The organism is Antarctobacter sp. (assembly GCF_034670325.1).
Taxonomy (GTDB): Bacteria; Pseudomonadota; Alphaproteobacteria; order Rhodobacterales; family Rhodobacteraceae; genus Antarctobacter.
The window spans coordinates 331649-388306 of sequence record NZ_JAXMNR010000001.1 but is presented as its reverse complement, the minus strand read 5'-3'; the positions used below and the strand labels follow the sequence as shown (position 1 = coordinate 388306).

At 63.4% G+C, this 56658-nt stretch carries 53 protein-coding genes and 1 tRNA gene (2 of these 54 only partly in view); 19 read left to right on the top strand and 35 right to left on the bottom strand.

Translation table 11 applies throughout. From position 1 onward, the window contains the following. The 3 genes from VOI21_RS01940 to VOI21_RS01930 form a co-directional block, all read left to right on the top strand. Window positions 1-46, top strand: partial view of an HAD-IA family hydrolase gene (locus VOI21_RS01940; RefSeq protein WP_323767146.1) — the 3' portion only. The gene continues 629 nt to the left of window position 1, outside the view; the window shows 46 of its 675 coding nt (coding positions 630-675); the start codon falls outside the window, past its left edge; its stop codon occupies window positions 44-46. Continuing rightward, a complete protein-coding gene (locus VOI21_RS01935; RefSeq protein WP_323767144.1) occupies window positions 43-753 on the top strand; it encodes an ATP12 family chaperone protein in 711 nt (236 codons plus the stop codon). Before VOI21_RS01940 ends, VOI21_RS01935 begins: the two co-directional genes overlap by 4 nt. Before the next feature lie 178 nt (window positions 754-931). After that, entirely contained in the window at window positions 932-1945 is a 1014-nt protein-coding gene (locus VOI21_RS01930) for an amino acid ABC transporter substrate-binding protein (RefSeq protein ID WP_323767142.1), read from the top strand. Between the two features lie 98 nt (window positions 1946-2043). Here VOI21_RS01930 and VOI21_RS01925 read toward each other — a convergent pair whose 3' ends face one another. The 12 genes from VOI21_RS01925 to rpmH all read right to left on the bottom strand — a co-directional run bounded on the left by VOI21_RS01925 (window position 2044) and on the right by rpmH (window position 11403). Beyond that, window positions 2044-2532 (bottom strand): SixA phosphatase family protein, encoded by a 489-nt coding sequence (locus VOI21_RS01925; RefSeq protein WP_323767140.1) that lies wholly within the window; start codon window positions 2530-2532, stop codon window positions 2044-2046. Further along, window positions 2529-3203, bottom strand: a complete 675-nt coding sequence (locus tag VOI21_RS01920) for a ferredoxin (protein WP_323767138.1) — start codon at window positions 3201-3203, stop codon at window positions 2529-2531. The genes VOI21_RS01925 and VOI21_RS01920 overlap by 4 nt, the downstream gene beginning before the upstream one ends. After that, window positions 3200-4087, bottom strand: coding sequence for an acetylglutamate kinase (gene argB, locus VOI21_RS01915; protein ID WP_323767136.1), 888 nt, complete (start codon window positions 4085-4087; stop codon window positions 3200-3202). The genes VOI21_RS01920 and argB overlap by 4 nt, the downstream gene beginning before the upstream one ends. A gap of 71 nt (window positions 4088-4158) precedes the next feature. Then, entirely contained in the window at window positions 4159-4809 is a 651-nt protein-coding gene (gene yihA, locus VOI21_RS01910; protein ID WP_323767134.1) for a ribosome biogenesis GTP-binding protein YihA/YsxC, read from the bottom strand. After that, window positions 4809-5552 (bottom strand): MOSC domain-containing protein, encoded by a 744-nt coding sequence (locus VOI21_RS01905; protein ID WP_323767132.1) that lies wholly within the window; start codon window positions 5550-5552, stop codon window positions 4809-4811. The genes yihA and VOI21_RS01905 overlap by 1 nt, the downstream gene beginning before the upstream one ends. Beyond that, window positions 5549-7384: a membrane protein insertase YidC gene (gene yidC / locus VOI21_RS01900; protein ID WP_323767130.1), complete on the bottom strand. Its 1836-nt coding sequence runs from the start codon at window positions 7382-7384 to the stop codon at window positions 5549-5551. Before yidC ends, VOI21_RS01905 begins: the two co-directional genes overlap by 4 nt. Window positions 7385-7565: 181 nt before the next feature. Continuing rightward, on the bottom strand, window positions 7566-9110 hold the full coding sequence (locus VOI21_RS01895; protein WP_323767128.1) for a GGDEF domain-containing phosphodiesterase: 1545 nt from the start codon (window positions 9108-9110) through the stop codon (window positions 7566-7568). Between the two features lie 76 nt (window positions 9111-9186). Further along, window positions 9187-10029: a tRNA 2-thiocytidine(32) synthetase TtcA gene (gene ttcA, locus VOI21_RS01890; protein WP_323767125.1), complete on the bottom strand. Its 843-nt coding sequence runs from the start codon at window positions 10027-10029 to the stop codon at window positions 9187-9189. 74 nt (window positions 10030-10103) lie between these two features. Then, a complete protein-coding gene (locus tag VOI21_RS01885; protein ID WP_323767123.1) occupies window positions 10104-10319 on the bottom strand; it encodes a hypothetical protein in 216 nt (71 codons plus the stop codon). Window positions 10320-10628: 309 nt separating this feature from the next. Beyond that, a complete protein-coding gene (gene yidD / locus VOI21_RS01880) occupies window positions 10629-10850 on the bottom strand; it encodes a membrane protein insertion efficiency factor YidD (RefSeq protein ID WP_323767121.1) in 222 nt (73 codons plus the stop codon). Further along, window positions 10847-11239 carry a ribonuclease P protein component gene (rnpA, locus tag VOI21_RS01875; protein ID WP_323767119.1) on the bottom strand — a complete coding sequence of 131 codons (393 nt, stop codon included), beginning with the start codon at window positions 11237-11239 and terminating at the stop codon, window positions 10847-10849. The genes yidD and rnpA overlap by 4 nt, the downstream gene beginning before the upstream one ends. Before the next feature lie 29 nt (window positions 11240-11268). Continuing rightward, entirely contained in the window at window positions 11269-11403 is a 135-nt protein-coding gene (gene rpmH / locus VOI21_RS01870; RefSeq protein ID WP_094034336.1) for a 50S ribosomal protein L34, read from the bottom strand. 443 nt (window positions 11404-11846) lie between these two features. Here rpmH and VOI21_RS01865 point away from each other — a divergent pair, with 443 nt between their 5' ends. From VOI21_RS01865 to VOI21_RS01855, 3 genes are read left to right on the top strand one after another with little or no spacing between them, the layout of a single operon-like run. Beyond that, a complete protein-coding gene (locus tag VOI21_RS01865) occupies window positions 11847-12584 on the top strand; it encodes a TVP38/TMEM64 family protein (RefSeq protein WP_416358946.1) in 738 nt (245 codons plus the stop codon). Between the two features lie 2 nt (window positions 12585-12586). Continuing rightward, the gene (locus tag VOI21_RS01860; protein WP_323767117.1) at window positions 12587-14005 is read left to right on the top strand and encodes a dihydrolipoyl dehydrogenase family protein; all 1419 of its coding nucleotides are present in this window, start codon (window positions 12587-12589) and stop codon (window positions 14003-14005) included. Window positions 14006-14020: 15 nt separating this feature from the next. Continuing rightward, window positions 14021-15403, top strand: a complete 1383-nt coding sequence (locus tag VOI21_RS01855; RefSeq protein ID WP_323767116.1) for a HAMP domain-containing sensor histidine kinase — start codon at window positions 14021-14023, stop codon at window positions 15401-15403. A gap of 9 nt (window positions 15404-15412) precedes the next feature. On the opposite strand, the gene VOI21_RS01850 is transcribed toward VOI21_RS01855, so the two are convergent. Beyond that, a complete protein-coding gene (locus VOI21_RS01850) occupies window positions 15413-15559 on the bottom strand; it encodes a hypothetical protein (protein WP_323767115.1) in 147 nt (48 codons plus the stop codon). 162 nt (window positions 15560-15721) lie between these two features. Here VOI21_RS01850 and VOI21_RS01845 point away from each other — a divergent pair. Next, window positions 15722-15798, top strand: a tRNA-Arg gene (locus VOI21_RS01845). Between the two features lie 139 nt (window positions 15799-15937). On the opposite strand, the gene VOI21_RS01840 is transcribed toward VOI21_RS01845, so the two are convergent. After that, the gene (locus tag VOI21_RS01840; protein ID WP_323767114.1) at window positions 15938-17170 is read right to left on the bottom strand and encodes a urate hydroxylase PuuD; all 1233 of its coding nucleotides are present in this window, start codon (window positions 17168-17170) and stop codon (window positions 15938-15940) included. A gap of 100 nt (window positions 17171-17270) precedes the next feature. On the opposite strand from VOI21_RS01840, the gene VOI21_RS01835 reads away from it, so the two are divergent. Continuing rightward, window positions 17271-18191, top strand: a complete 921-nt coding sequence (locus VOI21_RS01835; RefSeq protein ID WP_323767113.1) for a LysR family transcriptional regulator — start codon at window positions 17271-17273, stop codon at window positions 18189-18191. A gap of 6 nt (window positions 18192-18197) precedes the next feature. Here the strand turns inward: VOI21_RS01835 and uraH are convergent, their stop codons facing one another. Then, on the bottom strand, window positions 18198-18554 hold the full coding sequence (gene uraH / locus VOI21_RS01830) for a hydroxyisourate hydrolase (RefSeq protein WP_323767112.1): 357 nt from the start codon (window positions 18552-18554) through the stop codon (window positions 18198-18200). A gap of 149 nt (window positions 18555-18703) precedes the next feature. Between uraH and puuE the strand changes: the two genes are divergently transcribed. The 3 genes from puuE to VOI21_RS01815 are packed head-to-tail and all read left to right on the top strand — an operon-like array spanning window position 18704 to window position 22069. Next, window positions 18704-20116, top strand: coding sequence for an allantoinase PuuE (gene puuE / locus VOI21_RS01825; protein WP_323767111.1), 1413 nt, complete (start codon window positions 18704-18706; stop codon window positions 20114-20116). Continuing rightward, window positions 20113-20598 carry an ureidoglycolate lyase gene (locus VOI21_RS01820; protein ID WP_323767110.1) on the top strand — a complete coding sequence of 162 codons (486 nt, stop codon included), beginning with the start codon at window positions 20113-20115 and terminating at the stop codon, window positions 20596-20598. Before puuE ends, VOI21_RS01820 begins: the two co-directional genes overlap by 4 nt. Window positions 20599-20653: 55 nt before the next feature. Then, on the top strand, window positions 20654-22069 hold the full coding sequence (locus VOI21_RS01815) for a nucleobase:cation symporter-2 family protein (RefSeq protein WP_323767109.1): 1416 nt from the start codon (window positions 20654-20656) through the stop codon (window positions 22067-22069). 65 nt (window positions 22070-22134) lie between these two features. Here the strand turns inward: VOI21_RS01815 and guaD are convergent, their stop codons facing one another. The 5 genes from guaD to xdhA all read right to left on the bottom strand — a co-directional run bounded on the left by guaD (window position 22135) and on the right by xdhA (window position 29819). After that, window positions 22135-23472, bottom strand: a complete 1338-nt coding sequence (gene guaD / locus VOI21_RS01810) for a guanine deaminase (protein ID WP_323767108.1) — start codon at window positions 23470-23472, stop codon at window positions 22135-22137. Window positions 23473-23544: 72 nt separating this feature from the next. Further along, window positions 23545-25116 carry a xanthine/uracil/vitamin C permease gene (locus tag VOI21_RS01805; protein ID WP_323767107.1) on the bottom strand — a complete coding sequence of 524 codons (1572 nt, stop codon included), beginning with the start codon at window positions 25114-25116 and terminating at the stop codon, window positions 23545-23547. Between the two features lie 67 nt (window positions 25117-25183). Next, window positions 25184-26032: a xanthine dehydrogenase accessory protein XdhC gene (gene xdhC / locus VOI21_RS01800; RefSeq protein WP_323767106.1), complete on the bottom strand. Its 849-nt coding sequence runs from the start codon at window positions 26030-26032 to the stop codon at window positions 25184-25186. Between the two features lie 4 nt (window positions 26033-26036). Further along, window positions 26037-28349 carry a xanthine dehydrogenase molybdopterin binding subunit gene (xdhB, locus tag VOI21_RS01795; RefSeq protein ID WP_323767105.1) on the bottom strand — a complete coding sequence of 771 codons (2313 nt, stop codon included), beginning with the start codon at window positions 28347-28349 and terminating at the stop codon, window positions 26037-26039. Window positions 28350-28361: 12 nt separating this feature from the next. Further along, window positions 28362-29819, bottom strand: coding sequence for a xanthine dehydrogenase small subunit (gene xdhA, locus VOI21_RS01790; RefSeq protein ID WP_323767104.1), 1458 nt, complete (start codon window positions 29817-29819; stop codon window positions 28362-28364). 152 nt (window positions 29820-29971) lie between these two features. Between xdhA and VOI21_RS01785 the strand changes: the two genes are divergently transcribed. Beyond that, window positions 29972-30877, top strand: a complete 906-nt coding sequence (locus tag VOI21_RS01785; protein WP_323767103.1) for a LysR family transcriptional regulator — start codon at window positions 29972-29974, stop codon at window positions 30875-30877. Between the two features lie 27 nt (window positions 30878-30904). Here VOI21_RS01785 and VOI21_RS01780 read toward each other — a convergent pair whose 3' ends face one another. Further along, window positions 30905-31735: a bifunctional allantoicase/(S)-ureidoglycine aminohydrolase gene (locus VOI21_RS01780; RefSeq protein ID WP_323767102.1), complete on the bottom strand. Its 831-nt coding sequence runs from the start codon at window positions 31733-31735 to the stop codon at window positions 30905-30907. A 486-nt stretch (window positions 31736-32221) separates the two neighbouring features. Between VOI21_RS01780 and VOI21_RS01775 the strand changes: the two genes are divergently transcribed. Beyond that, on the top strand, window positions 32222-32683 hold the full coding sequence (locus tag VOI21_RS01775; protein WP_323767101.1) for an NUDIX hydrolase: 462 nt from the start codon (window positions 32222-32224) through the stop codon (window positions 32681-32683). A gap of 47 nt (window positions 32684-32730) precedes the next feature. On the opposite strand, the gene VOI21_RS01770 is transcribed toward VOI21_RS01775, so the two are convergent. Beyond that, window positions 32731-34053 (bottom strand): cytochrome-c peroxidase, encoded by a 1323-nt coding sequence (locus tag VOI21_RS01770; protein WP_323767100.1) that lies wholly within the window; start codon window positions 34051-34053, stop codon window positions 32731-32733. A 205-nt stretch (window positions 34054-34258) separates the two neighbouring features. After that, on the bottom strand, window positions 34259-34753 hold the full coding sequence (locus VOI21_RS01765) for a flavin reductase family protein (protein WP_323767099.1): 495 nt from the start codon (window positions 34751-34753) through the stop codon (window positions 34259-34261). A gap of 348 nt (window positions 34754-35101) precedes the next feature. Here VOI21_RS01765 and VOI21_RS01760 point away from each other — a divergent pair, with 348 nt between their 5' ends. From VOI21_RS01760 to VOI21_RS01745, 4 genes are all read left to right on the top strand, one after another. Then, window positions 35102-40066, top strand: coding sequence for an Ig-like domain-containing protein (locus VOI21_RS01760; protein ID WP_323767098.1), 4965 nt, complete (start codon window positions 35102-35104; stop codon window positions 40064-40066). Between the two features lie 91 nt (window positions 40067-40157). Then, window positions 40158-41474: a TolC family protein gene (locus VOI21_RS01755; RefSeq protein ID WP_323767097.1), complete on the top strand. Its 1317-nt coding sequence runs from the start codon at window positions 40158-40160 to the stop codon at window positions 41472-41474. A gap of 44 nt (window positions 41475-41518) precedes the next feature. Next, window positions 41519-43690, top strand: a complete 2172-nt coding sequence (locus tag VOI21_RS01750; RefSeq protein WP_416358951.1) for an ATP-binding cassette domain-containing protein — start codon at window positions 41519-41521, stop codon at window positions 43688-43690. Beyond that, on the top strand, window positions 43690-44871 hold the full coding sequence (locus tag VOI21_RS01745; RefSeq protein WP_323767096.1) for an HlyD family type I secretion periplasmic adaptor subunit: 1182 nt from the start codon (window positions 43690-43692) through the stop codon (window positions 44869-44871). Before VOI21_RS01750 ends, VOI21_RS01745 begins: the two co-directional genes overlap by 1 nt. Before the next feature lie 110 nt (window positions 44872-44981). Here VOI21_RS01745 and dtd read toward each other — a convergent pair whose 3' ends face one another. From dtd to VOI21_RS01730, 3 genes are all read right to left on the bottom strand, one after another. Beyond that, the gene (gene dtd / locus VOI21_RS01740; protein ID WP_323767095.1) at window positions 44982-45425 is read right to left on the bottom strand and encodes a D-aminoacyl-tRNA deacylase; all 444 of its coding nucleotides are present in this window, start codon (window positions 45423-45425) and stop codon (window positions 44982-44984) included. After that, window positions 45422-46321: a carbohydrate kinase gene (locus VOI21_RS01735; RefSeq protein WP_323767094.1), complete on the bottom strand. Its 900-nt coding sequence runs from the start codon at window positions 46319-46321 to the stop codon at window positions 45422-45424. The genes dtd and VOI21_RS01735 overlap by 4 nt, the downstream gene beginning before the upstream one ends. 215 nt (window positions 46322-46536) lie before the next feature. Beyond that, the gene (locus tag VOI21_RS01730; RefSeq protein ID WP_323767093.1) at window positions 46537-47691 is read right to left on the bottom strand and encodes a TFIIB-type zinc finger domain-containing protein; all 1155 of its coding nucleotides are present in this window, start codon (window positions 47689-47691) and stop codon (window positions 46537-46539) included. 170 nt (window positions 47692-47861) lie between these two features. Between VOI21_RS01730 and VOI21_RS01725 the strand changes: the two genes are divergently transcribed. Further along, window positions 47862-48404, top strand: a complete 543-nt coding sequence (locus VOI21_RS01725; RefSeq protein ID WP_323767092.1) for a hypothetical protein — start codon at window positions 47862-47864, stop codon at window positions 48402-48404. Window positions 48405-48521: 117 nt separating this feature from the next. Here the strand turns inward: VOI21_RS01725 and VOI21_RS01720 are convergent, their stop codons facing one another. From VOI21_RS01720 to VOI21_RS01680, 9 genes are all read right to left on the bottom strand, one after another. Next, complete coding sequence (locus VOI21_RS01720; protein ID WP_323767091.1) at window positions 48522-49067, bottom strand: YaeQ family protein; 546 nt, start codon at window positions 49065-49067, stop codon at window positions 48522-48524. Window positions 49068-49181: 114 nt separating this feature from the next. Continuing rightward, window positions 49182-49775 (bottom strand): DUF3228 family protein, encoded by a 594-nt coding sequence (locus VOI21_RS01715; RefSeq protein ID WP_323767090.1) that lies wholly within the window; start codon window positions 49773-49775, stop codon window positions 49182-49184. 124 nt (window positions 49776-49899) lie between these two features. Then, on the bottom strand, window positions 49900-51036 hold the full coding sequence (locus VOI21_RS01710; protein WP_323767089.1) for an SPFH domain-containing protein: 1137 nt from the start codon (window positions 51034-51036) through the stop codon (window positions 49900-49902). Between the two features lie 163 nt (window positions 51037-51199). Then, on the bottom strand, window positions 51200-52171 hold the full coding sequence (locus VOI21_RS01705; protein WP_323767088.1) for a DUF2927 domain-containing protein: 972 nt from the start codon (window positions 52169-52171) through the stop codon (window positions 51200-51202). Between the two features lie 7 nt (window positions 52172-52178). Next, window positions 52179-53360 (bottom strand): toxic anion resistance protein, encoded by a 1182-nt coding sequence (locus VOI21_RS01700; protein WP_323767087.1) that lies wholly within the window; start codon window positions 53358-53360, stop codon window positions 52179-52181. Between the two features lie 21 nt (window positions 53361-53381). Then, entirely contained in the window at window positions 53382-54299 is a 918-nt protein-coding gene (locus tag VOI21_RS01695; RefSeq protein WP_323767086.1) for a 5-bromo-4-chloroindolyl phosphate hydrolysis family protein, read from the bottom strand. A gap of 191 nt (window positions 54300-54490) precedes the next feature. Continuing rightward, on the bottom strand, window positions 54491-55339 hold the full coding sequence (locus VOI21_RS01690) for a hypothetical protein (RefSeq protein ID WP_323767085.1): 849 nt from the start codon (window positions 55337-55339) through the stop codon (window positions 54491-54493). A 12-nt stretch (window positions 55340-55351) separates the two neighbouring features. Then, on the bottom strand, window positions 55352-55549 hold the full coding sequence (locus VOI21_RS01685) for a hypothetical protein (RefSeq protein ID WP_323767084.1): 198 nt from the start codon (window positions 55547-55549) through the stop codon (window positions 55352-55354). A gap of 102 nt (window positions 55550-55651) precedes the next feature. Then, window positions 55652-56482, bottom strand: coding sequence for a pseudouridine synthase (locus tag VOI21_RS01680; protein WP_323767083.1), 831 nt, complete (start codon window positions 56480-56482; stop codon window positions 55652-55654). 87 nt (window positions 56483-56569) lie between these two features. On the opposite strand from VOI21_RS01680, the gene VOI21_RS01675 reads away from it, so the two are divergent. Beyond that, window positions 56570-56658: the 5' end (the start) of a nucleoside deaminase gene (locus tag VOI21_RS01675; protein WP_323767082.1), read on the top strand. The gene runs 361 nt beyond the window's last position; 89 of the gene's 450 nt are visible here — the first part of the coding sequence; its start codon is at window positions 56570-56572; the stop codon falls past the right edge of the window.

Here is a 56658-nt window from a genome sequence, read left to right as displayed (position 1 = left end):
GGCGCTGGGTCGGGCCATCGAGACGATGCTGGGAGAGATGCCATGAGCGAATGGGCCCCGAAACGGTTTTGGCAAAATGCCGAGGTCGCGGACGCCGAGGCGGGCTATGCGGTCACGCTGGACGGGCGCGGGGTCAAGACCCCGGCCAAGACGCCGCTGGTGGTGCCGACAGAGGCGCTGGCGCGCGAGATCGCCGCCGAATGGGCCGCGCAGGAAGAGCGCGTGAACCCGAACACCATGCCCTTTACCCGCATGGCCAATTCCGCGCTGGACAAGGTCGCGCCGCAGCACGCTGCCGTGGCGGATATGCTGGCCGCCTATGGCGACAGCGATCTGCTGTGTTACCGCGCCGACACCCCCGAGGGGCTGGTGAACCGCCAGCAACAGGGCTGGGACCCGCTGCTGGACTGGGCAGAGGCGTCCTTTGACGCGCGGCTGATGCCGGTGGTGGGCGTCATGTATCACCCGCAGGACCCTGCCGCGCTGGCGCGGTTGACGGCTCAGGTGCATGGCCAGTCATCCTTTGCGCTGGCCGCCTTTCATGACCTTGTGTCCATGTCGGGATCACTGGTGCTGGCGCTGGCGGTGATAAAGGGCGCATGTGACCCGGCAGAGGCCTGGGCGCTGTCGCGGATCGACGAGACATGGCAAGAAGAGCAGTGGGGCGTCGATGAAGACGCGGCAAAACTTGCCCAAAGAAAACGCGGTGAGTTTCTGCACGCTGCGGTTTTCCATTCCTTGTCGGACGGTTAGACTGTGTTTGTGCGGCAGGCTGCCTGCACGTCTGTTTGGCATCCTTGCTTGACCTTTGGGCGGGAATTCGCCCAAATTGTGCCAGCATGAGGGGTGGCGGAGCAAGGACCCCTCTGGTTTGGTGTGCCCGGTCTGGTGTGCCGGTTGGTAGGAAGCGAATCCAAGGATATAGAACGGCATGCTGAGGGTACTACTTTGCGCGGCGACCTTGCTGGCCTGTGCCGCTGGCGCGGCCTCGGCTGGCACGTTGGAGGATGTCCGCCAGCGTGAAAAACTGCATTGCGGCGTCAATGCGGGTCTGATCGGGTTCGCCTCTCTGGATTCACGCAACGAATGGACCGGCTTTGACGTCGATCTTTGTCGCGCGCTGGCAGCGGCGGTGCTGGGCGATCCGACGGCGGTGAGTTTCGTCGAAACCACAAACGCCACGCGCTTTCCCCTGCTGTTGTCGGGCGAACTGGATGTTCTGGTGCGCAACACGACGTGGAGCTTTGCAACCGATGTCGGGCTGAAGCTCGATTTTGCGGGCATCAACTATTACGACGGGCAGCGGTTCATGGTGCCCAAGGCGATGGGCGTGTCCTCGGGGACCGAGTTGAACGGCAGGCGCATCTGCCTGCAACCCGACGCCAAGACCAAGATGAATCTCGACGAGTATTTCGCCCGCAACAACAGCACCTATGAGCGCGTCGAGGTCGACAGTCTGGCGCAGGCGCAAACGCTCTACCTTGAAGGCGAATGTGAGGTCTTTACCGCTGACGCCTCTTCGCTGGCGGCGATCCGGGCGACCTTTAAGGCACCGGGGGACCATCTGCTGCTGGGTGACGTGATCTCGAAAGAGCCATTGGGTCCGGTCGTGCGCCAAGGCGACGACGACTGGGCCGATTTGGTGCGCTGGGTCCTGAACGCGCTGATCTCGGCGGAGGAACTGGGGGTGACCTCGGTCAATATCGACGAGATGCGGGAAAGCACCGGCAACCCCGAAGTCGCGCGCCTGCTGGGCACTGAGGGACGGATGGGCGAGATGCTGGGTCTGGATCCACAATGGGCCGTTCGGGCGATCCGGGCGGGGGGCAACTATGGCGAGATCTTTGCCCGTAACATCGGTGAGACGACGCCGATCGGCCTGTCACGCGGGCTGAACCTGCAGTGGACCAATGGCGGGTTGCTGTATAGCCCGCCGTTTCGCTGAGACCGGCGCGCGCGCGTCAGGCCGGGGAGGGGGCGCTGCCCCCGTCGCCCTTTGGGCGACCCCCCCGGAGGTATTTTACCCAAGAAGAAGCCCAGGGGTCAGTCCGTCAGGTCGCGCGGCACGATAAAGGCGCGGGCGTCGCCTGTGCCGGGCATCAGGGCTTTCCAATCGTCGATGTCGAAACGGGCCACCAGTGTGGCGCAGGTGGGATAGGCGTCAAAGCGCGGATGGTCCGGAGCGGTGCGGACAAGCGCCTCTGCCAAGCCCGCGATGCCGGGGTTGTGGGCCAGCATCATTACCGAATTGCCCTGAGCGGATTGCAGCACGTCCAGCATCGTTTCGGGCGCGGCGTGATACAGCGCGCGTTCATACCGCGTGGGCGCGGGGGTGCCCAGCAGGGCGAGCGTTTCGCGGGTGCGGGTCGCGGTTGAGCACAGCACCTCGTCCGGCAGGTAGCCGTGGTCCCGCAGCCAGTTGCCGATGGCTGGCGCGGCACGTCGGCCCCGTGCGTTCAGCGGGCGGTCGTGGTCGGGACGATCGAAACCCCAGTCGGACTTTGCGTGGCGGATCAGGATGAGCTGTTTCACGGGGCGGCATCTCCGAGGAAGGCGCGCATGTGGAAGGCAGATTGTTCCGGGCGGCGCGAAAAGCCCCGCGCCACCGGGCAGGCGCGGCGCACGAGGCAGCCTGCCGTGCGGCAGGGTGCGCCTGCCTCACTTGCGATATGCGCCTTGCAGCGGGCCACATCATAGGTTTGATCGGCGGCCAGCGCGCCCACGGGACAGGCGGTCTCACAGGGGCGCGGACAGGGCGCACAGGGTTTGGAGTCCGGCGTTGTCGGCAGCGGCAGGCGAGCGGGCAGGGCGACCGCCGCGCGGTAGCTGATGAACAGGCCCGCCGCGTCATGGACCAGCATGCCGACAGGCGAGGACCAGGCTCGGCCAGAGGTCAGCGCCCATGCGAGAAAGGGCGCGTAGGGAGGGCCGTCGGAGGGGAAGATCGCCGTACCGCCCCAATCGGTGGCCAAGGCGGAGACAACCCGCTTTGACCAGCGGTCAAGCGGGTCGCGCCCACCGTCGAGGTATTCCGGGCTAAAGGCGAACAGCGGCCAGAAGCCGGGTTCGTCCGGGCCGAGCAGCAGCAGCGTGCCGGTGCCCTCGGGCGCGCCGTCGTCCACACCGGGATGAAGCGCGCCGCGCACCCGCAGGCCTGCGCAAGCTGCGGACTGATCGGCCTCGCGCAGCCCGGTTGGGATCATTCCGTCAACGGCGGGCGGTTGTCAGAGCGGATCATCGAGCCAGAGCCATGTTCGGTGAAGAGTTCCAGCAGGCAGGCATTTTGCACGCGCCCGTCGATGATGACCACGGCCCGCACGCCTTCGTCGATGGCCTTGAGCGCGGTTTCTGTCTTGGGGATCATGCCGCCCGCAATGACGCCTTCGTCCGTCAGGCGGCGCACGTCCTCGGGCGTGAGCGCGGTCAGCACGGTGCCGTCTGGTCCCTTGACGCCCTGCACATCGGTGAGCAGCAGCAGGCGGTCGGCCTTGAGCGCGCCTGCGATGGCCCCTGCGGCGGTGTCGCCGTTCACGTTGTAGGTCTCTGTGACTTCGGTGCCGGTGCCGACGGGGGCCACAACCGGGATGATGCCCGCCTTAAACAGATCGCGCAGGACCTGTACGTTCATCTCGATGGGGCGACCGACAAAGCCCAGTTCGGGATCGTCCGGTTCACAAACCATCAGGTCGTCGTCCTTGCCGGACAGGCCGACAGCGCGGCCGCCTTCGTCCATGATCGCCTGAACGATGCGCTTGTTGACGAGGCCGGTCAGGACCATTTCGACCACCTCGACGGTGGCCTTGTCGGTCACGCGTTTGCCGCGGACAAACCGGCTTTCGATGCCCAGACGTTTCAACAGATCGTTGATCATCGGACCGCCGCCGTGGACCACAATCGGGTTCACGCCGACCTGACGCATCAGCACGATGTCGCGGGCGAAGGCGGCCATGGCCTCATCGTCGCCCATGGCGTTGCCGCCGAATTTCACCACCACGATCGCGCCGGTGTAGCGCTGTAGGTAGGGCAGGGCCTCGGAGAGGGTCCGGGCGGTGGCGATCCAGTCTCTGTTCATGTTCTGTTGTCTCATCTCGGGTCTTTCACGGAGCGGGCAAGGGCAGAATGCCCGCTTGTCGCGTGGAAGACCAGAGGCCGTGGCGCTCAGGCGAGAGAGGCGATGATCGCGCGCAGGCTGGCGATGCCCTCACCCTTGTCGCTGCTGGTCACCACGATCTCGGGGTAGGCGGCGGGATGTTTGGACAGGCGGTCGCGCACCTGTGCGAGGTTCTTTTGCTGTTCCTCTGCCTTGACCTTGTCCGCCTTGGTCAGAACCACCTGAAAGGTGACGGCAGAGCGGTCCAGCAAGGTCATGATCTCATCGTCCACGTCTTTGATCCCGTGACGGAAATCGACCAGCACAAAGGCGCGGCGCAGGCTGACGCGGCCCGCAAGGTAGGATTTCAGCAGCGCCTGCCACTTGGCCACCACGGCAACCGGCGCATTGGCAAAACCATAGCCCGGAAGGTCGACCAGGTAGCGTTCACTGCCCAGCGTGAAATAGTTGATTTCCTGCGTGCGGCCCGGGGTGTTGGACGCGCGGGCCAGCCCCTTGCGCCCGGTGAGTGCGTTGATCAGGCTGGATTTACCAACATTCGACCGCCCGGCAAAGCAGACCTCTGCGCGGTCATCGGGGGGCAGGCCATCCATGGCGACGACACCTTTGAGGAAATCGACGTCGCCGACGAACAATTTGCGCGCGGCCTCGCGGGTTTCGTCATCGGGCTCTTCGGCCAGGGGAAAGGACAGTTGCATCAGAGTACCTCGATACTGTCGCCGGTGGCGATCCGGCCGCCGCGCAGAACCTCTGCCCGGACCGAAAAGTCGCGGTGGTCCCAGCTGTCGAGCGCGCCAAGCACATTTGTATCACGCGCGCCGGTGTCCGGGTTGTTATGGGTCGCAAGGCATCTGTCGGTGCGCTCACGCGGGATCAGGACGGCCTCGCCAATGCGGATTTCTCGGTCGATCCAGTCGAATTCTTCCCAAGGCGCGCCGCCGTCGAACCAGAGGTTGCCGCGCCAGCGGTGGATCGACAGCGGATGACCGACCCGCTGTTCCACCGCGCGGTGCGAGGACAGGTTGCACAGGGTGATCGACGGAAAGTCGCTGTCGGTAAAGCCGCGCTGTTGACCCCGGACCACACGGACCGATTGCGCCCGGTTCTCGGGGACAAAACCCTTTCCCCAGTCGATCAGCCTGTCGCCTTCGGTGTCGGGATGAAATGTCAGATCGTCGCGATCCGGGTGGCTCAGCGTGACCTGTGCCGTGGCTTCATCAAGGCGCGCCGTGATCGCGGCCAGCGCGGGTGCCTTGGAGCCGCGCGAGAAGTGCTGGCAAGGCACCCATTCCCGGCCGTCCGCCTGAGATTGCTCATGCGCGACGGCCCAGTGGCGATCCCAAGGCAGCGTCTGCCCCTCGGTCAAGGTGACCGCTTCCAGTTCTTCCCGACCGTGGCTTTTGACCGGAAAGCGCCAGATCGCGGTCAGTTGCCGGGTCATTTCTTGACCTGCTCCTTGTCCTTCTTCTTCACGCTGGCCTTGATGTTGCCCATGATGTCCGGCGAATAGCCGTGGCTGCGCATGATCAGGTACTGCTGCGTAAAGGTGATCACGTTGTTGGTGATCCAGTAGACAACCAGACCGCTGGCAAAACCGCCCAGCATGAACATGAACACCCATGGCATCCATGCAAAGATCATCTGTTGCGTCGGATCGGTGGGGGCCGGGTTCAGCTTTTGCTGCAACCACATCGAGATGCCCAGCAGCAGCGGCAGGATACCGATAAAGACCAGCGCAAGGATCGACTGCGGATCGGGTGCGCCCCAGGGCAGCAGGCCGAAGAGGTTGTAGATCGAGGTCGGATCAGGCGCGGACAGGTCGTTGAACGGGCCAAAGAAGTTCGCGTGCCGCAGTTCCAGCGTGACGAAGATCACCTTGTAGAGGCTGAAAAAAATCGGGATCTGCAGGAGGATTGGCAAGCAGCCCGCGGCCGGGTTCACCTTTTCCTTCTTGTAGAGACCCATCATCTCTTTCTGGAGCTTTTCGCGGTCGTCGCCCGCGCGCTCCTTGATCTTTTCCATCTCCGGCTGGAGTTCTTTCATCTTGGCCATCGAGGCGTAGGATTTATACGCCAGCGGGAAAAGGACCGCCTTCAGCAGCAGGGTCAGGGCGATGATGGCCAGACCCATGTTGCCGATGTGCAGGTTCAGCCAGTGCAGCACCGCAAAGATCGGCTTGGTCAGGAAAAAGAACCAGCCCCAGTCGATGGAGTCGAGAAAACGGTCGATGCCGGCCTTCTGATAGGCGCGGATGGTTTCCCATTCCTTGGCACCTGCAAACAGCTTGGAACTGACTTCACGGGTCTCACCCGGGGCCAGCTGAACGGTCGGCAGCACGGCCTCTGTCTGATAGATGTCGCGGCGGGCGTCGTATTTCACCACCGATTTGAACGGCGTGCCCGCGTCGGGGATCAGCGCCGCCATCCAGTAGTGATCCGTGAACCCGATCCAGCCGGTATCCTGCACACGCTGAACCGTGGCCTGCGTGCCCTCGGCGGGGACAACTTCGAGATCGGGGATCTTTTTGTACTTGGTCTGTTCAAGGATGCCATCCGACATCTGCAACGCGCCTTCGAACAGCACGAAGAAGTTCTTGAGGTCACCGGGTTCGCCGTGGCGGGCCAGCACGCCATAGGGCGCCAGCGACACCGTCGCGTCACCGGCGTTTTCCACCGTTTGAGTGATCGAGAACATAAAGTCCTCATCGATCGTGATCGTCCGGCGGAACACAAGGCCCGCGGGGCTGTCCCAACGCAGGGTCACAGGAGAGCCGGTGCCAAGGGTCGTGCCGGACTCGACCGTCCATGCGGTGTTTGCGCTGGGGACATCCTCGAACGCCAGCCCGTTGCCGGGTGCCCAGCCGAAGAGGGCATAATAAGGATTGGTGCTGCCAACCGGGTCAAGCAACTGGACGATGGGCGACTCGGGGCTCAATTCCTGGCGGTAGTCCTTGAGCCGCAGGTCGTCGATGCGCCCGCCGGTCAGAGAGATCGACCCTTCAAGCCGGGCAGCGTCCAGCGGCAGGCGCGGCGCCTCTGTCGTGTCGGCACTGGCGGCGGCAGGATCTTTTGCGACCGGGGTCGATCCTGCGACGGGCGCGGCGCGCGGGGCCGTGGCAACGCCATCGGGGGACAGCGGCGTGTCGGTTTCTGTCGCGACCGGCGCGTTGGGATCCTCCACCGGCTCCGGCGGCGGAAACAAGAGGAACCATACAAGGATCACAACCATGCTGAGCGCTGTCGCGAGAAGCAGGTTCTTGTTCTGATCGTCCATGAGGGCGGCCACCTATCCGTTGAAAGTCACCGCTGGGTTCAAACGGTCCGCGCTGCAAAGGTCAAGCGGAATCCCCCTGTCAGGGGCGGTGTGGCGCAGGTGCGCCGACGGAAAAGTTGGCCAACATGCGGGACGGGCGTGGTCCGACACATAAAACAGTGACTTTGTGGCCGCTACAGAGTCAGGCGGTGCCGCGACCGAGCCTTTGTGCTTCGGCGATGCGGGTCTCGTGATCATGCGCCCAGTCGACCAGATTGTCGGCGGGCATCGGTCGGGCAATGCCAAAGCCCTGAACGTGATCGCAGCCGAGTTGCGACAACAGCGCGTGTTCACCGACGCTCTCTACGCCCTCGGCGATGGTTTCCAGCCCCAGCCGGTCGGCCATGCCGAGGACCGCCGCCAACATGCGATGCTGTTCCTCGTCGCGGTCGACGCGGGTGACAAAGCTGCGGTCGATTTTCAGCCGGTGCACCTTGAACCGGCGCAGTGAGGTGATCGAAGCATGCCCGGTGCCAAAGTCATCAAGATCGATGTGGCACCCGATCCGGCCCAGTTCGACGATGTTGCGGGCCACTATCCCCTCTGGTGCGCCGGCGATCACGGTTTCCAGAACCTCGATCCCCAGCCGTTCAGCAGTCAGGCCAAAGCGGTCCAGCTCCCACTGGATACGCTCGACCAGTCGGGGGTCGCGCAGTTCCGGATCGGAAAAGTTCACACTGACGCGCGGGATGTCGAGACCGGACTGGTCCCAACTCCGCAGGGCGGTCAGCGAGTGCTGCAGGATGACCTCGCTGAGGTGGGTCATTCGTCCAGCATCCTCCAGCACCCGCAGGAACTGCGCGGGGGGAACGATGCCGCGTTCGGGATGTATCCACCGCGCCAACGCCTCAACCCCGCTGATCGCCCCGGTCGAGGTGCAGATCTGTGGCTGGAACCACGGCTGGATCTGGCCATTGGACAGGGCGCGGTCGACCTCATTGCGCAAGGTCTTTTGTTCGATATGCGTCTGGCGCATGTTCTCGGACCAGGCGCGGATGGTTGAGGGGCCCTTGGCGGTGGCATCGTCCAGCGCAATCTGGGCTGCCTCAAGCAGCTGCTTTCCCGTCGCCTCTTTCCTGAGCCGCAGACTGCCGCAAAACCCGAAAGAGGCAGAGAGGTAGCGCATGGTCTCATCGACAGACGTGGGTTCCTCTACGGCGTTCTGAAGGCGTCCGGCGAGTTGCAGCAACGCCTCCAGATCCAGACGCAGCGACGGCGCAAACAGAACCAGAAAGCGGTTCTCGCCAAATCGGACTGCCTCGTCGTCGCGGCGCAGCGTCTTGCGCAAACGGCCCAGCGTCAGTTCCCGCAGGTTGTCGACTGTCGAATCGTCCGCATGCCGGGCAATCTCTTCGAGACCGTCGATTTCTATCAACATACAGGCGGTGGCAAGATTGGCGGTCTGGGCCCGATCCAGTGCCTGCTGCACCAGCCGGGCGGCTGCGATGGAATCAACGATATCCGCATGATCGCCGTGGGGCCGGTCAGATGCCGCGCTGCCGGGCAATCCGGCCAACAGAAAGAGCACCGGCGTCCCAAGCGCCACGAACAGTAACAGCGTTTCCCCCCCTAGCCAAAAAGCCGCAAGTGCAGAGGCCGGAAGAAATGCCAGCGCCTGTGGCCCCTGGAAACCGCGCCGCACCGAGGTGCGCAATCTGGTTGGAAGCGCGCGAAGTGACGCAAACATGCCCGTATCCTTGCTCTTCATAAGAGGGACACTAGGCCACGTCGGTAACTCGAAACTTAACGCCGACGGCAGTTTTTCACGTTTTGGGCGAAACCTTGTCACGCATAAGGCCCGCAAAATCGAAAAGCGCGGGGTCCAGCATGTGCGAGGGGCGGACATTCATCAGTGATCGGAACATGACCTGCCGCCGCCCGGGAGAGTTTTTCTCCCATCCGTCAAGGATTTGCTTGACCTGTTGCCGTTGCAGGCCGTCCTGCGACCCGCACAGGTCGCACGGAATGATCGGATAGTTCATCGCCCGCGCGAATCGGTCACAATCGACCTCGGCCACATGGGCCAGTGGGCGGTAGACAAAGAGATCGCCCTCTTCGTTGACCAGTTTCGGCGGCATCGTCGCCAGCCGACCGCCGTGGAAAAGGTTCATGAAAAAGGTTTCCAGAATGTCGTCACGGTGATGGCCAAGCACCACTGCCGAACAACCCTCTTCGCGGGCGACCCGGTACAAGTTGCCCCGGCGCAGACGCGAGCAAAGCGCACAGAACGTCCGACCCTGCGGGACCTTGTCGACGACGATGGAATAGGTGTCCTGATACTCAATCCGGTGCGGGACACCCATCTTTTCCAGAAATTCCGGCAAGACGGTTGCGGGAAAACCCGGTTGCCCCTGATCAAGGTTGCAGGCCAGCAGATCGACCGGCAGCAGGCCGCGCCACTTCAGCTCATGCAGGATGGCAAGCAGGGTGTAACTGTCCTTGCCGCCGGACAGGCAGACCAGCCATCTGGCCCCCTCTTCGACCATGCCATACTGCTCCACCGCCTCGCGCACGTTCTGCACGATCCGCTTGCGGAGCTTTTTGAACTCGGTGGATTTGGGCGCTCCGTAAAAGAGCGGGTGAATGTCGTCGGCATCGTCCAGCATGGGCTGCACATAGCGGCAAGGCGGTGCCGTGGCAACGGCGGCGACGGGGCAGGCTGTACGCCCGCCCCGTGCCATCAGCGCAGGCTGTTCAACATCGCGGCACCGGTCGACGGCATCGCCGGGCTGGCGGGAATGGCGCCGATGTCGCGGCGCAGATGATCGCTCAGCGGGAGATCGGTCGGCGGGCCGTGGTTTGCCGGGCCCGCACGAAACAGGCCAGACAGTGCAGAAAGGAACGCGGGGCGCGGGGCGGCCGCCGCAGGGAGGAAGAGGGTATCGAAACGTGTCATATCTTTCGCCCGGACAGAGTCCGGCCTTTCAATTCGGGCGAGACAGCGCGGCATGGCCCACGACAAAGCAGGCAGGGACGCGCCGTCCCGAAATCAGGATAAAACTGGAGAAAACTGGGGTGTCAGGCCAAAGAGCGCTTTACCCGCGCAGGTCACCACAGAGGCAAACGACCCGGACATGGGTGAGCGATCGAATCATCATCATGTTTGCCTCCTTTGCTGCGGGTTGAACCTGCGGCAGGTCATACATGATTCTCTGCCACAAACCTAGCATTCGAAGGGTAGGGAAAACCGCCAGTTGGTGCTGGCTCAGTCGGGCACGTTGTCGATGCCCGATCCGCCCCATGGGTGGCATCGACCGATGCGCCGGGCCGCCAGCCAGCTGCCTTTGAGTGCGCCATGTTTTTCCAGCGCTTCTAGAGCATAGACCGAACAGGTGGGGTGATAGCGGCAGCCATGGCCGACCCAGGGGCTGAACAGCAGCCGGTAGCCGCGGACGGGCAGGGCGACGATATGGGCCAGCGGGGTCATGACTGGGGGCCGTGGATCTTGCGCAGGGCGCGGCGCAGATCGGTCTGGAGCGCGGCAAAATCGCGCCACGCGGTCTTTTCGGCGCGCCCGATCAGGACGTAATCCCAGCCCTCGACGCCCATGTCGGGCAGGATCAGGCGTGCGATTTCGCGCAGCCGGCGCTTGGCGCGGTTGCGGGCGACGGCGTTGCCGACCTTTTTCGAGCAGGTAAAGCCGACGCGGATGCCCGTCGCCTCGCCCGGCGCGCGTTCGCGGCCTTGCAGCAGAAAACCCTCACAGGGCACGCGGCGGGCGCGGGCGGCGCGCAGGAAATCGGCGCGCTTGCTGAGAACGGTCAACGTCAAAAAGGCCGCCTCGGATTGCTCCGGGGCGGCTTTTGCGGTGGTCACGTCCCGCTCCGCTGCGTCAGGCGTGAGGCTCAGGCGCTCAGGCTCTTACGGCCGCGCAGGCGGCGTGCGTTCAGGATCTTGCGACCTGCTTTGGTGGCCATACGGGCACGAAACCCGTGGCGACGCTTGCGGACGAGGTTGGACGGCTGAAAAGTGCGTTTCATCGCGGCTACTCCGGTTCATTGCCCCAGAGCGACTCGGGGACAGGAAATTCGAAGCCCTGCCTATAGGGGGGCAAAAGGCATCTGTCAAACGGGTGTCATGCTTTTTCGCCCGCATCGCGCAGAGGGGCCCAAAAAACATGCCCACGCGTGGACAGTGCGGCGGCCACGCAGATTCAACGGCTTACAGAGGCGTTTTTACCCTTTCTTCACCTTTGCGCGGCCCGGTCAAGTCGCCGACCCGCGTCAAATCACCCGGATCATCCGCCCGCTTTGCAACAAACCACCCGCGTCACGGGGTGGGAAATGTTTCACTCTGGCCTTTGCGGGCCGGATTTCTCACGTTTGGCATGACCCGGGATCAAGCGCCCGTGAACCCCCTGTTGCCGGGACCATCCGCGCCGCATGTTTTATGCCAGCAGACCCCGACAAAGGCCCACGACAACATGAGTGACATGACCCAGACCCCGCATCGCCCGACCGGCCTGAAACGCCACCTGCCCCTGATCGCCATCGGCGTCGCCGCCTTGGCCGGGTATTTCGCGCTGGGCGATGTGCTGAGCTTTCAGACGCTGGCCGATAACCGCGAGGCGCTGCTGGCGTTCCGCGACACACACTATATCGCGACGCTGACGGTGTTCCTGTTGGTCTATGTGGCCATCGTGGCCTTTTCGCTGCCGGGCGCGACCATCGCCACACTGACCGGCGGCTTTCTCTTTGCCACCTTTCCGGGCAGCCTGTTCAACATCATTGCCGCGACAGCCGGGGCGACCGCCATCTTTCTGGCGGCGCGCTGGGGGCTGGGCGCAAAGCTGGGTGAGCGGCTGGAAACTTCACAAGGCATGGTGAAGAAGATCAAGGAGGGCATCGACGAGAATCAATGGTCAATGCTGTTCCTGATCCGTCTGGTTCCGGCGGTGCCGTTCTTTATCGCCAATCTGGTCCCGGCCTTTCTGGAGGTGCCGCTGCACCGCTTTGTCATCTCGACCTTTCTGGGCATCATTCCGGGCACGGTGGTCTATACCTCTGTCGGGGCCGGTCTGGGCGAGGTGTTCGAACGGGGTGAGACCCCGGACCTGAGCATCATCTTTGAGCCGCATATCATCGGCCCGATCCTTGGCCTTGCGGCGCTGTCGGCCCTGCCGATCCTGATCAAGGCCATTCGCGGCAAGAAGGGGCTTTGATCATGGAAAACCTGACCTGTGATCTGCTGATCCTTGGCGCTGGCTCGGGCGGCCTGTCTGTCGCGGCGGGGGCCAGCCAGATGGGGGCCGATGTGATCCTGCTGGAGGGTCACAAGATGGGCGGCGATTGCCTGAACTATGGCTGTGTGCCGTCCAAGGCGCTGATTGCCAGCGCCAAGACCGCCTATGCGATGGGCCATGCAGAGGTCTACGGCGTCGCGGATGCCGTCCCGCAGGTGGATTACGCCGCAGCACAGGCCCATGTGGCCGACGTGATCGCACAGATCGAACCGGTCGACAGTCAGGAACGGTTTGAGGGGTTCGGCGTGCGGGTGATCCGCGAATACGGTCGCTTTACCTCGGATCGTGTGGTCGAGGCGGGCGGCTATCGCATCACCGCGCGGCGGATCGTGATTGCCACGGGCTCGTCGCCGCTGGTGCCGCCGATCCCCGGTCTGGACGCCGTGCCCTATCTGACCAATGAAACGCTGTGGGAGCTGCGTGAGCGGCCCGACCATCTGCTGATCATCGGCGGCGGTCCTATCGGCATGGAGATGGCGCAGGCGCACCGGCGGCTGGGGTCACAGGTGACGGTGATCGAAGGGGCCAAGGCGCTGGGCAAGGACGACCCGGAACTGGCGGAAATCGTGCTGGATCAATTGCGCGCCGAGGGCATCGAGATCGCCGAAGAGGCGCTGGCGCAGGAGGTGCGCGGCCAAGCGGGCGCAATCGAGGTCGAAACCAAGGACGGGCGCGTTTTCAAAGGCTCTCACCTGCTGGTGGCCGTGGGGCGCAAGGCCAATCTGGATAAGTTGAATCTGGAGGTGGCGAGGGTTGAGCCGACCAAGTCGGGCGTCAAGGTGGACGACAGCCTGAAGACCACCAACCGGCGCGTCTATGCCATTGGCGACGCGGCGGGCGGCCTGCAATTCACCCATGTGGCGGGCTATCATGCCGGGATTGTCATCCGCTCTGCGCTATTCGGCCTGCCCGCCAAGACCAAGACCGCGCATATCCCCTGGGCCACCTATACCCAGCCGGAACTGGCGCAGGTCGGACTGACAGAGGCGCAGGCGCGCGAGGAACATGGTGATCGGCTAGAGGTGGCGCGCTTTCACTACCACCACAACGACCGCGCCATCGCAGAGCGCAAGACCAAGGGTCTGATCAAGCTGATGGTGGTCAAGGGCAGGCCGGTGGGCGTGTCCATTGCCGGTCATCAGGCGGGGGAATTGATCAACCTGTGGTCGCTTGTCATCGCCAACGGGTTGAAGATCAGCGCGGTTTCCAACATGGTTTCGCCTTATCCGACGATTGGAGAGATTAACAAACGCGTCGCGGGTGCCTATTTCTCTCCGAAGTTGTTTGAGAACGACACCGTCAAGAAAGTGGTCCGGCTGGTCCAGCGCTGGCTGCCCTGAATGCGATAACGCCTCATGCTCAATACCCTTTCCGGCCGATTCCTGATCCTGACCGTCATCTTCGTGATGATGGCCGAAGTGCTGATTTTCATGCCGTCGGTGGCGCGCTTCCGCGAGGATTACCTGCTGGCGCGGCTGGAACGGGCGCAGATCGCCTCTCTGGCGCTGCTGGCGGACGACATGATCGAGCCGGAACTGGAGGCGGAACTGCTGGCCAATGCGGGCGTCTACAACGTGGTGCTCAGGCGCGATGAGATCCGCCAGTTGGTGCTGTCCTCCCCGATCCCCGGCGAGGTGTCGCGGTCGTTCGATCTGCGCGATGCCCCGGCGTGGGAGTTGATGCGCGACGCGCTGGCCTGTCTGGTGGATACGCGGCCGCAGGTGATCCGTGTGATGGGCGCGCCGTTGCAGGATGGCGGTGAGCTGATCGAGGTCACGATGGACAGCGGCCCGTTGCGGATGGCCATGATTGATTACGGCGTGCGCATCCTGCTGCTGTCGGCGGTGATCTCTATCATCACGGCGATGCTGTTGTTCCTTGCGGTGCGCCGCCTGCTGGTGAAGCCGATCAAGAGGGTGGTTGGGCACATCCAGAAGTACGCCGACGCGCCAGAGGACGCGCGGCGGATCATTCGCCCCTCTGCCACGGTGCGTGAATTGCGCGAGGCCGAGGAGTCGCTGCAATTGCTACAGACGCAGTTGACGCAGGCATTGCGGCAAAAGGACCGGCTGGCGCAGCTGGGCGGTGCGATGGCGCGGGTCAGCCACGATCTGCGCAACATCCTGACCTCGGCGCAGTTGTTCACCGACCGGATCGAGATGTCAGAGGACCCGGCGGTGCAGCGGATGGCGCCCAAGCTGGTGAACTCGATCACGCGGGCGATTTCGCTGTGCGAGAACACTTTGGCCTTTGGCCGGGCAGAAGAGCCCGCGCCCAGCCTGATGCTGTTCAACCTGTCCGAGTTGACCAACGAGGTGCTGGAGGCAGAGCGGCTGGCGCTGGACGATCACGACGTCAGCCTGTCCGAGGACATCCCCGCCAGCATGACGGTGCGCGCCGATTCCGAGCAGATCTACCGCGCGCTGTCGAACCTGATCCGCAATGCGCGGCAGGCCATCGTCGCCACCGGGCAACCCGGTGAGATCAACGTCGCTGCCCATGCCGAGGATGAGGATTGGGTGATCACCGTGTCAGACACCGGGCCGGGGCTGCCGCCCAAGGCGCGCGAACATCTGTTTCAGGCGTTTCAGGGCGGTGTGCGCAAGGGCGGGTCGGGGCTGGGTCTGGCGATTGTCGCCGAACTGGTGCGCGGCCACGGCGGCAGCCTGCGGCTGGCCAGCAGCGACGACACCGGCACCTGCTTTGAGATCCGCCTGCCGATGGGTGACGCGAGTTGAACGCCTGTGTCAGGTGAATAGCAGATCATTGCCTTCAAGCAAGTTGTTGCCGCCCAGACCGCGCAGCGTGTTGTCACCCTCAAGGCCAAAGATCGTATCCGAGAGCAGTGTTCCGGGGAAATCTTCGCCGATTGGCGTCACGTAAATCACTGCCATGTGTCCGACACCGATACAGGTTTCTTGGGACCTGCCTGACAGGCGGGCAACAAGCACCATTGATCTGCTGCATGGGGGCCTGCATCTTTTGCGGGATCATCCACAAAAACCTTGCCAAGCCCCTTGCCAAGGCCGGACACGGGGGGTAAATCCCCCCCTCACGGACCGATAGCTCAGCTGGATAGAGTACTTGACTACGAATCAAGGGGTCGGGGGTTCGAATCCTCCTCGGTCCGCCACTACCACCCGGTAGGGCGAAAGAAAGTGGCGAAATTCTACGGATATCGCTAAAAACCCCGACGCTGCGGCGTGCGGGGTTTTTCTTTGTCCGGATGGCAGGCCGCGGATGGTTGCGTGATCCGCGGCGCATGGCGGCGGTCAGCCGCCGGTGGCATCCTTGTACCATGCGATGATGCTGGCGCGGTCCTCGGTCCGCATCTGGATCGCGTTGGGCGGCGGCATCGCGTGGCTGCGGCCCGCTTGCAGGTAGACCTGTTTGGCATGGCGGGCGACATCGGCCTCTGTTTCAAGGACGACGCCTTTGGGGGGCCAGTGCAGGCCCTCCCATCCCGGCTCTCTGGCGTGGCACATCGAGCAGTTGCCAACGACGGCGTAATAGGCCTCTTCAAAGCTGTCGACAGAGGCAAACTTCTGTTCGACAGGGGTCAGCGCGCGGGCCTCGGACTCTTCGTAGGTGTCCATACCGGGCACCGTGGACAGCCATGCGATCAAGATCATGATCAGCACCGTCGCGGGCCATGTCCATGTCGGCCCCTTGCCGGTTGCATGCAGGGTGTTGAAGTAATGCCGGATGGTGACGCCGGTCAGAAAGATCAGGCTGGCGATGATCCAGCTGTACTGCGTGCCAAAGGCCAGCGGATAGTGGTTCGACAGCATCAGGAACACCACCGGCAGCGTCAGGTAGTTGTTGTGGGTCGAGCGCAGCTTGGCGATCTTGCCGTATTTCGGATCGGGAGAGCGGCCTGCCTTGAGGTCCTCAACCACGATCTTCTGGTTCGGGATGATGATCAGAAAGACGTTGGCCGTCATGATGGTGGCGGTGAACGCGCCGAGGTGCAACAGCGCCGCGCGTCCGGTAAAGACCTGATTGTAGCCCCAGGACATCGCCACAAGGATCACAAATAGCAGCAGCATCAGGGCTGTGGGCGTCTCACCCAGCTTGGACTTGCACAGGAAGTCGTAGCAGATCCAGCCGATGGTCAGCGACCCGGCCGAGATCACGATGGCCTGCAACAGCGACAGATCGGCCTTGGTCGGGTCGATCAGGAACAGCTCTCCGCCGACCCAGTAGACGATCATCAAGAGCGCCGCGCCCGACAGCCAGGTCGCATAACTTTCCCATTTGAACCAGACCAGATGCTCGGGCATGTTTTCCGGTGCGACCAGGTATTTCTGGATGTGGTAGAAGCCGCCGCCGTGAACCTGCCATTCCTCACCATGCGCGCCGACCGGCAGATGCGGCACCTTTTTCAGGCCCAGATCGAGGGCGACAAAGTAGAACGATGACCCGATCCAGGCGATCGCTGTGATGACGTGAAGCCAGCGGACCGAAAAGGCCAGCCAATCCCATATGATTGCCAGATCGTACATGGCAGTCCTCCGAAAATCCAAACCTTGGAGCAGACTAGTCGAGGTCCATTTATTCTGGTATCGCCGGGGAACGCCAAGCAGTATCAAATAAATTCGAAGAATGTCCTATCTCGACAACATCCGCACCTTTGTCCGAGTCTATGAATTGGGCAGTATGTCCGCGGCCGGGCGTGATCTGCGGGTGTCTCCGGCGGTCACCTCGTCGCGGATTTCACAACTTGAGGAGCATCTGGGCGTGCGGCTGTTCCAGCGCACCACGCGCAGTCTGACGCCGACCGAACAGGGGCAGTCGTTTTATCGCGGCGCGACAGAGATCCTTGAGGCGGTGGAAAACGCCGAGGCGCAAATCGTCAACATCACCGAGAACCCGCGCGGGTCGCTGTATGTTGCCGCGCCGCTGGGGGTTGGGCGGCGTCTGATCGCGCCGCAGGTGCCAGCGTTCCTGAAAGCCTATCCAGAGGTCAGCGTGCGCCTGCGTCTGACCGACCGCACCGTGGACCTGACGACAGAGGGGCTGGACCTTGCGTTTTTTCTGGGCCAGCCAGAGGACAGCAACCTGCGTATCCGCAAGATCGCCGACGTGACGCGCATCCTGTGCGCCGCTCCGGGCTATGTCGCGGCGCGAGGGATGCCCGCGCATGGCGATGACCTGATCGCGCAGGGGCATGAATGCCTCAGCCTGCGGTTTCCCGGTGCGACGGAATTCCAGTGGCGGCTGATCACACCAGAAGGGCCACGCCGGTTCCGGGTGTCGGGGCGCTACGAATCCGACGATGGCGATGTGCTGACGGATTGGGCGCTGGACGGGCAGGGGGTCGTGATGAAGCCGGTCTTTGAGGTCATCGACCATCTGACGTCCGGGGCGCTGGTGCCCGTGGCGGTCGCAACACCGCCGGAACCGATCCAGATGGCCTGCCTGTTCACGCACCGGCGGCGGCAGGACCCCAAGACACGGTTGTTCATGGAGTTCATGGTCGACCGGATCGGTGCCACGATTCGCGACACCGATTTGCCCGGCTGACAGGGGTCAACTGCCCCGATAAGTCGCGTACCCAAACGGGGACAGCAGCAGCGGCACGTGATAGTGCGCGGCTGCGTCGGACATGCCGAAACGCAGCGGGATCACGTCCAGAAAGCGCGGCTCTTCGGGCGGGGTGCCGGTGGCATCCAGATAAGCGCCCGCGTAAAACACCAATTCGTAGACCCCGACCCGGAACTGATCGGCGGGCAGGATCTGTTCATCCGTGCGGCCATCGGCATTGGTGGTCAGGGTCTTGAGAGGTGTGCGGCTGTCGCCCTCGATCCGGAAAAGCTCAATTTTCAGGCCCTCCGCCGGGCAACCGCGCGCAGTGTCTAGAACATGGGTGGTCAAATAGCCTGTCACGGCGTGTCTCCTCGTTGCTTGTCTGACTTGTAGTCATCATGACTGCAAAGAGACAAAGGTGGCGCAGCCAAAGGCTCCTTCAAAATCTTTTTGAAAAACCCCGAAGATTTTCTGGTTTATTGAAGTCCAAACAGAAAGGACCGCAAGACGTGAGACGTTATCCGCGAGATATGACCGGCCATGGCGCGCAGGTGCCAGTGGCAAACTGGCCCGGGAACGCCCGGATCGCTGTGCAGATCGTGCTGAACTACGAAGAAGGCAGTGAAAACAATATCCTGCATGGGGACGCGGCGTCAGAGGCCTTTTTGTCCGAGATCACCGGCGCGCAGCCGTGGGTCGGCCAGCGGCACTGGAACATGGAAACGCTGTATGAATACGGCGCGCGGGCCGGGTTCTGGCGGATTCACCGGATGCTGAAGGACCTTCCAATCACGATCTACGGTGTGGCGACGGCGCTGGCGCGCGCGCCTGAACAGGTCGCCGCGATGAAAGCGGCAGGGTGGGAAATCGCCAGTCACGGGCTGAAATGGGTCGAGCACAAGGACATGGACGCCGAAGAAGAGCGAGCCCAGATCCGCGAGGCGATCCGCCTGCACACCGAGGTTGTCGGCACGCCGCCGCGCGGCTGGTACACCGGGCGCTGCTCTATGAATACGGTTGATCTGGCGGCGGAAGAGGGGGATTTCGCCTATATTTCAGACAGTTATTCTGACGACTTGCCCTATTGGACCCGTGCGGGCGGCAAGGATCAGCTGATCGTGCCCTATACGATGGACTGCAATGACATGCGGTTCGGGATTCAGGCGGGTTTCACCAATGGCGACCAGTTCGAAAGCTATCTGCGCGACAGCTTTGACATGCTGTACGCCGAGGGTGAGGCAGGCGCGCCCAAGATGCTATCGATCGGGCTGCACTGCCGTATTGCGGGCCGTCCGGGGCGGGCCTTGGCGTTGAAACGCGCTCTGGACTATATGATGCGCCATGAGGGTGTCTGGTTTGCCACCCGCGAAGAGATTGCCGACCATTGGGCGCAAGAACATCCGCCGGTGACGTGGGAGCGGCCATCGGAGATGGACAAGGCCCGCTTTGTCGAGGAGTTCGGCGGCATATTCGAGCACAGCCCGTGGATTGCCGAAGGGGCCTGCGACCTTGAGCTGGGGCCGACGCATGACACTGCCGCCGGGGTTCATTCCGCCCTTGCGCGGGTGTTCCGCACCGCCTCTGAGGCGCAGCGGCTGGGCGTCTTGACCGCGCACCCTGATCTGGCGGGCAAGCTGGCAGAGGCCAAGCGCCTGACCGCCGAGTCGACGGAGGAGCAAGCCTCTGTCGGGCTGGACGCGCTGACCGATGCAGAGCGGGAAACATTCACCGCGTTGAACGAGGCATATACCGAAAAGTTCGGCTTTCCCTTCATCATCGCGGTGCGCGACAACACCAAATCCTCGATCATGGCGGCCTTTCAGCGCCGGGTCAGCAACGACCGCGAGACGGAATTCGCCGAGGCCTGCCGACAGGTGGAGCGGATCGCCGAATTGCGTCTGCAACAGAAGTTCGGCGCATGAGCGTGCGGATCGCGATCGAACCGCTGGAGGCCGCTGAATTTGCGCCGTTCGGGGATGTGCTGGAAACCACCGGCGCGCCGGACAAGATCATCAATCAGGGCCTGTGCGGGCGGTTTCACGACCGCGCCACGGTGGATTTTGCCGATGGCCGCGCGGGTATCAGCCTGTTCAAGGCAGAGCCGCGCGCGCTGCCGCTGGTGCTGGACATGGTCGAGCGTCACCCGGAGGGCAGTCAGGCCTTTCTGCCCATGAGTTTTGATCCGTTTCTGGTCATCGTCGCGCCGGACGAGGGCGGCAAACCCGGTCGCCCACGGGCGTTTCTGACACAGGCCGGACAGGGCGTGAACTATCACCGGGGCGTGTGGCACGGGGTTCTGACCCCGCTTCATGCGCCGGGGCTGTTCGCGGTTGTCGACCGGATCGGCGGGGGGCCCAACCTCGAAGAGCATTTCTTCGACGCGCCCTATCACATCGAAGGATAAGACCGCCCACCGCGAAACAAGCGGGCGCGGAAGGAAACAGCAGAGGGGACTGGAAATGGCTGATACAAGCATCGGAACTGCGGAGCAGCTCCGCGATCCAAATTATACGCCGCCGATTGCTCAGGCGATACCACTGGGGATTCAACACGTTCTGGCGATGTTCGTGTCGAACGTCACGCCCGCGATTATCGTCTGCGGCGCGGCGGGGTTTGGCTTTGGCTCCAACAGCGCCGATTTCCCGCAGATGATCTACATGATCCAGATGTCGATGTTCTTTGCCGGCATCGCGACGCTGTTTCAGACCATCGGCATCGGTCCGGTGGGCGCGCGCCTGCCCATCGTGCAGGGCACGTCCTTTGCCTTTATCCCGATCATGATCCCGCTGGTTGCGGGCAAAGGCGTGGACGCCATCGCCGTGCTGATGGGCGGCATCCTTGTGGGCGGCATGTTCCACGCCTTCCTCGGGCTATTCATCGGCAAGCTGCGCTTTGCGCTGCCGCCGCTGGTGACGGGTCTGGTGGTGACGATGATCGGCCTCGCGCTGGTCAAGGTCGGTGTCCAATACGCGGCGGGTGGCGTGCCTGCCATCGGCACGCCGGAATATGGCTCGGCGTTGAACTGGACCATGGCCGGGGTGGTGATCCTTGTGACGCTGGGGCTGAAGTTCTTCACCCGCGGGATGCTGTCGATTTCCGCGGTGCTGGTCGGATTGCTGGTGGGATATGCCGTGGCCTTTGCGCTGGGTCAGGTGAATCTGGGCAATGTCGGCCGGGCCGCGTCCTTTGCCCTGCCGCACCCGCTGCATTTTGGCATGGAGTTCTCTGTCGCGGCGATTGTCGGCTTTTGCCTGATGTCCTTTGTCTCGGCGGTGGAAACCGTGGGTGACGTGTCCGGCATCACCAAAGGCGGCGCGGGCCGTGAGGCGACCGACAAAGAGATCCAGGGCGCGACCTTTGCCGACGGGATCGGCACGGCGATTTCCGGCCTGTTCGGCGCGCTGCCCAACACCTCGTTCAGCCAGAACGTCGGCCTGATCGCCATGACCGGCGTCATGAGCCGCCATGTGGTGACCATCGGCGCGATCTTCCTGATCGTCTGCGGTCTGGTGCCGAAGATCGGTGCCATCATCTCTTCGATCCCGATCGAGGTGCTGGGCGGCGGTGTGATCGTGATGTTCGGGATGGTTGTGGCCGCCGGTATCTCGATGCTGTCGGACGTGACGTGGAATCGCCGCAACATGGTGATCTTTGCCATCGCGCTGTCGCTGGGTCTTGGCCTGCAACTGGAGCCGGACGCCCTGCAATACCTGCCCGGCACGCTGAAAGTTCTGGCGACCTCGGGTATCCTGCCAGCGGCGCTGATCGCCATCGTGCTGAACCTTGTTCTGCCGGAGGAACTGAGCGACGAGGCAACAGAGGAAGTGTCTGGCGGCCTGTCCGGGCACGGTAAGGGCCGCAGCGATAGCGCCTGAAGCCAACCTTTGACGACATCGAGAAGCGGCGTGCCGGGCACGCCGCTTTTCCTTTTGGGGCGGTCTCAAGCCCCGACCAGCGCCCGCGCCGCAACCGTGCCGTTCTTGGCCGCCTGACCGGCCAGATAGACCTCGGCCACCGCGCGATCATCCCCCAGCATTTGCAGCACGAACAGCTCTTCGGACAGGGTGTCGGCCCGCGCCATCCGCAGCGCCGCAGCCGGTGTCGCGCGGGCGTCCAGCACGACGATATCCGCCTCTGTCCCCGGTGCCAGCGTTCCGATGCGGTCCTCCAGCCCCAGTGCCACGGCATTGCCGCGCGTGATCCAGTGGAAGGCGCGCAGGGGGTGCAGTTTTTGTCCCTGAAGTTGCAGCACCTTGTAGCCCTCGTTGAGGGTCTGAAGCATGGAATAGCTGGTGCCCGCGCCGACATCCGTCGCGATGGCGTTGCAGATGCTGCGCCCGCGCAGGCCCGCATCGTCGAACAGCCCGCTGCCCAGAAACAGGTTGGAGGTCGGGCAGAACACGGGCTTTGCGCCGGTGTCGGACAGCACGTCAATCTCACGCGGGGTCAGGTGGATGGAATGGCCCAGCAGGGTGCGGGGGGTCAGCAGGCCGTGGGCCTCATAGACCCCCAGATAATCCGGCGCATCGGGGTAAAGCTGGGCGGTATAGGCGATCTCATCGTGATTTTCGCTCAGGTGGGTCTGGACGTAGCAATCCGGATGTTCAGCCACCAAGGCGCCCGCCATGTCCAGTTGGTCCGGGGTCGAGGTGATGGCAAAACGGGGGGTGATGGCGTAGTGCGCGCGGTCCTTGCCGTGCCATTTGGCGATCAGCGCCTTGCTGTCGTCGTAGGAGGATTGCGGCGTGTCCCGCAAACCGTCGGGCGCGTTGCGGTCCATCATGACCTTGCCGCCGATCATGCGCATGTTGCGCCGCGCGGCCTCTGTGAAAAACGCATCGACCGAGGCGGCGTGGACCGAGCAGAACGCCACCGCCGAGGTGGTGCCGTGCCCGATCAGCAGATCGTAAAAGCCCGACGCCATCGCCGCCGCGTGGGCTGGATCGGCAAAGCGGGTCTCTTCGGGGAAGGTATAGGTGTTGAGCCAGTCCAGCAGTTGCGCCCCCCATGAGGCGATCACCTGTGCTTGCGGGAAATGGATATGGGTGTCGATGAAACCCGGCATCAAAAGGTGTGGCCTGTGGTCGATTTCCGGCACGTCATGCGCCTGCGCCAGCACGCTGGCATAGGGGCCTGCGGCCTCGATTAGGCCGTCCTTGATCAGGATCGCGCCGTCCTCATGATAGCTAAAGGCATCGGTGTCGCGGTCGTCCTGCGGCTCTGCCTTGAAGTCAAGGATGCGCCCGCGCAGCAGCACCCGGCTGGGGGTCTGGGTCATTTGGCATGTCCATTGTGGGAAAGGTTCATGGGGGGCGGGCCGTGTCTGGCCCGCCCGGTTGTTTGTGGCGCGTTATTCCGCCGGGGTTGTGACCTCATCCAGCGCGGGCTGGGGCGTGTCGTCGCGGTGGAACAGCGGATAGACATAGAGGAAGGTCGCCGCGATCAGATAGCCGGCAGAGACGCCGCCCAATTCCGGCCAGTGCAGGCTGGCACCGTGGATGATGCCGACAGAGGACATCGCCGCCGCCGCAAGGGCAAAGCCGCCCGCGTTGCGGAACCGTCCGTCGATCACCGAGGCCACAATCGCGCCCCAGATCAACCCGGTCAGGATCGCCCCCTGACTGAGCGCAAGATGGCCCTCAAAATGCGCGCCCTGTTGCAGCAGCGCGGCGGTGAGCGCGGGATCGCCCAGTTGCGGCAGGCCCTCGACCCCGCTTGCCCCCAGCGCGCCCATGAGCGAGCCCCATTTGACCATCAGAAAGGCCGAGACATGCGGCATCATCGCGATGGTCACGGCGGCCATGTGATCGGGTTTTACCGAATGGGCGGTGTTGGTCACAAGGCTGAGTGCCACAAAGACCAGCACGGGCGCTGCGGCGGCGACCGGGATCAGGTTGTTGAGGAACGCCAGCAGGCCAAAGACGGCGGCCAGCGGAATGACCGCGCCCACGCCGATGATATAGCCCGCGTGCGCGCCCATCCGTTTGTAGGCCGGGTGGCCGATATAGGCGGTGGTCGGAAACGGCGAGCCAAAGACAGCGCCGATCATGGTGCCGACGCCGTCGGTGATCTGGCAGGTGGCGACCGGATAGTGATCGCCCGCAGCCTCGGCGCTTTCGACGTTGTTCATGGTTTCGATGAAGTTGTAGATCTGCACCGGCACCAGCACGAGGAACAGCTCGGGGTTGGCAAACAGATGCTGGATACCCGCGATCAGGTCGCCGACGTAGGGCAGCGGCGGGTAAAATCCGACGCCCTCGGCGCTGATCTTTGCCTCGCCCATGGCAAAGGCCACAACCGTGCCGACGATCAGGGCCAGCAGACCGGCAGGCACGTTCCATGGCAGGCGAAAGCGCCCGACAAGACCCCAGAGAATGATAATCATCGAGGCAAAGCCGACAAACGGGTTCTCAAAGACGATGGCCAGCGGCACGGTGCCGATGAACACCAGAGCGATGCCGCAGAGTGTGCCCAACATGCCCGCGCGCGGTGTCACCCGTTTCAGCCAGGGGCCGACGATCGCACCCATCGCCGCCACGATGCCGCCCATAAAGCCCGCCCCGATGCCCACCTGCCAGGCAAGAACGGGGTCGTTCGTCGACCAGTAGATGGGGCCGATCACGCCGAAGAGATAGACAAACATCACCGGGGTCGAGATGCCGTAGGGCAGGGCGGTGACATCCCGGCCATGCTGCGTGGCGGCGCGTTTGGCAAGCCAGACATAGACCGCGATCCCGGCAAGGATCGCAAAAGCCGCGCCCGGCACGATGCGGCCAAAGACAATTTCTGCCGGCATCTGAAAGACAAACTGGCAGATGCCCGCCAGAACCATCAGGTTGATCAGGTTGTCGGTGAACAGCGCCCAGAACGCGCTGAAGTCGCTGCGGTGAAACAGCCTGTAGGTGTAACTCCCATCCCTCATGGGGACCTCCTCTTTGTGATCCGGCACCGGGCGCGTCTCTCCTCAGGGCGTCCGGTGTCGGCGCTGTTCACTGCGCCGCGATATGCGGCGCGGTGCCCCGTTCGGGGTGGTCTTCGGCAGGTTCACAGGTCAGCGCCGCGATCACGTCCGCCACGACAAAGGCGGCGATCACGGCTGGCCGCTTGTCGCGGCTACCGGCTGCCCCGATGGGGCAGATCAGGGGTGCGATGGACAGGCCATCGCAATGTGAGTGGCACCAGTTGCGGAACTTCACCCGCTTGGTGGCCGATCCGATCAGCCCCACATAGGCCGCGTCGCGCCGTTCCAGCGCGGCGGAGGCCAGCAGAAAGTCCAGCCCGTGATCATGGGTCAGCACGACGAACGCGCTGCCTGCGGGGGCGGTCAGGATGTCAAACTCGGGGATCGCGCTTTGCCGTGTTTCAACGGCGGCGTCGGACAGGCTGAGTTCCTCGGCGCGCTGGTCGATCAGGATGGTGCGCACCGGCAGGTGCTGGAACTGTTGTGCCAGCGCCCGCCCGACATGGCCCGCGCCAAGGATATAGACGGCGGGTTGTGCCTCTTGCGCCACCATGTCGGCCTCGATGGCCTTTTGCCGGTCTGTGCGACTCATCCGGGTCAGTGAGACCTCGACCCGCCCGCCGCAGCACTGGCCGATTTCGGGGCCCAGTGGCAGGTCGAGGTGCCGCGCCATGTCCCCGGCGCGCAGCATCTGCCGCGCGGCGTCGATGGCGCGGTGTTCCAGTTGGCCGCCGCCGATGGTGCCGAACAGCGCCTCGGCGGTGACGAACATCTGTGCCCCCGCCTCACGCGGGGAAGAGCCACGCACGCGGGACAGATGCAGGCGCACGACCGGGCCGGGGCGGTTGAGAAAGCACGAAAGCGTTGCGCGCGTCATCGGATCACCCCGCCTTTAGCCGCTCGACGGCCATCAGCACCCGTTCGGGGGTGGCGGGCGCATCCAGACGTGGGCAAATGCGATAGTCGGCGACGCTTGCGACGGCCATCGACAGCGCCTCGAACACGGAGATGCCCAACATGAAGGGCGGCTCTCCCACGGCCTTGGACCGTTTGATGGTGCGCTCACGGTTTTCCGACCATTCCGCCAAGGCGACGTTAAAGATGCGGGGCCGGTCGCTGGCCAGCGGGATCTTGTAGGTCGAGGGCGCGTGCGTGCGCAGGCGTCCCTGATCGTCCCACCAGAGTTCTTCTGTGGTCAGCCAGCCCATACCCTGCAAAAACGCGCCCTCGACCTGACCGCGATCCAGCACCGGGTTCAACGAGCGGCCCACGTCATGCAGGATGTCGGTCCGGTCGACCCGGTATTCGCCGGTCAGCGTGTCGATCGTGACCTCGGAACAGGCGGCACCGTAGGCGTAGTAAAAGAACGGCCGCCCCTTGCCCGCCGCGCGGTCCCAGTGAATGTCGGGCGTCTTGTAAAAGCCCGCCGCCGACAGGTGGACGCGCGCCATATAGGCCCGGCGGATGAGGGTATCAAAGGGCACCACCTCTGCGCCGATCTGCACGGCGTTGGGCAGAAACCGCACTTCTTCCGCCGCCACGCCCCATGTCTCGGCGGCAAACGTCACCAGCCGCGCCTTGATCTGGTCGGCGGCATCCAGCGCCGCCATGCCGTTCAGATCCGATCCGCTGGAGGCGGCGGTGGCAGAGGTGTTGGGGACCTTTTCCGTTGTGGTCTTGGTGATCTTGATACGGTCGAAATCCACCTGAAAGGCGTCTGCCAGAACCTGCGCGATCTTGGTGTTCAGACCCTGACCCATCTCGGTGCCGCCGTGGTTCAGGTGGATAGAGCCGTCGTTGTAGACATGCACCAGCGCCCCTGCCTGATTGTAGTGCGTGGCGGTAAACGAGATCCCGAACTTGACCGGAGTCAGCGCGATGCCGCGCCGCAGGATGCCGCCCCGCGCGTTGTGTTGCAGGATCTCGGCGCGGCGGGCCTGATACTGGGCGCTGTCTGCCAGTTCATCGACCACCCGTCCGATGATATTGTCCGTGACCTGCTGGTGATAGGGCGTCAGGTCGCGGCCCTCTGCCCCGTAGAAATTGGTCTTGCGCACCTCCAGCGGGTCTTTGCCAAGGGCATAGGCGACCTCTTCGATCATCCTCTCGGCGGCGATGACCCCTTGTGGGCCGCCAAAACCGCGAAAGGCGGTGTTCGACACGGTGTTGGTCTTTTGCGGGAGCGAGGTCAGCCGGACATGCGGGTAGAAATAGGCGTTGTCGGCGTGGAACAGCGCGCGGTCCGTCACCGGCCCCGACAGGTCTGAGGAATAGCCGCAGCGCGCAGCGAAATGGCTGTCAACTGCGTGGATGCGGCCATCGTCATCAAAGGCCACGTCGTAGTCGATCACAAAATCATGGCGTTTGCCGGTGGCGGTCATGTCCTGATCGCGGTCGGGGCGGATCTTGACCGGGCGGTGCAATCGCTTGGCAGCGATGGCGGCCACGGCGGCAAACAGGTTCATCTGGCTTTCCTTGCCGCCAAACCCGCCGCCCATGCGGCGCACGTTCACCGTGACCGCGTTCAGCGGCACTCCCAGCGCATGGGCGACCATGTGCTGCGCCTCGCTGGGGTGCTGGGTCGAGCAGTGGACAATCACATCGTCATCTTCACCCGGAATGGCAAAGGCGATGTGGCCCTCAAGGTACATGTGATCCTGCCCGCCGACAGTCATGCGCGCCTTGATCCGGTGCGGCGCAGTCGCCTGTCCCGCGGCCAGATCACCGCGTTCGAGTTTCAGCGGGTCGGTAACCTGTGGCAGACCCGCCGCCTGTGCGCTCAGCGCGTCGGTGGCGTGCGGCAGGATGTCATAGCTGACGTCGGCCAGTTCCGCGGCGCGGCGGGCGGCATCGCGGCTGTCGGCGATGACGGCAAAGATCGGCTGGCCGTCGTATTCGACGGTGTCGGGAAAGATCGGTTCATCATTGCGGCCCGTGGGGCTGAGGTCATTGACGCCGGGCACATCGCGCGCGGTCAGCACGTCAACGACGCCGGGGGCCTGCCGCACGCGGTCAAGGTTCATCGCGCGAATGGTGCCGTGGGTGACAGTGGCAACGCCAAGATAGGCGTGCAGCGTGCCAGCGGGTTCGGCGACGTCGTCGGTGTAGTCCGCGCGCCCGGTGACGTGTTTGACGGCGCTGTCGTGAACCCGGTCGTGATGCACCGCGCCAGTGAGGGTTGAGAGGTCTTTCATGACGGGGCTCCTTTACGCAACTTCAAGCCGGACGGAGGTCTGCCCGTCCTGTTCAAGGAAAAACCTGCGCAGCAGGTTTCCGGCGACCAGCAGGCGATAGTCCGCAGAAGCGCGCCAATCCGACAGGGGGGTGAAATCCTGACTCAGCGCCTTGGCGGCGGCGTCAAAGCTGGCTTCGGTCCAAGGCAGCCCGATCAGGGCGGCCTCGGCGGCTTTGGCGCGCCGGGGGGTGGCGGACATGCCGCCGAAGGCGATGCGCGCGTCGGTTATGATGCCATCCACCCGCGTGATGCTGATGCCCGCCGCGACCGACGAAATATCCTCATCCCGGCGTTTGGAGATCTTGTAGGCGGCATCGATCTGGCCGGCCTGCGGGCGCGGAATGCTGAGGCTTTCGACAAATTCGCCTTTGGCGCGATCCTGCTTGCCGTAGTCGATAAAGAACGCCTCCAGCGGCAGGGTGCGCTGGCCAGCGGCGCTGCGCAGGGTCAGCGTTGCGCCAAGGGCGATCAGCACGGGGGGCGTGTCCCCGATGGGCGATCCATTGGCGATATTGCCGCCAATCGTGCCCATATTGCGCACCTGCCATCCGGCGATACGGGACCAATAGTCATTCAGATGTGGGAACGCCTTCGCGATGGCACTCTCTGCCTCGGAATAGGTGACGCCTGCGCCAAGGGTCAGTGCCGTGTCGGACAATTCAATGCGCTTGAGCCCCTCCAGATGGCCGACAAAAACCACCGGAGAGATGGGCCGCATGAGTTTGGTCACCCACAGGCCGACATCCGTGGCCCCGGCGACAATCGTCGCCTGCGGTGTTTCGGCCAGCACCTGTGCAAGGTCGTCCACGTCGAAGGGCAGAATGGCGCGGTCATCCTCCGGTCCGGTGACGACGCGGCCCGACTGTTGCAGGGCGGCAAGGCGCGCGGTGATGGTATCACGCTCACGCGTCAGGTGGTCATGGACCGGGCTGCCGTAACTGTTGACCGCCAGTGCCGCCTTTACGATCGGCTCATAGCCGGTGCAGCGGCAGAGATTGCCCTGAATGGCAGTTTCCACCTGTGTGACGTTGGGCTGCGGATTTTGCATCCAAAGCGCGTAAAGCGACATGACAAACCCCGGCGTGCAAAAGCCGCATTGGCTGCCGTGATGGTCCACCATGGCCTGCTGAACCGGGTGCAGACGCCCCTCTGGTCCAGACAGGTATTCCACGCTGACCACGTGACAGCCATTGAGCGAGGCGAGGAACCGGATGCAGGCGTTCACGGGTTCATAGCGCAATTCGCCGTCCTGCAAGCGTCCCACCAGCACCGTGCAGGCCCCACAGTCGCCCTCGGCGCAGCCCTCCTTTGTTCCGGTCAGGCGCTGTTCGATCCGCAAGAAATCCAGCAGCGTCCGGGTTGCGGGCACGTCGCGGGCGATGATCTCCTGACCGTTCAGGAGAAATCGGATGTCGGTCTGCTGGTCCATCGGGGCTCCGCTCTGGTTGGGGAAGGGGTGAGACAAGGCTACCCCTGCTCACTGAGTCGAAAAACGGCGCGTGTTGGGAAATACTTTCAACGAAGCGTTGAAAATAGTAGGCTGGTCTGGTCGTCCAGTCCGGGCGTTACGGAGGGCGGGCTTTGGCCTATCTTGAGAGTTTGCGGGTCTTTGTCCGGGTTGTGGAACTGGGCAGCATCACCTCTGGCGGGCGCGACCAGCGCCTGACCCCCGCCGTCGCCAGCAAGCGCATCAAGGAGTTGGAGCAGCGGTTGGGCGTCCGACTGTTCAACCGCACAACCCGGTCGCTGACGCCGACCGAGGTGGGCAAGCAGTTCTACGAAGAGGCGCGGCGCGTGCTGGAGGCGGTTGATCAGGCAGAGGCCGTTGTGGCGCAGTTCTCAGAGGCACCGCGCGGCACCATCAGCCTGACCGCGCCGCTGGGCGTCGGGCGGCGCATCATTGCGCCTTTGGTGCCGGAATTTGTCGACAGGCATCCCGATATTCGCATCCGGATGCGGATGTCGGATCGCAAGGTGGATATTCTGGCTGACGGGATGGATCTTGCGCTGTTTGTCGGCACGCCGCACGATTCCAGCCTGAAACTGCGCAAGTTCGCCGATTGTCCGCGCGTGTTGTGCGCTGCGCCCGCCTATCTGGACCGTGTCGGCGTGCCGCAATTCCCCGAGGATCTGCTGCGCGGGCACAACTGCCTGCTGCTACGCTATCCGCGCTCACCCGAATATTTCTGGCTGCTCGACACCCCGGACGGGCAACGCAAATTCGAGGTGTCGGGCAAGTATGACGCCGATGACAGCGACGTGCTGACCGGCTGGGCGCTGGCGGGGGCGGGGATCGCCAACAAGCCGCTGTTCGATGTGGCGCATCATCTGGAGGCCGGACGGTTGGTCGAGGTTCTGCCGCAGGCGCGGCCGGTGCCGTCGATCTTTGGCTGCCTCTATCCGCATCGAAAGTTGCAGGATCCCAAGATCCGGCTGTTTGTGGACTTCATCGCGGACCGCGCCGTGGCCGCCATGCAGGGCGGTTGAACGGCACGGTCCCGGTGTGACCCGGTTTTATCGTTGGCCAAGCCGCAAGGGCATGTGACGGTTTACATCCTTGTACAGAAGGTAGCGGAACTTGCCCGGACCCCCCGCGTAACAGGCCTGCGGGCAAAAGGCGCGCAGCCACATGAAGTCACCGGCCTCAACCTCGACCCAGTCATTGTTCAGGCGGTAGACCGCCTTGCCCTCGAGCACATACAGCCCGTGCTCCATGACATGGGTCTCCAGAAAGGGAATTACCGCCCCCGGTTCGAACGTCACTACGGTGACGTGCATGTCGTGGCGCAAATCGGTGGGATCGACAAATCGGGTCGTGGCCCACTTGCCATCTGTGCCCGGCATGACGGTGGGCGCGATGTCCTGTTCGTTCAGGATCAACACGTCGGGCTGGTCCACCCCCTGAACCGGGACGTAGGCCTTGCGGATCCAGTGGAACCGCGACGCCGTGTCGCCGTTATTGCGCAGGGTCCAGCCGCTGGAGGGGGGCAGATAGGCATAGCCGCCCGGTTGCAGTACGTACTCGGCACCCGCCACCGACAGCGTTACCGCCCCCTCGACGACAAACAGCACGCCTTCGGCCTCTGGGTCCGCTTCGGGCCGGTCCGATCCGCCGCCGGGGCCGACCTCCATGATGTATTGCGAAAAGGTTTCGGCAAACCCGCTGAGCGGGCGGGCCAGAACCCAGAGGCGGGTGTGGTCCCAGAAAGGCAAAAAGCTGGTCACGATATCGCGCATCGTGCCTTTGGGGATCACGGCGTAGGCCTCTGTGAACACCGCGCGGTCGGTCAGCAATTGGTCCTGGCCGGGGTGGCCTCCGTGCGGGGCATAATACTTGGCGGTCATGCGTGCTCCTGACAGGGTTTTTTGGTTTATTCGGACTATGGGCGAGCGGCCCAGCGGTCGCCACAGGGAAAGCGCCGACAACAGTCTTTCGGGCATTTTGAAAATGCGGCGGAGCCAGGTCGCTGGCGCTGAAAGTTGCAATTGGCCAGCAGGTCCGTTGGACGGCAAGGCGCTGTATCTGACACGCAACGGCCGTTTCGGATGGATTGTGGCTGTTGCGCATTGCCGTCGGGCGGCGGTCACATCATCAGAGCCGATCAGGGAGTAACCATTGTCATAATGGATACAGACGTGGCCGCGCTGACCGAAGACATGATAAGTCTTTTTTAACGGGGTGGTGTGCCTTTGGTCAGCGCGCGCGGTAAACCGTACCGCGCCTCTGGTGTCGCACATCGCAATTTGCGAGAAACACGGGATACGGGATTGCGGCTGACGGCGCGCATCAAGATGCGCTGCGGTCGCCAGACACGCCCGAGGAGGAATCGAGTGCCGGAACGCGGCCAGCAGATCGCCGCCCTGCCTATGCGCCGGGATGCAAAGGATCAGGTCAAAGTGCTGATGGTCACCTCGCGCGATACGGGGCGATGGGTCATGCCCAAAGGCTGGCAGATGGACGGCAAGAAACCGTGGCACGCGGCCGAGATCGAGGCGCTGGAAGAGGCCGGGGCCAAGGGGCATATCGGCAGCGAGATGATCGGCACCTATCAATACGGCAAGGTTCTGGACAACGGCGAAGTGATCCCTTGTCTGGTCGAGGTCTATCCGATGTTCGTGAAAAAGCTGATGCGCGACTGGAAAGAGCGCAAAGAGCGCAAGCGCAAGTGGTTCACGCCCAAGGCGGCGGCGCAGCGTGTGGACGAACCGGAATTGGCGGACCTGCTGCAAAGGTTGCAAAAGAATCCGCACAAGGACCCGGCCATCCGAAAATTGATCGACCAGATGGCCTGAGCGGCACCCGGGTCTGCCCCGGGCACCTTGCGTTTATGTGCTGCGGATCAATCCACAGGCAGACCGCTGGGCACGCTGTCCGGTCGACCCATCGGGCGTTTTTCGGCGGTTTCTCCGGTCAGTGCGTTCAGGAACGCCTCTAGCGCGTCGATGTCAACCTCGACCATCTCGACCGGCGCGATGTCCAGATAGGCAGCCTGTTCGGCAAGTTCGTCCGCGTAACTCATCAGGCGAAAGTCCTGATCGTTCAGCCATGCCACATCCGGCAGCCGTGCCATCCCCGGTGTCCATTCCTTGTGCGCGGTGATCGGATCACACATGTGGCGGATCATGTCGCGCAGCTTTGGGTAGGCTCCGTTGTGGCCATAGGGTGCGGAGAGGGCGACATTGCGCAGGCTGGGGGTGCGGAACTTATAGGCGTCACCGGGGTCTCTTGTGGTTTCCATGCGGCCAAGGTCACGCGGGACGGTATCGCCGTCGAAAGGTCGACCCGGTCCAAACTGCGGCACACCCACGGCATGAAACGCTTGATCCGAAAATAGCGCCCCGCTGTGGCACCCGGCGCATCCCGCCTCGCCGAAAAAGAGCTGACGCCCTTGCTCTGCCATTGGCGAAAGCGGCTCACCCAGCAACAGCCATTTGTCATAGGGGCTGTCATGGCTTTGCCATTCGGTGCCTATAAAGGCGGCAATGGCGTTCACGATCTCGACGATAGAGATGTCCTGTTTCGATTGGACATCGGGAAAGGCCTGAATGAACCGATCCTGATATTCGGGGATGTCGCGGACGCGATCGGCCACCATCGCCCAACCCAGATCAATGCGATTTGCAAAGGCGGCGGCAAGCGCGTTTTCCGCCGGAGCGCCCGCCATCTCTGTGGGTGAACTCATCGGGAAAAGTGCCTGCGCAGCAAGAACCGAGTTCAGTCCCGAAGGTGTGCGCGCTGCGGCTGGAGTCTTGAATCCCGCACCGACCGTTTCGACCCGACCATCGTGAAACATCTCACGCACGTCCTTGTGCCCGAGGTTCCATAATGCGGGCGCGTTGCGCGGCACGCGGGCCGAAATACGGGCGACGCCATCGCCCGGGGTTCGCATCTTGCCAAGACCGGCGCCGCCCTCACCGATGCCAAGGCTGACGCCATCGGTCCCGTGCAGTGAATGATGGTGACAGGTGGCGCAGCTGATGTTCCGGTTGCCGGACAGGATCTTGTCATAAAACAACAGGCGGCCAAGCTGCGCCTGCTGCTGATCGAAATGCAGGTAATCCTGCGCCCGGATCACATCGGCCTGAGCGGCAAGCGGGGTCAGCGCCAACGTTGCGGCGAAAAGAGTCCGCAGTGCGGAGCGGGTTGCAAAAATGTGGAACATGCCAAACCTGTTCTGAAATGCCGTGAGATCTTGGATAACAAAAGTGTGATCATTCTGAGGCGGCTTGGCAAGTTTCGGAAAAACCTGGACGGTTCAGGCCCGAGATTGAACTTGGGAAACAAGGGCTTTCTGTTGCGGGAAATGCTTCCACGGCGCAAAGGTTTGGGCTGCGGGACGGGTCAGGGGCGACTCAGCGGCTGTTGGCCTAGGTTGGCGCAAAGCTTCCGTAGCGCCCGGCCTGGAACAAAAGCGGTGCGCCGTCGTGCGCCACGGCCCGTTCGACGCGGCCCAGAATGATCGAGTGATCGCCGCCGTCATGCGCCGCCACCTGTCGGCATTCGAACCGGGCAAGGCAGTCTTCGATCAGGGGGACGCCGGATGCGCTGAGGCGCCAATTGGCATCGTCAAAGGCATCACCGCTGCGGGCAAACCCTTTGCAAAGATCGACATGGGCAGTGCCCAACACGTGAATGGCAAACCGATCCGCCGCCATAAAGAACGGATACCGGGACGAGGATTTTGCCGGGGCCCAGAGCACCAGTGGCGGGTCCAGCGAGACACTGGAAAAGCTGTTCGCCGTGATGCCCAGCGGCCCGGTCGAGGTTGCGCAGGTGACAACCGTTACCCCGGTGCCGAAACGGCCCAATGCATCGCGAAAGGCGCGGCTGTCGGTCTTTGCGGGATCGAAGCTTTGCGTCATTTATTCCTGTCTGCCGGTGTCGCCTTTGCGGGGCGCCGGTGTCCTCTTGCCGTGTTGCGGGGCACCTTTCACGATGCAGCCCGCGCGGTTCAGTTTGTTCCTGCAATTTCGGCCCAAGGCCGGAGCCGGTGAGGGTTGAGATAGGCACCCGCCACATTTTTGCCACAACTTGACACATATATGGGGTGTTGCGCCCTAATTTCCCCCTCATTTCGTGGACTTCCGGAAATTGACAGTAGCGATGTTGTCGAAAATACGGTAATTCGCCAAAAGAATAATCAAGCTTGCCGATCCAAACAGGGCGGGCACAGAGGTAGAGCGGTGTAAGTTATGAACGCGATTAATTTCGTGACCCGTACACGTACGGGTGACATCCAACGTGGTGCGGTCGACGGGGACGGAAACGGGTTCCTTATTGGTACGACTGGCGGCCAGGATATCTCCCTGAACATCAGCCAGTCTGACGTGCGCGGCTACGACCGCGCGGCGAACGACCTGCTCATTACATTGGCCGATGGGCGCGTGATCGTCCTCGAAGGGTACTTCGACGCCGGTGGCGCGATGGACAGTCGGCTTTTTCTCAGTTCGGACGGTGCGCTGAACGAAGTCAGCTTTGTCGAGGCTGAGGGCGGCGCGCTGTTTGCGCAATACGGCCCGACCGAAAGCTGGGGCAAATGGAGCCCGGACGACGCGCTGATCTTTGTCAGTGAACCCACCGTGGTGGCCGAAGCGCCAATCGTTGTGAGCGACGACAACGACGTCAGCATGTTGGCGGCCGGTCTGCTGGGCATGGGTGGCCTTGGCGCAGCGGGTCTGGGCGCGGCGGCGCTGGGCGGCGCGGCGCTGCTGGGCGGCGGCGCAAGCAACGGCGGCGGCGGTGGTGGGGGTGGCGGCAACGTCGGATGGACCCCGCCGACAGTGGACGACCCCGAGGCCAGCTATGAGATCGCAGGCGGCGACACCCCCAGCATCACCATAACCGGCACGGCCAATCCCGGTTCAGAGATCATGGTCACCATCGGTGGCATCACCCTGACTGGAACGGCGGGCGAGGATCGCATCTGGCGCATTGTCTTTGACGGAGAGAACTTTCCGCCCGATGGCATCTACGACAATATCCCGGTGGTTGTCACCGATCCGGATGGCACGGTTACCGAACTTTTCGGCCCCTCGTTCGAGATCGACACCACACCGCCGCCGATTGATGTCACCGACGGCACCGTTTCGACCGGCGACCTTGTGAACGAAGACGACCAGAGCGATGGCGTCACCGTTACGGGCGACGCCGAGCCGGGCTCTACCGTGACCATCGTCGTCGACGATACGACGCAGGTTGTCGAGGTCGGGGCCGATGGCGCGTGGTCCTTTGACTTTACCGATACGGTCTTTCCGACGGGGACCTATTCCAAGGATATCACGCTCACCGCGACGGACCGTTTTGGCAACAGCACGACGATTGTCGATGTGGTCGAGGTGGACACAGAAAACAGCATTTCGCTTACCAACCTGCCGCTGACCGGCGATAACCTGATCGCCGAGGCAGAGGCCGCTGCAGGCCTGACCTTTACCGGCTCCACCGACGCGGGCGCGACGGTTGAGGTCACGGTAGAGGGCGTGACCTACACTGCAACCGCCGGGGCGGACGGCAGCTGGAGCGTGACCTTTGCGGCGGGCGACCTGCCCGGCGGCACCTACACCACCACGGCGCAGGTGGTTTCGACCGATGCGGCGGGCAACGTCGCCACCATGAGCCACACCTTCGACGTGGACACCGAAACCAGCGTGACCATCGAAACCGCCACCATTGGCGGCGACGGGGTGATCAACGCGGTTGAGGCAGATGGCGGCGTCGTCGTGACCGGCACCGCAGAGGCCGGGGCGATGGTTGTCGTCTCGACCAACGGCGACAGCTTTACCACCACCGCGACGGCGACCGGCGGCTGGTCGGTGGATATTCCTTCGGTCAGCCTGCCACGCGGGACTTTGTCGCTGGAAATCACGGCGGTTGCTACGGATGCGGCGGGCAACTCGGTCACCACCTCCGGCACCGTCGCAATCGACACAGAGATCGGCCTGACGCTCAATACCGCCACCGTGGCGGGTGACGGCGTGATCAACGCGGTCGAGGCTGACGGCGGTGTCACCCTGACAGGCACCGCTGACGCGGGTGCCAGCGTTGTCGTCAGCGCGAACGGCGAAAGCTATTCCGTGACAGCGGACGCTGGCGGCGGTTGGTCGGTGGATATCCCCTCTGTCAGCCTGCCACGCGGTACGCTGAAGATGGACGTGTCTGCCACGGCCACGGACGCCGCTGGCAACACGATCACCACAACCGGCACAGTCGATATCGACACCGAAATCGGCGTGACGCTGAACACTGCCACCATCGAGGGCGATGGTGTGATCAACGCCGCCGAGGCCGCAGATGGCACGGTGTTGACCGGCACAGCCGAGGCGGGCGCAAGCGTTGTCGTCAGCGCCAATGGCTTTGACTATACGGTGACGGCGGATGCCTCTGGCGCGTGGTCGGTGGATGTGCCTGCGGGCAATCTGCCCTCTGGCACCACGACAATGGACATCAGCGCCACGGCTACGGACGCTGCAGGCAACACCGTTACGGCCACCGGCAGCGTCGGGATCGACACCGAACTTGCCCTGACCATCGACACCTCCACTGTTGCGGTCGACGGCATCGTGAACAGCTCTGAGCACGCGGGCATGATCGCCTTCACCGGCACAGGTGAGCCGGGTTCCACCGTCACCTTGGAACTGTATGGTGAGACGGCCAGCGCGGTTGTCGGTGCCAATGGCACATGGTCGATGCCGTTCCCGGCCAGTGTCCTGCCGACAAATGCAGGTCAGGTGGACAGCATAGCGGTGCTGGCCACCGTCACCTCGACCGATGCGGCGGGCAACATGGCCTTGGCCTCGGGCGGGTTTGAGATCGACGTCACCAACCATGTCGAGGTCTATACCGCCAATGTCGAGGGCGACGGCGTGGTCAACGCCGCGGAACGCGCCGATGGCGTGCTGCTGACCGGCTATACAGAGGCCACAACGGCAGGCTCCAGCGTGACGGTTACGGTAAACGGCACCGCCTACGATGCGACCATCGCCTTTGACGGCAACTGGTCGGTTGTGATCCCGGCCTCGGAAATCCCCGAGGGCGAAACCTCTCTGGATGTTCTGGCTACCTCGATTGACGGCGCGGGCAACGTGGCAACGGCCACGGGATCTATCGCTATCGACACCACCACAAACGTCGCGGTGATGACCGCAGGCGTTGAGGGCGACGGGGTTGTGAACGCGGTTGAACGCTCTGACGGGGTCGCTCTGACGGGCACGGCAGAGCCGGGCAGCACCGTCATGGTGACGCTGGGCACGGTCACGCATCAGGCGGTGGTTGCCGTGGACGGCAGCTGGACCGCCAATTTCGCGGCGGCAGAGATTCCGACCGGCGAACGCGCGCTGAACGTCACGGCGACCTCCACCGATCCGGCAGGCAACACCGCCACCGCCAACGGCAGCATCGACGTCGACACGCTGGTGCGCAACTTTGCCATCACCTCCACCCCCGGTGGGGCAGATGCGATCATCAACGCCGATGAGGCCACACAGGGTCTTGCCCTGACCGGCACGACAGAGCCGGGCGGCAGCGTCACGCTGACCCTGAACGGGCACACCGTGCAGGCGAACGTGGACGCAAGCGGCAACTGGACCGCCAGCTTTGACGCGGGCCAACTGCCGTCGGGTGAGCAGACCGTTACGCTGACCGCCGTGTCCAAAGATCCGGCAGGCAACGTCGAGACCATCACCCAGCCCGTCACCATCGACACCGACGCAGGCACGCTGACCATCAGCCCCGCCCCGGTCGAAGGCGACGATGTTGTTAACCTTGTCGAGGCGTCGGACGGCGTGACCCTGCGCGGGACGTCCGATCCCGGTCAGGTGGTCGACGTGACGCTGAACGGCGTGACCCATTCGGTTCTGACTGATCCGTCTGGCAACTGGTCGGTGGATTATGCACCGGGCGAGATCGCTCCGGGCACCTACACCGCTGACATTTCGGCCACGATCACCGACAGCGCGGGCAATACCCTGACCCGCACCGACAGCGTCCAGATCGACACCGAGGTGCTGAACTTTGCCGCCTCCGGCACGCCGGTCGAGGGGGACAATGTCATCAACGCAAACGAGGCCAGCGATGGCTTTGTCCTGACCGGCACGACAGAGCCGGGCGGCACGGTGTCCGTCACCTTCGAGGGTGTCACCCACGCGGCATCGGTCGATGCCAGTGGGAACTGGAGCGTTGGCTTCGCCGCCGGTGACATTCCCTCGGGCGAAAAAGCCTCTTCGGCGGTGATCAATACCACCGACGCGGCGGGCAACACGGCCACCACATCGGTCAGCTTTGACATCGACACAGAGGTGAACACGCTGGCCATGTCCTCGGACCCGGTCACGCCTGACAATGTCATCAACGCGGCAGAGGCCCGTCAGGGCGTCACGCTCAACGGGACGGTCGAAGAAGGCTCTACCGTCACGGTGACCGTGGGCGGCATGGCGCATGTGGCGACCGTTGACGCACTGGGCAACTGGACCGTGGACATCCCGCCGAGCGCTGTGCCGACCGGCACCCAGTCGGCCCCGGTGCTGATCGAGGCGGTGGATCCGGCGGGCAACACCCGCGCCATCACAGAGTCGCTGAACGTCGATACCGATGCGCCCGACACGCTGAACTGGACCGGCTATGGCCGTGACGGATCGGGTGTAGACCTGATCCGGACCGAGATGACGTCTGACGATGTTTTCCTTGGGCAGCTCACCGACCCTGCGGGAAGCCCGGATGTCACCGCTGTGGCGATCGACAACAGCACCGATATTCCGGCCATCGGGCAGACCTATATCGGGCTTTCCGGATCGGTTGCGGATGGCACGCATCTTGTGCTGGCTTCGACCGATGCGGCGGGCAACACGTCGGGCACCTACCTTGTTACCGACGATCCGGCGACAAACACGGTGCTGATGTCCGACAACATTGCCGGCGCGCTGTCGGATTTCCAGATCGACACCATCGACCTGCATTTTGCCGAAGACAGCAGTCTGACCATCACAGAGGCCCAGATCAAGGCGCTGTCGGATAACACCGACACCGTCACCATCCGCGGCGGATCGGATGACCACGTGACCATCACGGGGGCTTCGGCACAGGGTACGGAAACGATCAATGGCGAAGGTTTCAACGTCTTCACACTTGGCGACGCGCGCCTGCTGATCGAGGACGACATCACGCAGGTTCACGGCGTCACGTAATCGCGTAACAAGTAACGTTCGCAGGCCCGGCACAGAACCGGGCCGCGGATCCCGCTACATAACGATAAAACGAGCCGAGACGGGGGCACGGATGAGCATAGGCAGGCGGAGCCTGAGCCTGATCGCCATGGCGGTCACGCTCTCGGGCTGTATGAAAGACATGGCTGCGGGGATGCCATTTGGCAGCCGCGCCGATCCACCGGCGGAGGAAACGGTCACGCGCGCGGCATCCGCAGCGCGCCCGGATGCGTCGCAGGCTGCCCCGATCATTCATGCGCTGTCCCTTCGCGGCTCGGTTGTCGAGCCGGGGACGCCCTATGCCCGCATCGCCGGTGCGGTCATCGCCTCGGACTCTCGGGTTGCAGAGGCGGAACTGCACATCGCGCGCCTCCGCGCCGAGGCGGCCAAGTACAACTGGCTGCCCAGTTTCGGGCCGCGCATCTCTCTGAACTCTCTGGGTGATTTCGTCGCCGATCTGGTTGTCAATCAGGTGCTGTTCGACAATGGGCGCAAGAAGGCAGAGCGTGATCTGGCAAAATCCCACGTCGAACTGGCCGCCGTCAAACTGGTCGAGGACGGCAACCGACGGGTGAACGACGCGCTGACGCTGTATATCCGCGCGCAGGAAAGCCGCGAGCTGGACGCACACCTTGAATTTGCGCTCAAGGACATGACCCAGTTCGAATGGATCATGAATGAGCGCGTCAAAGGCGGGGTTTCGGACATGTCCGACCTCAACGTGCTGCGTCAAAAGCTGGCCAGTATCCGTGCCCGCCGCAGTGAGGCGCAGGAAACGGCGCGTACCGCAATGGCAGAACTGGACGCCATGTCGGCCTCGCCTCTGGCGGAGGTGCGCGGCCTTGGCGGTCTGCGCGATACGTCGGGCGGTGCCGCGCTGGGTGTGCTGCGGGCGCAGGCGGAACGCGACATCGCGGTGGCCGAGGCCAAGATCGCCCGCGCCAGCCATCTGCCCGGCCTAGTGGCCAGCGGCTCTGGCGGGCAATCCGCGCTGAGAGGGAGTCTTGATATCGGCTCTGACACCCTGTTTTCGCTGGGCACAGTATCTGACCTGAAGGCCATCGAAGCCAGCAAAGAGGCGGCATCGCGCAAGATCGGCGAGGCGCAAGAGACGGCAGAACGCTCTATTCGCAGTCAGGCCAGCCAGTTGGCGGCTTACACGCGACAAGCGAAAGAAGCCGAACTATTGACCCGGCAGGCCAAACAGAACCTCGACCTGTTCCAGCGCCAGTATGACGGCGGGCAACGGCAGATCATGGATGTGGTCGGCGTGTATGAGACCTATGCCGCCGCGTTGGAGCGCGCCATCGACCTGAAGTACAAAGCCGCCCGCGCGGAACTGGAACTCGCCCGCCTGCGTGGCGCACTGGCAGAAGGGGCGCAGTTGTGACCGACGGCGGCGTTCTCCAGATGGCTGGCAAGGCAGGCAAAGCAATGCTGCGGGCGGTGCCTGTCGGGGCGGTCGCCAACACCACCCGCCGCGCGCCGCGCCATACGGACCGCGCCCGCGCGCGCGCCGCGCTGATCCGCGTGCTGGCCGGCAGGCTGGGTGTCGAGGCGAAACAGTCAGACATTCTAGAGGCGCTCTCGCAGAAGGCCGGAGAAGGTGACAGCTATGGTCCCGCCGCGCTGCGGGCGGGGCTGGAGGCCGCCGGTCTGCTGACGTTGCAGGACGCGCCGGACACGCTGGTGCCCGGGCTCTGGCCCGCGCTGGCGCTGATGCGCAACGGGCAGGCCGTGCTGGTGCTCTCGCAAGAGGGCGGATCGCTGACGATCTACGACGAAAGCGCCCCGCAACGGCGCTCTGACGTGGGGTTGGCCGAGTTCGGTTCTGTCTTTTCGGGAGAGATCCTGCGCGCCGAGGCCCCGGTTCAGGCGCTGACCGACACGCACGCCAGTGTCGGCACAGAGGCGCATTGGTTTTGGGGCCAGTTCCTGCGCTTTCGCAAACATTTCGCAGAGGTGGCGTTGGGCAGTTTTGTCGCTAACCTGCTGGCGGTCTCTGTCGCGCTGTTCTCATTGCAGGTCTATGACCGCGTGATCCCGCACCAGTCCGAGGCGACGCTTTGGGTGTTGGCCGCAGGCGCCGGAATGGCGCTGCTGCTGGAGACGTTTCTCAAGGTCGCACGGTCACAACTGTTGGACGGCGCGGGGCGGCAGATCGAGATGGGCGTTCAGGGTCTGCTGATGCAGCGCCTGCTGGGGATGCGGTCAGACCTGCCGGGGCGCTCGCCGTCGCAACTGTTCTCGGCGATGCGCGAATTCGGATCGGTGCGAGAGTTCTTTACCGCCTCCACCGTGGGTGCGCTGGCCGACATCCCGTTTATCTTTGTCTTCCTGCTGTTGGTCTGGTCCATCGCGGGGAGCGTCGTCTGGGTGCTGATCGCGGGCGGGCTGTTGATGGTCATTCCGGGGTTCTTCCTGCAAAAGCGCATGATCCGCCTGACGCAGGAAATGCAGGGGGCCAGCGCCAAACAATCGCGCCTGTTGCAGGAAACGGTGGTGGAACTGGACACCATCAAAACGCAGCGCGCCGAGGATCGGTTCGCCCGCATCTGGGAAGAGTTGACCGCCGTTCAGGCGCTCAAAAGCTCGGACCAGCGCAAGCTGGCCGCCAGCCTGACGTTCTGGAGTCAAGCAATCCAGCAAGGCACCTATGTCGCTGCCGTCATCACCGGTACTTATCTGGTTTTTGCCGGGCAGTTCACGGTGGGGTCGATCATCGCGGTGGGCATCCTGTCGTCGCGCACGCTGGCCCCGCTGACGCAACTGTCGGGCATCCTTGCCCGCTGGGGCAACGTCAAGGCGGCACTGGACGGGTTGGACGCAGTGGCGCATGTGGCGCAGGACCGGTCGGCCACACGCACCTATCTGCGGCGCGAGAAGCTACAGGGCCAGTACGACCTGCGCGACGTTACCTACCGCTATGACCCCGAAGGGGCAGCGGTCCTGGACCTGAACCAACTGGTGATCCAGCCGGGACAAGTGATTGCCGTGCTGGGCGCCAACGGGTCTGGTAAATCGACGCTGCTCAAGATGCTGTCGGGGCTCTATGCGCCCGCCACCGGCAAACTGATGATCGACGGCACCGAAATGGCCCAGATCGACCCCAAGGACCTGCGCCGCGCTATTGGTTATCTAGGGCAGGACGTGCGTCTGTTTCAGGGCACTCTGCGCGACAACCTGAACCTCAGCCTGCTGGAACGCGACGACGACCGGCTGTTCGAGGCGCTGGATTTCGCGGGCCTTGGTCAATACGTCAAGGCGCATCCAAAGGGACTGGATCTGGACATTCGCGACGGCGGCGAGGGGCTGTCCGTCGGGCAGCGCCAGTCGATTGGGTGGGCGCGGTTGTGGCTGCAGGACCCCGATATCTGCCTGCTGGATGAACCAACCGCCGCGCTGGACCAGACGCTTGAAAAAACGCTGATTTCTCGGCTGGAGGACTGGCTGGGCGGGCGCACGGCAGTCATTGCCACCCACCGGGTGCCGATCCTCAGCCTTGCTTCGCGCACGCTGATCCTTGCCAATGGCCGCATGGCCATCGACGGCCCGCGCGATCAGGTGCTGGATCACCTGCGCACGGCCCAGACAGGAGCGGCTTGATGGCCACCACAACCACAAACCTGTCGGCGCAACTGGCGCAGAGCCTCAAGGGGCCGTCGCTGACCATCTGGCTGTGTGCGGCGACGGTCTGGGCATTTATCCTCTGGGCCAGCTTTGCCTGGCTGGACGAAATCGTGCGTGCCGATGGTGAGATCATCTCTTCCTCGCGCCCGCAGATCATCCAGAACCTCGAAGGCGGCATCCTGTCTGAACTTCTGGTCAAGGAAGGCGACGAAGTCCTGCGGGGTGACATCCTTGCCCGGCTGTATGGTACGCAATTCCGGTCCTCGGTGGATGACCTGCGCGATCAGATCACCGCGCTGGAGGTCCGCCGCCTGCGGCTGGAGGCCGAACTGCAAGGCGCGTCCGTGGTCGAGGTTCCGGCGGCCATGTCGATACGCTCCCCGGCGCTGGTGGCCTCGGAGCAGGCGCTGTTGGCGGCGCGGCAGTCGGATTACCTCAAACGTCGCGAGGGTGCGAAGCGGGTGCTGGAACAGGCCGCCTCGGAGCGTAAGCTGATGGAGGATCTGCTGGACAAGAAGGTGGTGGCGCTGATCGAGGTCACCCGCGCCCGCCGGTCTCATGCGGATGCGCAAAAGGCCTACGACGAAATCGTCACCCAGACCGAGCTTGTCCGGGCCGAGGAGTATTCAGAGACGCTCAAGGAACTGGCGACCCTGCAACAGAACCTGAAAGCCTCGCAGGATCAGTTGAACCGGACGGTGTTGATTTCTCCGATGCATGGGGTGGTCAACAAGCTGTCGGTGACGACCATCGGCGGGGTGGTGCGCCCCGGCGAAGAGATCATGCAGATCATTCCCCTCGACGAAGACCTGTTTGTCGAGGCCAAGGTGCGCCCGCAGGACATCGCCAACATTCGCCCCGGGCAGGAGGCGACGATCAAGCTGACCGCCTACGATTACACGATCTACGGAACGCTCAAGGGACGGGTTCATGTGATATCCGCCGATACCTTCAAGGATGAGCGCCGCCCGGAGTCGGAACCGCATTACAAGGTCACGGTGGGGGTGGACACGTCCTCATTGACCGACCGGCAGGTGGCAATGGAAATCCGGCCGGGGATGCAGGCGCAGGCCGAATTGCACACCGGCGAGAAGACGGTTTTGCAATACCTGCTGAAGCCGCTCTACAAATCGCGTGAGGCCTTCCGCGAGCCGTGATCCAATTGAGCCGCCTGCGGCGGCGCTGGATATCTCGGGTTTTGCCTTTGGCAAACTCCTCGGGGTGTGGAGTATTTTTGCCAAGAAGAAGCCGGGGCGTGTTGATGCGCTTAGCTGTCGGTGTCCATCCAGATCGTGATCGGCCCGTCATTGGTCAGGCTCACGGCCATGTCGGCCCCAAAGCGGCCTGTGGCCACCGGCGGGCCCTGCTGTTGCAGGGCGTTGGCGAAATACTCATAGAGCCGCTCGCCCTCTTCCGGCGGGGCGGCGGTGGAAAAGCCGGGACGGTTGCCACGGGATGTATCGGCGGCGAGGGTGAACTGACTGACCACAAGCGCCGCGCCGCGGATATCCAGCACAGAGCGGTTCATCCGGTCGTCGTCATCCTTGAAGATCCGCAGTTTCGCAATCTTGGCTGCCAGTTTGTCGGCTGTGGCCTCGGTGTCGCCCTGCATTGCACAGATCAACACCAGAAGGCCGGGGCCGATTTCGCCGATCGTTGCGCCGCCGACCTCTACCCGCGCCTGTGTGACGCGCTGGATCAGTGCCCTCACAATTCACTTTCCCAAGGTGGGTTTGCGCCCGCGCGGCTGACAGTCACCGCGGCCGACCGCGCGCCAAGGTCCGCTGCGGTTTCGAGGTCCTCCGCCGAGGCCGATGCCAGAGCCGCGCGAGACAACAGCCCGGCCTTATGCAATCCGGCCAGAAAGCCCGCATTGAACGTGTCGCCTGCGCCCACCGTATCGACCACCTCGACACGCCGGGCGGGCACCCGGTGCGTGCCGTTGGCCGTCATAACGTCCACGCCTTCAGCACCCAGCGTGACCAGCACAACAGACGTATCGCCCTGCAACAGTGCCGCCGGATCGGTTCCTAGCCACTCCATGTCTTCGTCCGATATCTTGACGATATCGGCGCGTGCCAGCATCCCGGCCAACCGCGCGCGGTAAGATGCTTCATCGGTGATAAAGCTGGGGCGGATGTTCGGGTCGATCATCACCACACGGTCGCCCGCGCGGGAGCAAAGCGTTGCATAGCTGTTTGCCTGCGGCTCCGAGACAAGGCTGATGCCACCAAAAAACAGCGCCGTCGTGTCGTCATCCAGCGCGGGCAGATCGGTCTCTGCCAGCATGCGACCGGCGGTGTTCTCATCATAGAAGGCATAGCGCGCCTGTCCGTCCGTCAGGGTGACAAAGGCCAATGTGCTGGGCCGCCCGGAGCGTGGGCACAGGCTATAGTCGACCTTGGAAGCCGCCAGCGCATCGGCCAGCATCTGCCCGAACAGGTCATTGGACAATCCACCCAGATAACCCGACGGGGCCCCAAGCCGACCCAGCGCAATGGCCGTGTTAAACACTGCGCCCCCTGCGTAGGGTGCAAAGGCATGCTCTCCGCCACTTGTCTGACGTGGCAACATGTCGATTAGCGCTTCGCCGCAGCAGAGGATCATGGCGTGTCTCCTTCGTGAAGATGTTTGCGCTAACTAACGCGATTTCGACCTTTGGTCAAAGGCAGACCTGCCGACAGCATCACCAGAAGCCAACGGTGATCAAGGACGTATTGTCAGTCATGCGGGCGGCTGGGTCCGGCAGGGTGTCACCGCACAAGGCGAGGGCCGTAAAAATTTGGCGCGATCCTTTCGTCCCCGGGTGCGTGAGGCGCGAATCACTGGTTGATGGCAATCAGATAGCCGACGCCGCCCGCCACGATCAGGCCCAGCAGGACCGCAAAGGCTATTTTCCACGCTGACCACGGTCGTTCGCCCTGAACGCGGCCTGTGCGCCCGTTCACCACGAAGCGAAAGCTCTTGCCGCGATATTTGTAGGCCGCCATCCAGACTGGCAACAGCACGTGTTTGAAGGTGATGTCGCGCATGTCGGTATCGACGTCATGCACCCGCTGACGGTCTCCCCCGATGTCGAATTTCACATCGCGGTGAATCTGCCGGTCCATCTTTTCCTTCGCTTCGTGAAAGCCTTCGTCGAGGTCGACCTGATAGCCCTCGGCCCGAAAACCGGCGAGGTATTCCGGCCTGTATGGTTCCATCGCCGTCAGGTCCCAGGGTTCCAGCGCGTCGGTGAACCGCTTTGGCAGCGCCTTGGAGGCCAGCACCAACACGTCGTCGAAGAACCGCCGCACGCGCCCGGAGACCCGTGTCCAGCGGATCTTTTGCACCCGCTGAGTTTCCATCTTTCCGTCGCGCATGACCTGTCGGGTCTCATAGTAGACTGTGCCACGCTCGCCCCGGTAGTCCGAGGTCGTATCGGCGTCGAAGGTCCAGTAGGGCACGTAAATACCGGTCAGCTTGCGGCCCTTTCGGGCGTAGTCCTGCAACCCGTTGGGGGCGAACCAGAGGCCGCCCAGCCAATCGGTCATCGCGCTTCGGGCCGCTTCTTCGTCCATGGCAAAGGGCAACAGGCCGCGCGGTTTGATATGGCGATGGGTGCCGGTGTCCGTCACCACCGGGGTGGCGCAGAACGGGCATTCGGCGGCGTGGACATCCGGGTCAAATTCGACCTGTGCCGCGCAATTCGGGCAGGTGGAGACGCGGGTTTCCTCCATCTCCTGCAAGGGCAGGAGGTTGGCGATTGCCGCCTTGAAGTCCAGTTCGCGGACGCCGCCACCGCCCCACGGTCCGTCGTTTCCTGCGATTTCGGCAGTGTTGCCGCAATGCCCGCAGACCAGCTTGCCGTTGTCGGGGTCAAAGCGGAAGTCCGCGCCGCATTGGTCGCAGGGAAAGCGGTGCTCGTCCGTCGGGCCCTTGGGTGCGGAGGGCGGCGGCGGTGCGGATGAAGGCGGCGGGGGGGGAAGATCACTCATATCGGAAATGGACATCAATCTGTGCGGCTTGCCTGCATCCTTGCGCGGATCGTGGCCGAGGGAAAGGAAAAATAGCCGGACGTGGGTGTCGGGATGGCGGCGCCGGGCATGGCCCCTTGGCGGCAAGGGGCGCGGGCGTTAGCCTTTGGTTCGAACAGGGAGGGAGGCAGATGATGATACGGGGTCTGGCCTTGGGTCTGGCAATTGCGGCGAGCACGGCCATGGCGGAGCCGGTCACCTATGCCTTTGAATGGACGGGGAGCGGCGGCTATGCCGTCAAGGGGGCGCTGCAATACGATGACGAGGCGATCACCGACCGGTTTGTTCGGGAGCAGGACCTGAGCTGTTTTGTGATCGAGGGCAGCAAGGACGGTGAGGCTGTGGGGCGCTGGGCGTTGACCATGCTGAATGAGCAGACGTCGTGGCGGGTGCATTTCGATCCTGTGGTGGGTCGCTTCCTCGTCGAAGGCGAGGGCGTCTGGATGCCTCAGGCGTGGAATATGGACGGCGACGGGATCGACTGCGGGGCGGGGGGATTTGGCTTTAATATCGGCAATGCGGCGCAGGATATCTGTGTCGATAACAGGCTGATTTTTGAGAGCCAGGTGGCCCCGGAAGAGCCGTTTCCGGCGGTTCGAATGGAGGATTTCAAGTTCCCTCGTGATGCCTGCATCGCGCCGCCTTTGTTGGGGTGGATGCGCCCCGGAAATTGAACAGGGACATGACCTGTCCACGCGTGGACAGAGGTGCGCCTGAGGAAAATCAATGGGTTACAGAGGCATTTTTACGTTTCGTTAGGGAACGGACAGCTAGATGCGGGCCGAGGGAGGTTAGGCCGGACCCTTCCAGATCACCGGGGTAACGTAGACGATTTTGTCATCCGCGCTGACCATCACGTCGCCGTCCTGAATATTGACCTGAAGCTTCATCGTGCGGCTGGCCAATCCGGCCAGTGCGGCAGTGTCGGCCTCAGAAAAATTGATCACCTGAAGATTGTCGAACCGGGTGGTGCTGTTCTTGATCTTGTCCCACCACATGTCAGCAGTGCGGCCGCCATAGGGGTAGACGATCACCTGCGCGGCCTTGGCGCAGGATTGACGGACCACCTTTTCGCTGGGTAGACCCAGAGCCACCCAGACATCCAGCTCTCCACTCAGGCTTTTCTGCCAGATGTCCGGTTCATCATCGGTGGAAAGCCCCTTGGTCATTTCCAGATGCTCATGCGCATTCAGGGCAAAGGCGACGAGGCGCACCATGAGACGTTCATCCGTCTCTGACGGGTGTTTGGCGACCGTCAGCTTATGGGTCTCATAATAGTGACGATCCATGTCCGAGACAGAGAGTTCAACTTTATAAATAGTGGCTTTTTGCGCCATGATCTGTCCCAAACCTACAAGGATTGGGATGCCTACTCTGTCCGGGGGCGTTTGAAAAGCCGATTGAAATTCATCTAAGGGGACGCGAGACGGTGTTGCCGCAGCTTGTCCGCCCTAGTCCGCTGGTTTCACCGGGGCGTGGCGTTCCCAGAAGTCGACGGCCTTTGCATAGGCCGCCGGATCAATCGGCTGGCCCGATCCGCCTGCCGCGCGGCCAAGGGCGTTGCGCCATTGGGTGATGGGCGGCATCGGTGGTTCTGTCGGGTCCAGTGTGCCGATGATAGAGACCACGCCCCAGTCGCAATCCGGGACGGCTTGGTCCTCGGGGTAATCTGCGGCCTCAAGCAGCATCTGGGCGTGGTTGTAGAGGATCACGTCCAGCCAGTTTGCGCGGGGGGCAGGGGTGTCGAACCAGCGTTCCAGCACGGGCATTTCACCCTCGCGCCGGGCGCGATAGCCGCTGCGCAGGAGGTGCGCGTTGTCAGGCGTGATCGGAGCAAAGCCGCAGAGGGTGGGGGTGTCATTCTGCAAAAACAGGTGTTTGCAGAAGGGCGCGTAGCCGTCCACCAGCGGTGTGCCTTGCGCCAGAGCGGCATTGCAGCGGTCGGTCAGATCCTGTGGCGAGAGGCCAAGGATACGCGTGCCGCTGGCGTCCGGTTGCCAGTTGCGGAGCGCAAAATCGGTCATGGCGATTGCGGCGGTCTGCACGGGGGGCCTTTGTGGAGTGGGCGAGGTCCCGGGTCAGGTCCGGGACGGCATGCGCTTGGGGATGGGGTGCGGTCCCGGGTCAAGCCCGGGACGGGGGCACCTACATCGCCCGGGACGGGGGTACTTACATCGGCGGCGGGGGCGGCGGCATCACGGTGAAGAGTTGCGCCAGTTCCGTGACCTCTCCCGCGCGTTTCCAGCCGTCCTGACCGGGGGTCCAGACGTGGGTTTCGCGGGTCAGTTCCTTGCTGGAGACCATCTTGCCCAGATCCGCCTTGGAGAACGGTCCGGTGGTCTGGCCGTTCACCGCCATGTGCCAGACATGTTCGACCGGCGGCGGCGGCGGGGCCATGGCGGCGGGTTGCGGTTGCTGTGCCTGTGAAGCGGCAGCCTGCTGTGGTGCGGCCCCCCACGGTCCCTGCTGGGCCATGGAGTTGGCCATTTGCATGCCCATCCCGGCGCCAAAACCCATGCCCATGGATTGATCCATCGCACCGCCTTGGCCCATCGCCTCTGCTGCTTTCCATTTCATGTGGTCGTCGAGGTTGCCCGCAAGACCGCGGCTGGTGCGGGCGTCCAGCGCCTTTTCCACCGCTTCGGGCAGCGAGATGTTTTCGATATAAAGCTCGGCCAGTTCCAGACCGTACTGGTGAATCACCGGGTCGATGGCCTTGCGGATCAGTTCAGACACTTCGCCGGTGTTGGCGGCCATGTCGAGGACAGGGATGCCGCTGCGGGCGATGTCCTTGGAAAACTCCTGCACGATGATGTTGCGGATCTGAAAGCTGATCTCATCCATCGTGAATTCGCCGTCGGTGCCGACGATTTCGGTCATAAAGACTGCCGGGTCCGCCACCTTGATCGAATACGATCCAAATGCCCGAATGCGGGTCGGCCCGAATTCCGGGTCGCGTAGCATGATCGGGTTCTTGGTGCCCCATTTGAGGTTGGTAAACCGGTTGGTGTTGACGAAATAGATCTCAGACTTGAAGGGGCTTTGGAACGCGTGATCCCAATGCTGCAACGAGGTCATGATCGGCATGTTGTTGGTCTCTAGCATGTAGAGACCGGGGGTGAAGACATCCGCCAGCTGGCCTTCGTGGATAAAGACGGCGGCCTGTCCTTCGCGGACTGTCAGCTTGGCGCCGTACTTGATCTCATGGCCTTCACGTTCAAACCGCCAGACCATCGTGTCGCGGGTGTCGTCCGTCCAGTGAATGACGTCGATGAATTGGCCCGATAGAAAATCCCAGATGCCCATGATGCGGCCTCCAATCGTTCGGTTTAATTGTCGCTTGCGCGATGCTGCGCACAGGGTACGCGATCCGCAGAGTAGTGGAAGCCCCCACGGAAGGTCAGGGGGAAATGAGGGGGAAAATACCGCGCGGCCTGTCCGTCGCCGATCATCGCGCGCCGGGCGAGCGTCAGCTTGGCCCGGCTGTCCCCATCAGGTCCGCCGCTTTTTGTTGCACGATCGGCATCGCCTGTTCGGCGGTCATCCCCGGTTTCAGGCGCGGATCGTAGAGGATCTTGAGCAGCAATTCGTCATGGCCGGTCAGCAGCGCAAATTCATCGTCGTCGTTAAAGATCGACGGGCGGGCGCGCGGGCTGTCGTTGCCAAGGCCCATGCCCTGGGCCAGTTCCTCATGGATGCAGGAGCGGCGCAGCAGGGGCGGGTGTTCAGAGCGGATGATGGCGATAGCGGTGCCATAGTCATAGCCACCGGGGCTGCGCGAAAACGCGACGACGACACAATGGATGCCGCGCGGCAGGTTGTTGAAGATGCGCAGGGCGTTGGGGTTCACGTCGGGCACGATCTGGCGGATGCGCGGGGCGATCTGGTCAGCGTCGTCTTCGGACATGAACAGGACGTGATAGTTGGGGTTGCTGTCGACCATCGAGATCGGGTGCCCGGTGATGCGCGACAGGCGGGCGGCATAGCTGGCCACCGCGGCTTTTGACGACGCGATCTGTTCCTTGGGGACATGGGCGCCGAACTCGGTCGTCATGCGGACCGGGATCGTCCATTTCTTGATGGCGCTGGGGGCCCCGGAGGAGGGCCGCAGGCCTGCGCCGCGTTCATATTCCTCTTCGAGCGCGATGGCGGCAAAGTTGCGCACCAGCATGGTGTCGGTAAAGGCGGTGTCGGGGCCGCCGCCATCGGTGCGCAACAGGCCGCGCGCGACCAGATCGTTCTGCACGCGCCCGTAGTATTGCGTCAGCGCCTTGCTGGCGGGGGACGCCTCTGGCGCGGCGGGGGTGGACTTGGGCGCGACCCCGGGGGGACGCGCCTCTGGTGTGACCGAGGTCTTGCGCGGTGCCAGATCCGACCCGAGGCACCCTGACAAGGTCAGGGTAGCCGCAAGCGCCAGCGATATCAGACCAGCCCGCACCATGATCACCTCAGGACGGAACCGCGCCGGCACCCTGACGGCGCGACTTGGCAGAGGCCAGCGTGTCGCGCAGTTCGGATTCCATCCGCTTGAGTTCTTCCTCGGCCTTGGCGCGACGCGCCTTGCCTTCGTCGGCGATTTGCAGGCTGTCCTCGATGGTGGCGACCAGATCGGCGTTGGCCTGCTTGACCGCCTCGATGTCAAAGACGCCGCGTTCCATTTCCTGACGGATCATCTTGTTGCTGTCGCGCAGGTTGGCAGCGTTCGAGGTCAGCAATTCGTTGGTCAGGTCGTTGGCGTCGCGCACCGCGGCGGCGGCCTGCTTGGAACGCTGGATGGTCAGCGCCTGCGCCAGCTGGGTTTCCCACAGCGGCACGGTATTGACGAGGGTCGAGTTGATCTTGGTCACGAGGCTCTTGTCGTTTTCCTGCACAAGGCGGATCGACGGCAGCGACTGCATGGTGACCTGACGGGTCAGTTTCAGGTCGTGAACCCGGCGTTCCAGATCGTCGCGCGAGGCGCGCAGGTCGCGCAGTTCCTGCGCCATCATGACCTGATCGTTCTCAGGCGCGGCCTGAACGGCGGCTTCTTTGGCGGGGATCACCTGCGTGTCCAGCTCTTCAAGCTTGGCCTCACCGGCGGAGATATACAGCGCCAGTTCGTCGTAGAATTGCAGTGTCTTTTCATAGAGCAGATCCAGCGACTTGATGTCCTTGAGCAGGACATGCTCATGCTTGAGCAGGTCGTCGGTGACCTTGTCGATCTGGCCCTGAACGGTCTCATAGCGCGCGGTGAACTTGGCGAAAGGCGCAGCGCGGCCCAGCAGTTTTTCCCACCAGCTACGCTCGCGACGGACATCCAGTTCCGAGATCGAAAAGCCGCGGATGGTGGTGACGATGCCGCGCAGGCTGTCGCCTGCCGGGCCCACGTCCTTATTGCGCACGTCCGCCAGCATGGCTTGGCTGATTTCCTGCAGTTCGGCCTGCGCGGCAGAGCCGAAAGAGACGATCGAATTGGTGTCGCCCATGTCCAGTTCTTCCATCCGCGAGCGGATTTCGGCGCTGACCTCTGCGGGCGCGTCCTTCAGCGGCACGACGGCGTTCGCTTCGGCCGGATCGGGCAGAACGACTGCATTGATTTCATCGACCAAGGCAAGCGCCTTTTCGGCTTCCTGACGTACGTTTTCAGACATAGGTTCCCCCGTTCAATTCACTCATCTCCGGTCGAGATGCACACCCTCGCGCTGCAAACGGTCGCGCAGCACCTCGATTTCAATATTCAGGTCTTCGTTATTGTCGGCCAACAGCTTGTCGATCTTCTTGTCAAAGCTTTCCTCAAGATCGGTCAGCAGCATCATGTAGTCGCTGCGCGCGTTCCGGTCGGAGGAGCGCGAGAAGACGTCGGAGAATTTCACCGTCGCGTCGCGTGCGCCCATCAGGTAAACGCTGAGGAACTTCTTGGCCCCGGTCAGGTCGCGCGGGTCTTCTTCGACCGTGCGGATCATCTCACGCACTTTGGTGACAAAACGCTCTACCCGCGCCTCTACCTGACGGTCTCCGGCGCGTTTGACGGCGTCGGTCATGGCGGTGAGATAGCTTTCAGCCTCATTGACGACACGTGCGACGCGGTCCTGGGTGAAGGTATCGATGCCCTCCATCCCCTTGTCTTTCATCGGGTCGATGCCGAATGCGCCCAGATGCAACGCTGCCGCTGCGCCGCCGAATATCAGCGGTGCCGCAAGCTGTTCGAATGCCATGCCCAGATCAGAGCGGAACACCGCCAGACCCGCGCCGATGCCACACAGGGCGGCGGCGAATATCTTGCGCGGGATGGCCGGTCTGCGCGCCACCTTGCGTTCATGGAACGACGCCTCGGCCAACAGCCCGTCACGCAACAGCCATGCGCCCAGTACCAGCGAGGCCGCACCCGCAAGACCCACCGCCATGCCGACCGCGCCGTCGTTGATCGACAGGATGGCAAGGATCACACCGGGGATGAACAAGACATTGGAGCGTGCGCCCGCCGGGGCCACGCGGGCCCCGTGATAGGCCGGACGTTCGTCGCGGGGCCGGTCATCCGGTCCGCTGGACGCGCCATCGGGGCTATGTTTTCCGCCAAACCGCTGAGCCATGACGTCAGAGCCCCCCGAGCCAACCCGTAGCCACTCCGAAAAGCAGCACGATCAGCAGGACGTAGCTCACCTTCTGCAAGGCGTTTCCCGACATCAGACTCCCCGATTTTCGGCGCTCTGCCGCGCCTTTACACGGCAGAACTTAAGGGCAAAATGCTGCACTTGCTAGGGGGAAGTCCGGGGGTTGGCGCTCAGGCGGCGGATTCTCGGGGCATCCGGTCAATCAGATGATCGGCCTGCCGTTCAAAGGCGTCGCGCGCACCGCGAATGCCACTGTGAAGGGCAAATGCCTCAAAGCTTTCGGTCAACACCTCAAGCTTGGCCAGGTAACGGCGACGGGCAAAGGGGTGGCCGTGGCCGTTCCATGCGGCTTCCAGCCGGGTAACCTCTTCGTCGAGCAGGGAGATTACCTTGCGTACTGGCCGGTCGAGGCGTGCGGATTTCTTTGGGTCGCCGGTGCTCTGCCGCATCGGACGCAGCACAAGTTGCCGCGCGGCCTGCGTTTTTGTCGTCAATTCCGTATCTTCGAGGGCGGCGATACGGTCCGCCAGCGAGGCCAGAGCCAGTTCGGCCATGTCCACCGCAGCGACCTGACGGGCCCGTTCGGACCCTTTGTCGCGGATCGGGTCAAGTCCGAAGGCGGCAAGGCTAAGACCACAGGCCACCACCCCCGCCAGAGCGGGCATCCAGAGGCTGTCGTACTTGAACCCGGCAAGGACCAGCACCACAAAGCCAACCATCACCGACCCGATCAGTTTGCGCGGGACGCGGGGGGCGCGCGCAACCTCGGCAAGGTCATAGTCGTGATGCTGTTGTTGCCCGACCGAAATCAGGCGCAGGGCCAGTGACAGCACCCAGATCAGCGCGATGGCCGTGGCGATCCCGGCAAAGGATTCCTGAAAGACCCACAAAAGCAGCGGAAAAGCGGCGAGAAACAGGAAGTTCAAACCCGAGTCGAGTTGCGCCCGTTCCAGCCGGGGCGTTTCAACACCTTCGTCTTCTTCCGACGTTTCAAGTCCGCTGTTCGGATGCCGTGTCATGTGCGTCTCCCCTCAGGCGTAGCTCATGATGAAGATCATCAGCCACAGCGCGAAGTAGGCCACGTGCCGGGTCATTTGTCCGGTCTGGCGGGCGCGTCGCGCATAGCTTGTCATGGCATCAAAGGTATCGACGGCCACCATGCGCAAGTTCCCCAGCACCAGAAGCGCCGAAGCCGTGAGAATCGAAAGGGCTATGAATGTTGTCACCATGTCGCCAACATTCGAGCGAAACCGGGCGAAAACGGGGCAATCGCCGGGAAAAAGCAAGAAGAGTTAACGAAGTGTGAAGGCGATAGGGGTTTTTGAGCGGAATTAACCCTTTTTCGGGGGGCGACGGCGGCGCTGCACCGTGGGTTTTGCAGGGCGTCCGGGTTTGCCCGGTTTGCCCGGCTTGGCAGTGCCGACAGGTTCCGGCTCCAGGCCCAGTTGGTCGCGCAGGATCTTGCGGCGGACCTCTTCGACCTCACCGGGTTTGAGCTGGCCCAGTTGAAAGGGACCGTAAGAGGTGCGGATCAGCCGGTTCACGGTCAGGCCGATGTCGGTCATGGCGCGGCGGATTTCGCGGTTTTTGCCTTCGCGCAGGCCGATGGTCAGCCAGGCGTTGGCCCCCTGTTGCCGGTCCAGCGAGACCTGCATCGGTTGAAAGCGCTGGCCGTCGACCTCGATGCCCTTGCGCAGCGGGGCAAGGGTTTCGTCGGTGGGACGGCCGTTGACGCGGACACGGTATTTGCGCAGCCAACCGGTCGAGGGCAGTTCCAGCTTGCGCTTGATCGCGCCGTCATTGGTCAGCAGCAGCAGCCCTTCGGAGTTCAGGTCAAGGCGGCCCACGCTCATGACGCGGGGCAGATCGTCGGGCAGATCGTCATAGATCGTCGGGCGGCCCTGTTCGTCGCGGGTGGTGGTCACGCGGCCCGTGGGCTTGTGGTACAGCCACAGGCGCGCGGCGTCGGGTGCGGCCAGCGGGGTGTCGTCAACGGTGATCTGGTCGGCGTCGGTGACGTTCAGCGCGGGGCTGTCGATCTTCTTGCCGTTCACGGTGACGCGCCCCTCGGCGATCATGCGTTCGGCCTCGCGTCGGCTGGCGCGGCCTGCGCGCGCGATGACCTTGGCGATTCGTTCTCCGGGAGGGGTCTTGTTTTCCATCCGCGTCCCATAGCGCGGCGGCAGGGCCGGGGGGAAGGGGGGTGCAAGCGGCTTTCCCCGGCTGCGCTGCCGCGTTAAGCACCGGACATGAGCTTTCGCAGCCATATGCAGACCGCGCTGGACGAGGCGCAGGCCGCCGCAGCGCGCGGTGAGGTGCCGGTGGGCGCCGTCATTGT

Bases quoted from the DNA above. Each gene is read 5' to 3' on its own strand.
- VOI21_RS01935 (WP_323767144.1), top strand. From the start codon at position 43: ATGAGCGAATGGGCCCCGAAACGGTTTTGGCAAAATGCCGAGGTCGCG.
- VOI21_RS01930 (WP_323767142.1), top strand. From the start codon at position 932: ATGCTGAGGGTACTACTTTGCGCGGCGACCTTGCTGGCCTGTGCCGCT.
- VOI21_RS01920 (WP_323767138.1), bottom strand. From the start codon at position 3,203: ATGATCCCAACCGGGCTGCGCGAGGCCGATCAGTCCGCAGCTTGCGCA.
- argB (WP_323767136.1), bottom strand. From the start codon at position 4,087: ATGAGACAACAGAACATGAACAGAGACTGGATCGCCACCGCCCGGACC.
- yihA (WP_323767134.1), bottom strand. From the start codon at position 4,809: ATGCAACTGTCCTTTCCCCTGGCCGAAGAGCCCGATGACGAAACCCGC.
- VOI21_RS01905 (WP_323767132.1), bottom strand. From the start codon at position 5,552: ATGACCCGGCAACTGACCGCGATCTGGCGCTTTCCGGTCAAAAGCCAC.
- yidC (WP_323767130.1), bottom strand. From the start codon at position 7,384: ATGGACGATCAGAACAAGAACCTGCTTCTCGCGACAGCGCTCAGCATG.
- VOI21_RS01895 (WP_323767128.1), bottom strand. From the start codon at position 9,110: ATGTTTGCGTCACTTCGCGCGCTTCCAACCAGATTGCGCACCTCGGTG.
- ttcA (WP_323767125.1), bottom strand. From the start codon at position 10,029: ATGCTGGACGATGCCGACGACATTCACCCGCTCTTTTACGGAGCGCCC.
- VOI21_RS01885 (WP_323767123.1), bottom strand. From the start codon at position 10,319: ATGACACGTTTCGATACCCTCTTCCTCCCTGCGGCGGCCGCCCCGCGC.
- yidD (WP_323767121.1), bottom strand. From the start codon at position 10,850: ATGACCCCGCTGGCCCATATCGTCGCCCTGCCCGTCCGCGGCTACCGG.
- rpmH (WP_094034336.1), bottom strand. From the start codon at position 11,403: ATGAAACGCACTTTTCAGCCGTCCAACCTCGTCCGCAAGCGTCGCCAC.
- VOI21_RS01865 (WP_416358946.1), top strand. From the start codon at position 11,847: ATGAGTGACATGACCCAGACCCCGCATCGCCCGACCGGCCTGAAACGC.
- VOI21_RS01860 (WP_323767117.1), top strand. From the start codon at position 12,587: ATGGAAAACCTGACCTGTGATCTGCTGATCCTTGGCGCTGGCTCGGGC.
- VOI21_RS01855 (WP_323767116.1), top strand. From the start codon at position 14,021: ATGCTCAATACCCTTTCCGGCCGATTCCTGATCCTGACCGTCATCTTC.
- VOI21_RS01850 (WP_323767115.1), bottom strand. From the start codon at position 15,559: ATGGCAGTGATTTACGTGACGCCAATCGGCGAAGATTTCCCCGGAACA.
- VOI21_RS01840 (WP_323767114.1), bottom strand. From the start codon at position 17,170: ATGTACGATCTGGCAATCATATGGGATTGGCTGGCCTTTTCGGTCCGC.
- VOI21_RS01835 (WP_323767113.1), top strand. From the start codon at position 17,271: ATGTCCTATCTCGACAACATCCGCACCTTTGTCCGAGTCTATGAATTG.
- VOI21_RS01820 (WP_323767110.1), top strand. From the start codon at position 20,113: ATGAGCGTGCGGATCGCGATCGAACCGCTGGAGGCCGCTGAATTTGCG.
- VOI21_RS01815 (WP_323767109.1), top strand. From the start codon at position 20,654: ATGGCTGATACAAGCATCGGAACTGCGGAGCAGCTCCGCGATCCAAAT.
- guaD (WP_323767108.1), bottom strand. From the start codon at position 23,472: ATGACCCAGACCCCCAGCCGGGTGCTGCTGCGCGGGCGCATCCTTGAC.
- VOI21_RS01805 (WP_323767107.1), bottom strand. From the start codon at position 25,116: ATGAGGGATGGGAGTTACACCTACAGGCTGTTTCACCGCAGCGACTTC.
- xdhC (WP_323767106.1), bottom strand. From the start codon at position 26,032: ATGACGCGCGCAACGCTTTCGTGCTTTCTCAACCGCCCCGGCCCGGTC.
- xdhB (WP_323767105.1), bottom strand. From the start codon at position 28,349: ATGAAAGACCTCTCAACCCTCACTGGCGCGGTGCATCACGACCGGGTT.
- xdhA (WP_323767104.1), bottom strand. From the start codon at position 29,819: ATGGACCAGCAGACCGACATCCGATTTCTCCTGAACGGTCAGGAGATC.
- VOI21_RS01780 (WP_323767102.1), bottom strand. From the start codon at position 31,735: ATGACCGCCAAGTATTATGCCCCGCACGGAGGCCACCCCGGCCAGGAC.
- VOI21_RS01770 (WP_323767100.1), bottom strand. From the start codon at position 34,053: ATGTTCCACATTTTTGCAACCCGCTCCGCACTGCGGACTCTTTTCGCC.
- VOI21_RS01765 (WP_323767099.1), bottom strand. From the start codon at position 34,753: ATGACGCAAAGCTTCGATCCCGCAAAGACCGACAGCCGCGCCTTTCGC.
- VOI21_RS01755 (WP_323767097.1), top strand. From the start codon at position 40,158: ATGAGCATAGGCAGGCGGAGCCTGAGCCTGATCGCCATGGCGGTCACG.
- VOI21_RS01750 (WP_416358951.1), top strand. From the start codon at position 41,519: ATGCTGCGGGCGGTGCCTGTCGGGGCGGTCGCCAACACCACCCGCCGC.
- VOI21_RS01745 (WP_323767096.1), top strand. From the start codon at position 43,690: ATGGCCACCACAACCACAAACCTGTCGGCGCAACTGGCGCAGAGCCTC.
- VOI21_RS01735 (WP_323767094.1), bottom strand. From the start codon at position 46,321: ATGATCCTCTGCTGCGGCGAAGCGCTAATCGACATGTTGCCACGTCAG.
- VOI21_RS01730 (WP_323767093.1), bottom strand. From the start codon at position 47,691: ATGAGTGATCTTCCCCCCCCGCCGCCTTCATCCGCACCGCCGCCGCCC.
- VOI21_RS01725 (WP_323767092.1), top strand. From the start codon at position 47,862: ATGATGATACGGGGTCTGGCCTTGGGTCTGGCAATTGCGGCGAGCACG.
- VOI21_RS01720 (WP_323767091.1), bottom strand. From the start codon at position 49,067: ATGGCGCAAAAAGCCACTATTTATAAAGTTGAACTCTCTGTCTCGGAC.
- VOI21_RS01710 (WP_323767089.1), bottom strand. From the start codon at position 51,036: ATGGGCATCTGGGATTTTCTATCGGGCCAATTCATCGACGTCATTCAC.
- VOI21_RS01705 (WP_323767088.1), bottom strand. From the start codon at position 52,171: ATGGTGCGGGCTGGTCTGATATCGCTGGCGCTTGCGGCTACCCTGACC.
- VOI21_RS01700 (WP_323767087.1), bottom strand. From the start codon at position 53,360: ATGTCTGAAAACGTACGTCAGGAAGCCGAAAAGGCGCTTGCCTTGGTC.
- VOI21_RS01695 (WP_323767086.1), bottom strand. From the start codon at position 54,299: ATGGCTCAGCGGTTTGGCGGAAAACATAGCCCCGATGGCGCGTCCAGC.
- VOI21_RS01690 (WP_323767085.1), bottom strand. From the start codon at position 55,339: ATGACACGGCATCCGAACAGCGGACTTGAAACGTCGGAAGAAGACGAA.
- VOI21_RS01685 (WP_323767084.1), bottom strand. From the start codon at position 55,549: ATGGTGACAACATTCATAGCCCTTTCGATTCTCACGGCTTCGGCGCTT.
- VOI21_RS01680 (WP_323767083.1), bottom strand. From the start codon at position 56,482: ATGGAAAACAAGACCCCTCCCGGAGAACGAATCGCCAAGGTCATCGCG.